We start from the raw sequence: 56,394 nt of genomic DNA, 5'->3' as shown, positions 1-56,394 counted from the left end.
CCCGCCGGCGCGCCCAATGCTCCGGGTGCCCCGCAGCGCGGCGCCGGCGTGCCGCCTCCGCCGCCGACCGTGACCGCCCCGATCCCGCAGCCGCCGCCGCCGCCGCAGGCTCTGGCCCCGATCGCGCCGGGCGCGGCAGCGCCGGGACCGCGCAACATGCTCGACTTCCGCAACCAGCGCCGCGAGGTGCAGGAAGGCGGCCGGACCGTGATCACCGAGCCCGGCCGCGTCATCGTCCGCGATCCGAGCGGGCAGTCGTTCATCCGGCACAACGAGGTCGATCGCTTCCGCTACGGCGCGCGCGACATCCGGGTGCAGCAGGTCGGCGATGAAAACCGCACCACCGTGATCCGTCCCGACGGCTCGGAGATCATCACCGTCAACGGCCGCGACGGCCAGTTGCTGCGGCGGATCCGCCGCGACCGCGAAGGCCGCGAGATCATCATCATCGACAACTCGTATCGCGACCCGCGCGACCGCGGCAGCTTCTACGTCGATCTGCCGCCGCCGGTGCTGCGGATTCCGCAGAACCGCTACATCGTCGATTATGAAGACGCCTCGCCGGAGCTGATCTACGAAACCCTGGACGCCCCGCCGGTGGAGCGGATCGAGCGACGCTACTCGCTCGACGAGATCCGCTACAGCGCCGGCGTGCGGCAGCGGATGCCGAGCATCGATCTCGACACCATCACCTTCGAACTGGGCTCGTGGGACATCCCGCCGGACCAGGCCTCGAAGCTGCAGGTGATCGCCGACGGCTTGAACAAGTCGATCGCCCGCAACCCGCGCGAGGTGTTCTTGATCGAGGGCCACACCGACGCGGTCGGCAACGACACCGACAATCTGTCGCTGTCGGATCGCCGCGCCGAATCCGCCGCGCAGCTGCTGACCCAGCAGTTCGGGGTGCCGGCGGAAAACCTCACCTCGCAGGGCTATGGCGAGCAGTATCTGAAGGTGCCGACCCAGGGGCCGGAACGCCAGAACCGCCGCGTCACCATCCGACGCATCACGCCGCTGCTGAACGGCGGCACCGCGTCGTTGCCGCCGCCGCCTCCGGGCACCACGCCGCGCTAACGGGCACGGACCGCCCTTCGACAACAAGAAGCCCCGCTCGCGCGGGGCTTCAGACCGCTGACAAACCTCGGAGGTGTGCCCCCTGAGGACAGATTCACGGAACGTTTCGGAATCACGCGGCGAACAATTCAGAATCAAAACCCCTCGTTTCTCGGTGTCTCCGAAACACGAGGGGTTTGTAATCAGTCTGAGCCGCGCACGGGGCGCGGCTCTCTCTCAATGGATTGCCGAAATGTCGAGGCTCAGCGCGCGGTGACCACCACCTGTGTGCCGACCGGCACTCGCTGAAACAGGTCGCTGATGTCCTCGTTGTACATCCGCACGCAGCCGTAGGAGACGAAGCCGCCGATCGAGGCCGGGCGGTTGGTGCCGTGGATGGCGTATTCGCCGCCGGCCAGCGTCATCGCCGCAACGCCCATCGGGTTGGCGGGCGAGCCGCCCGGGATCACGTCCGGGATGTTGGGATTGTCGCGCTTGACGTCGGCGGGGGGCGCCCAGGCCGGCTCGCGATACTTGCCGTCGATCTTGGTGGCGCCGGCCCATTGCTTGCCGGCCTTGGCGACGCCGACCGGGTAGCGCACCGCGGTTCGCTCGTCGAGAATGAGATACAGCTTACGCTCGTTGGTCTTCACTACGATCGTGCCGGGTGAGTAGTCGCCCTGATAGGCCACCACGTCCGGGCGGGCTTCGGCTCGCGGCGCGCTCAACAGCCCCACACCGACCACGGCCGCAATGGCCAAGCTGATTCTCAAATTCATCGTTGTCTCCAATCCAATGTCGCCGCAACCGCAGCGGGTTGAATGCAATTACGTCCGGCCTCTCGTGGGCCAGCTTCGCCTATCCTGCACTCGGTAGTATCGTCCGCTGGGCGTAACCAAATCATGCGCGCCGGGCGGCCTCGCCGCATTTGCGCCGCCCAAAAAAGGAAATCCCGCCGACAAAGTAAATGGCTGGAAAACAACACCTGTCGGGAATTCGTCCGGCGGTGAAGGTTGCGCTCACAAATTTTCTTGAAGGGCGAGTGACATCTGCCAGCCTCTGGCGTGGTGTCTCGAAATTGCCCTCGCTGCGAGCACTGACTTCACCTCTCCCCGCGTGCGGGGAGAGGTCGACCCGGCGGAGCGTGAGCGAGGCCGGGTCGGGTGAGGGGGCGCCTCGACATAACGCGGCGCCCCCCCACCCGGCGCGCCAAGCTTCGCTTGTCACGCCACCCTCTCCCCGCAAGCGGGGCGAGGGGACGTATGCCGCACCGCTCCGATCAGCTCGACATTGCAGTCGGCGCAAACCTTTCAGCCGCCGGGTCGGTCAAAAGGCCCCAACCGGCACTGATCAGCTCCGCCGCCTCACACCCGCTTGTTCTGCCGATGCTCGACCAGGTCCTCGACCACCGCCGGATCGGCCAGCGTCGAGGTGTCGCCGAGCGTCGAGGGTTCGTCCTCGGCGATCTTGCGTAAGATGCGGCGCATGATCTTGCCGGAGCGGGTCTTCGGCAGGCTGGGGGCGAACTGGATCAGATCCGGCGAGGCGATCGGGCCGATGTCCTTGCGCACCCAGGCCACCAGCTCCTTACGCAGCTCCTCGGTCGGCTCGGTGCCGTCCATCAGCGTGACGTAGGCGTAGATGCCCTGGCCCTTGATGTCGTGCGGATAGCCGACCACCGCGGCCTCCGAGACCTTGGCGTGCGCGACCAGCGAGGATTCCACCTCGGCGGTGCCCATGCGGTGGCCGGAGACGTTGATGACGTCGTCGACCCGCCCGGTGATCCAGTAGTAGCCGTCGGCGTCGCGGCGGCAGCCGTCGCCGGTGAAGTACTTGCCCGGATAGGCCGAGAAGTAGGTCTGCTCGAAGCGGGCGTGATCGCCATAGACGGTGCGCATCTGCCCGGGCCAGGACCGCGCCAGGCACAGATTGCCCTGGCATTCGCCTTCCAGCACGTTGGCGTCGGCGTCGAGGATCTGCGGCACTACGCCGAAGAACGGCCGCGTCGCCGAGCCCGGCTTCAACTTGGTTGCGCCCGGCAGCGGCGTGATCAGGATGCCGCCGGTCTCGGTCTGCCACCAGGTATCGACGATCGGGCAGCGGTCCTCGCCGACCACGCGGTGATACCATTCCCAGGCTTCCGGATTGATCGGCTCGCCGACCGAGCCCAATAGCCGCAGGCTCTTGCGCGAGGTCTTCTTCACCGGCTCGTCGCCGCCCTGCATAAGAGCGCGGATCGCGGTCGGCGCGGTGTAGAAGATGTTGACCTTGTGCTTGTCGATCACCTCCCAGAACCGGGAATTGGTCGGGTAGTTCGGCACGCCTTCGAACATCAGCGTGGTGGCGCCGTTGGCCAGCGGCCCGTAGAGGATGTAGCTGTGGCCGGTGACCCAGCCGACGTCGGCGGTGCACCAGTAGATGTCGCCGTCGTGATAATCGAACACGTATTGATGCGTCATCGCGGCGAACACCAGATAGCCGCCGGAGGTGTGCAGCACGCCCTTGGGCTGGCCGGTGGAGCCGGACGTATAGAGGATGAACAGCGGGTCTTCGGCGTGCATCGGCTCGCACGGGCAGTCGGTGGTCACCATCTCGGCGGCCTCGGCGTACCAGAAGTCGCGCACGTCATCCATGAACACGTCGGCGCCGGTGCGCTTCACCACCACCACCCAGTCGACGCCCTCGCACTTCTTCAAGGCGGCGTCGACATTGGCCTTCAGCGGCACCTTGCGGCCGCCGCGCAGGCCTTCGTCGGCGGTGATCACGATCTTCGACTGACAGTCGGTGATGCGCTGCGCCAGCGAATCCGGCGAGAACCCGGCGAACACCACCGAATGGATCGCGCCGATCCGCGCGCAGGCCAGCATCGCAAACGCGGCCTCCGGGATCATCGGCAGATAGATGGTGACGCGGTCGCCCTTCTGGACGTTGCGGCTGCGCAGGATGTTGGCGAATTTGCAGACCTCGTCGTGCAGCTCGCGATAGCTGATCTTGCGGGAGTCCGACGGATCGTCGCCCTCCCAGATGATCGCGGTCTGCTCGGCGCGATCGGGCAGATGCCGATCGATGCAATTCCAGGCGACGTTGAGCACGCCATCCTCGAACCATTTGATCGAGATGTGGCCGGGCGCGAACGAGGTGTTCTCCACCTTGGTGAACGGCTTGATCCAGCCGATCCGCTGCGCCTGCTCGCCCCAGAACCCGTTCGGATCGCTCACCGAGCGGGCGTACATGTCCTGGTATTTCGCGTCGTCGATGAAGGCTCGGCTGGCCCATTCCGGGGACACGTCGTAGATCTTCTCGGACATTCGTTCCTCCACCCCAAAAGCGGCGTTTGCCGCGCATTGCCGTCAGTGCCTCACGTCGAAATCACGCCGCGGCGGCACATCCCCGCAAACCGCCCCTGCAAACGGGCGCAGCCTTCCAGGGATTAGCGTCGCCGGCGAAGAGTGATTCGATCGCTCCACGGTCGGCTTTTCTTGTTGCAGGATTATGCGTCGCCGCCCCGGGCGGCGACAAGCGGGGATGCATTGGACTTTTGGCCTTTGTCGGCGGTCATCGCGGCGTCGCCCTGCGGCCGCCGGTCGCGCCGCGGCGATCACGATGCCGTTGCGGAGGCCGACATGCCGGCGTCGTGATCGGGCTTTGCAGCCAAAACGGTAACCAGAAACTGTCTCTGGCAGCCTGCCGCATGGCGTCCGGCGGGCCGCGTCGCCAGATGCGCTGCGGCCCCGGCGCCCTTCGGAACCAATCGGGCGGCCGCCGCACTACCGCGACAGGCTCCGGTGAGGTGTACAACACCATGATGGATCAGCAGAATTTTGAGCGGCCCGGATCTTCGGCGGAGTCGGCAACCGAGCTGCCGGGCGCCGCCGGGCTGACCGTCGAGGCGCTGGCGACCGATCTCGGCCTCACGCTCGGCGTGCAGGACGAGCTGACCATCCGCCGCATCAAGCGCGGCAAGGGCTATGCCTTCATCCGCGCCGACGGCACCAAGGTGCGGCACAGCGGCACCATCAAGCGGCTCAACGCGATGGCGATGCCGCCGGCCTATGTGGAGGTGCGCTACGCCGCCGATCCGACCTCGCATCTGCAGGCGGTCGGCCGCGACGCCGCCGGGCGGCTGCAATACCGCTACCACTCGGACTGGGAGAAGGTCCGCGAGACCCGCAAGGCGCACCGCCTCGCCACGCTGGTCGGCGCGCTGCCGAAGATCCGCCGCGCGGTGTCGCAGCAGCTGGCCGGCTCCGAGCCGACCAGGGACTTCGCGCTCGCCACGGTGATCGAGCTGATCGCCCGCACCGCGATCCGGCCCGGCAACGAATCCTACGCCCGGCTCAACGGCACCCGCGGCGCCACCACGCTGCTGAAGTCCAACGTGGCGATCGACGACGATTGCGTGGTGCTGAGCTTCAAGGCCAAGGGCGGCAAGGCGGTGCGCAAGGAATGCGACGCCTCCAAGCTGGTCCGTGCGCTCGGCATCCTGCGCACGCTGCCGGGCAAGCGGATGTTCCAGTACCGCGACGACGCCGGCACCATTCGCCTGGTATCCACCGCGCAGGTCAATGGCTTCCTGCGCGAGATCGCCGGCATCAAGATTTCGTTGAAGGACTTTCGCACCCTGATGGCGTCGGCGGTGGTGCTGGAATCATTGTCCCGTATCACGCCCGCCACCAGCCAGCGCGGCCGCCGCAAGCAGGTGCTCGAAGCCGTGCGCGCCGCCGCCGATGAATTGTCCAATACGCCTGCGATCTGCCGCAAGAGCTACGTCCACGACACCATCGTCACCGCGTTCGAGGACGGCATCCTGGAGCGCTTCGCCGCGACCATGAAAGGCACCCGTTCGCAGTCGAAGCGCGAGCAGTTGCTGGTCCAGGTGGTCGCCGCCGCGGGCTGACGGGTCGGTTTTGCCGAAGGCAGCCCCGCGTGACGGCTGCCTTCGGTTTGCCACAAGGTTTTCTACGCCGTCGTGACGCCGTCCAGCGGACTGATGTCGCCGACAAAACGCAAGAGATCGGCCATGGTGAACGTGCTCTTCACCGCGGACGGCAGCTCCGGCTTCCAGTCCTTGCCCTTGATCCACAGGAACGAGTCGTGATCGCCGTGGATCAAACCGACGAGGACTTCGGCGACGATCGTGGTACCGACCGGACCCAGCCGCAAGCCGTGGCCGCGCACCTGCGCTTCTTTAAGGATGTAGTACCACAGCGGCGTGCGGGTATGCAGATTGTGCTTCTTGGCGATCGCGCCGTCCGGTCCGCTGGCGATTTCGTCGGGCGATAGCGGATTGGCGATATGCATCGCCGCCGCGACGTCCTGGCCCGACGGCAGTCCGAGCATCACGCCGCGCCGCAGATTGCGGAAGGCGAGGTCGCCGCCGCCGCCCGGCAGTTGATGCAATGTCTGCACCAGGAACGGATCGATCTTGCGCGACAGGTTGAGCGGCACGTTGGCCGGATTGGCCGAGCCCGGCCGGAAATCATAATAGCGCCGCCAGTCGATGATCCAGTTGTTGGACAACACCGGAATTGGCGTCGGCGGCGTCGGCGGATTGGGCGCCAACTCGCCGACGATGCCGCCGGATAGTCCGGTGAATTGAAACAACAGACCGAGCGTCGCCGGCGTCACCGCGGGCGGCGTCGATCCGAAGGTGAAGACCTTGTTGTGGCTGTAGGCTTCGCGCACCATGCTGTGGCCGAAGCGATAGGCGGCGGCGGAGAATTCGATCGGGATAAAGGGGAATTTCTTGAACCGATAGAATTGCCGTCCCTGGTCGAGGATCCTGGCGACGATGCCCGGTTCGGTGATCCGCTCGACGAAGTCGTGCAGCACCAGCCATTGATAGTGCCAGGTGACGATGCGGCGCGCTTCCTTGAACACGGTCTCCGCCGGCATGCCGCCGCCGGACAGCGTATCGCAAACCTTGTTGTGAAATTTCAGGAACGCGACGTGGGTCTGCGCGACCACCAGGTTCTCGTCGTTGCGGTGGTCGCCGATCAGCGCGAAGCCTTCCGGACTGCGCGGCAGATCGTTGCGAGGCTCGCCGGGAATGGCGCCGGGTCCGACGCTGATGGTTCGGCCGATCAGGAACTTCGGTCCCGGCGTCTTGCCGCTGTTGCCGTCGCCGGCGTTGCGGGCATAGAGCTGACGGCTGCCGTCAGGACCGAGGCCATAGATCGAATCCAGATCGAGCGCCGGGGTGCGGAAGTTTTCGGTGGCGTCGGGATCTTCCTCCTTGTCGCCGATCGAGGTCAGATCGAGGGTGATGTCGTGGTCGACGAATTGCCCGAAATAAGTGAAGCCCGCCGGCACCTTGTCGTTGTTGCCGGCGGGATCGCCGGGCGCCGCATCGACCATCGCGGCGGCGAGTTCCTTCAGCGGAGCGTCGTCGGCGGCGAGCGGATTGAGTCGCGGAAACATCCGTCCGAACATGCCGGGATCGTCGTTGCCGGATAGTGAGTCGAGAAACAGGCGGGTGGGGTGCCGGCCGGCGGTGCCGTGGCCCGGCCTCAGAGTGACGGTCGTCATGGACGTCCTCCTGAAATGATTGGTGGCGAAAAACAGCTATCCTAAAGGTCGACACACCCCCCGGTTTGGTTCACCGGAAATTCTCGTCGCGTTGCAGCTGCGTTTCAGCGGTTCGTCGGTGCATGACGCTGCCGCTAGCGTCCGTCCTTCAACGTCCACACTCCGGTGGCCTTGATCTCGGCGTCCTCGAGGTCGCGGGTCACCGGCACGTTGTAGCTGGCGAGCTGCGCGAGCCGATCCTTCGGCAAGTAAGCGCGTCCGGGATCGCCGATCAGCACGGTGGCGCCGCGCGCCGCATGGCCCTGCAGAAACCCGAAAGCCAGCGCGGCGATGTCGCTCTGATAGAAAATGTCGCCGGCCAGCACGGTCTGCGCCGGCGCGGACTGCGGCGCGGCGAGCAGATCTTCGCTGCTGATCGCGATCGTCACGCCATTGGCCCGCGCATTGATGGCGATCGCCTCGCGGGCGAAGCCGTCGATGTCGAACGCGGTGACGCGTCGCGCCCCGGCCTTCATCGCCGCAATCGCCACCAGTCCCGAGCCGGAGGCGAAATCGATCACCTCGCGCCCGGCGACGGTTTCGGGATGATCGAGCAGATAGCGCGCCAGCGCTTGCCCGCCGGCCCAGGCGAACGCCCAGAACGGCGGCGGCAGCCCGACCTCGCCCAACTCTTCCTCGGTCTTGCTCCACAGCGGCAGCGCCTCGTCGGCGACATGCAGCATCACCTCCGGCACCAGCGGCACCGGCCGCAGCCGCGTATTGGCCTCGATAAAGGCACTCGGATCGGCGATCGCGGAGGAGCTCATCGCCGGGTCTTGCGCGGATCCCGCGGCGATGTCCATGGGGTTCGCGGATTGGTGCGGCGGCGTGGCGCGTCCGCATGCTCCCGCGCCGTCGCCCGACTTGATCGGGCGATCCAGTATTCCAGAGAGTCAGCGGTCACACGCAGGCGCTCTGGAATACTGGGTCCGCCGCTTTCGCGGCGGACGACGTCAAAGGTGACGAGGTCCGTCGCCTCACACCCCGCCCATCTTGCAGACGATCTTCCATTCGTCCGCGGTCACCGGCTGCACCGACAGCCGCGACTGTTTCAGCAGCGCCATTTCGGACAGCGACTTCTCCGCCTTGATCGCCACCAGCGTCACCGGAGTCTTCAACGGCTGCAGCGCCTTGATGTCGACGCAGACGAATTTGCCGCTCTCGTCGGTCGGGTCCGGATAGGCTTCGCGGATGATCTCGGCGATGCCGACGATCTCCTTGCCTTCGTTGGAGTGATAGTAGAAGGCGCGGTCGCCCTTCTTCATCTTCATCATGTGTAGTTTGGCGCTGTGGTTGCGCACGCCGGTCCAGGCTTCGCCCTTGGCGCCCTTCGCCAGCTGCTGCTCCCACGACCAGGTCGATGGCTCCGACTTCACCAGCCAGTACGCCATCCGCCTATTCCTCGGCTTTCAGCGGCCGCGTCAGCAGTCCCTCGATCGCCGCGTCGACGCTGAGTTGTCCGGCGAGGATGGCTGCGACCGCGGCCGAGATCGGCATCTCGACATTGTTCAGCCGCGCCATTTCCAAGAGCACCGGCGCGGTGAAGGCGCCTTCGGCGAGCTTGCCGTGCGAGGCCTCCGCGGCGCTCTCGCCACGGCCCAGCGCCACGCCGAACGAGAAATTGCGCGACTGCGAGGTGCCGCAGGTCAGGATCAGGTCGCCGAGCCCGGACAGCCCCATCATGGTTTCGGTCCGGGCGCCGCAGGCTTTGCCGAACCGCACCAGCTCGGCGAAGCCGCGCGTGGTCATCGCCGCCAGCGCCGAAGCGCCGAGCTTGCGGCCTTCGACGATGCCGGCGGCGATCGCCAGCACGTTTTTGGTGGCGCCGCCGAGTTCGACGCCGCGCACGTCGGTCGAATGATACGGCCGGAACGTGCCGGAGTTCATCGCCAGCGCCAAAGCCTGCGCGATGCCGGCGTCGGTCGCCGCGATGGTCACCGCGGTCGGCAGCCCGCGCGCCACGTCGGCGGCGAAGCTCGGGCCGGACAGGATTGCCGGGGTCGCGTTCGGCGCCGCCTCGGCGATGATCTCGGTCATGAATTTGTGACTGCCGTGTTCGATGCCCTTGGCGCAGGCCACCAGCGGCGTGCGGTCGGCGATCAGCGGCGCCAATGATGTGACCACCTGGCGCAGCACCTGCGCCGGCACCACCAGCAGGATCGCCTGCGCCTTTGCGGCGTCGTGCAGATCGCGGGTCACCTGGATCGAGGATTCCAGCGTGACGCCCGGCAGATACAGGCTCTCGCGCTGGCTCTCGAGCTGCTGGGCGTTACCGGCATCGTGCTCCCACAGCACGACGTTACGGCCGGCGCGAGCGCAGGTCTGCGCCAGCGCGGTGCCCCAGGCGCCGCCGCCGAGCACCGCTACGGAATTATAGGACAGCATGGAAAGGCCTCATGGAATCGACTGCGTGAATTGCATGAATTGTGGGTGCGGACTTTGCCGTGGCGGCAGCCTGCTCCCTCGCCCCGCTCTTGCGGGGAGAGGGGTGGGGTGAGGGGCTGATGCAGACCCGCGCATGCCGCGGACGGGTTGAGCGCAGTGCCTCGCCCCTCACCCGACCGGCGTCGCTTCGCGCCGCCGATCGACCTCTCCCCGCGCAGAGCGGGGAGAGGTGAAGCCGTGCTCGCTGCGCGATGGCGTCCATCGAAAATCTCTAGAAGCCCGCGCGGGTGTTGGCGAATTTTGCCGGCGTGGTGACGTTGGCGTCGAGCAGCCAGCGCGCCCGCGGCGCGAATTCGAGGCTGTCGACAAGCCCCAGCGCCAGCCGCTCGGCGCCGGCCCAGGCGATCATCGCGCCATTGTCGGTGCATAGCGCCGGCGGCGGGATCATGAATTGAGTGCCGGCCGCGGTGGCGACCTGCTGCAACGCGCCGCGGATCGCCTGATTGGCGGCGACGCCGCCGGCGGCGACCAGCGCATGTGGCGCGCCGAACCGCTCGCGAAAAATCCGCAGGCCGACATGCAGCCGGTCGGCGGTGGATTCCAACGCGGCGGCCTGGAAGCCGGCGCACAGGTCGTTGATGTCCTGCGGCTCCAGCGGCGACAGCCGGCTTGCCTCGTTGCGCACCGCGGTCTTCAGGCCGGACAGCGAAAAATTGGCGTCGGGGCGGCCCAGCATCGGCCGCGGAAACGCGAAGCGCTCGGCGTCGCCACTGGCTGCGGCGCGCTCGACCTGCGGCCCGCCCGGATAGGGCAGGCCGAGCATCTTGGCGACCTTGTCGAAGGCCTCGCCCATCGCGTCGTCGACCGTGGTGCCGAGGCGGACGTAGTTGCCGACGCCGAGCACCGCGACGATCTGGGTGTGGCCGCCAGAGGCGAGAAACAGGCAGTAGGGAAACGCCAGCGCGTCGGTCAGCCGCGGCGTTAGCGCGTGGGCTTCTAGATGGTTGACCGCGATCAGCGGCGTATTGTGCACCAGCGCGATCGCCTTCGCGGTGGTCAGCCCGACGATCACGCCGCCGATCAGTCCGGGGCCGGCGGCGGCGGCGACGCCGGACAGATTCTTGAAATTGACGGCGGCCTGCTGCATCGCCCGCGCGACGATGCCGTCGAGCAGGTCGACATGGGCGCGCGCGGCGATCTCCGGCACCACGCCGCCGAACGGCGCGTGATCCTCGATCTGCGAATGGACGATGTTGGACAGGATGCGGCCGCTGCCATCGCTGCGGCGTTCGACCACGGCGGCCGCGGTTTCGTCGCAAGTGGTCTCGATCCCCAGCACCAGAGACGCTGTATCGGTAGCCAAATTGAGCCCTTGCGTTTGCCGCCAATCCGGCGTTTTCCTTGCCCGGCGTAGCATTGCGGGGTCTGTGTATGCAATCGTCTGGTTTGCTATCCCCCGCTGGAGCAGCCGTGGCCGCAGCGCCCGCACTCCGGCCAGGCTATCGCTGTGCAGTGATGCCTTCGCACGCGGAGATCTGAGCGTGGCTCTGCTCGTCACCCGCCCGCAGCCCGACAATGAAGCCACCGCCGCGGCGTTGCGGGCCAAGGGCTTCGAGGTGCTGCTGGCGCCGATGCTGCGGTTCGAGGCGGTGGCGGTGAAGGACGATCCGCAGGCGCGCTATGGCGCGGTGATCGTCACCAGCGCCAATGCGCTGCGCGCCGTCGCCGGCCAGACCGCGATTGCCCGATTGCTCGATCTGCCGCTGTTCGCGGTCGGCGCGCGCACCGCGCAGAGCGCACGCGACAGCGGCTTTCGCAACGTCATCGTCGCCGACGGTGACGCCAGTGCGCTGCGCGACAAGATCGTCGAAAGCGCCCGCGCCAAACAGCTGCAAAAGGCCGACGCCCTGCTGTATCTGTCGGGCGCCGAGGTGGCGCGCGATCTCGCCGGCGAGTTGCGCGCGCTGGGTTTCAATATCGCCACACAGACCGCCTATAAAATGGTACCAGTGCACGATCTTCCCGATGCGGTGTGTGAGGCTTTTGCCGCCAACCGGATCGAGGCCGTGCTGCATTATTCGGGGCGCAGTGTACGCTCGTTTCTGGATGCGGCGCGCACCGCGGGGATCGAGATTTCGGCGCTGGCAGTGCCGCAATGCTGTCTGTCCGCGGCGGTTGCCGGCGTGGTGCGCGAGGCCGGGGCGACCCGGGTGATGGAAGCCCGCAGCCCGGATGAGGCGGCGTTGTTCGACGTGCTGGATCGTGCGCTGAGCCCGCCGGCACGGTAAAGGAAGAGACGCCGAATCGACACGGATTCGGCCGCGACGTGATGAGGAAGGTGACGATGGTCAAGGTCAGGCCCCACGACAATCGCCCGGCGACGGACGCGAACGAACATCGGACCGCGTCGGAGGCGTCGCGGCCGCAGAATCCGGCGCCCGCCACCGATGCCGAGACCGCCGCCGAGCAGGCGGCGCCGCCGATCGATCCGGATCTCGCCTTGCAGGCCGTCTCGCAGTCGAGCGGCGAGGTCGCGTCGGCCGATGCCGCCGCGCCGGACGCGGCTTCGTCCGAGGCCGCGCCGCAGTCGGCCGAGGCCGTGGACAATGAGCCCGTCGCTGCGGCGAGCACCGCCTCCGCGGCGTCCGAAGCTGCGCCGCGCTCGCCCTCGCTGGTTGCGCCGGCGCTGACCGGCGCGGTGGCCGCCGCGATCGTGGTCGGCGCCGCCTGGTTCGCGCTCGGCCCCAATCTGACCCCGCCGCCGGCTGCCCCCGTGGCCGCGCAGGCCGACAATGCCGCGCTCGATGCTTTGACGGCGCGAGTCGCCGGCGTGGAATCCAAGGTTGCGGCGTTGTCGAGCGCTGCGGCGCCGCCGACCGCGTCGGCATCGCCCGCCGATCCGACGCTGGCTCCCCGGATCGACACGGTGGAAAAATCGCTCGCCGCGCTGCGCGACGACCTCGCCGCCACGCGGACCCAATCCGCGCAACTGTCAGCCGCCGTGAACGCGCTGAAAACCGCGCCGACCGACGGCACCGCGCCCGCCGCGGCCACCGGCGAGCCACCAGCCGCGGTCGATCTCGGCCCGCTTACCGAGCGGCTCAGCCAGCTCGAACAGGCGGCCAAGACGCCGGCGCCCACCGTCGATCTCGCGCCGCTCGACGAGCGCCTCGACAAGTTGGAGCGCGCCGCCAAGACGCCGGTGGCGCTGCCGGCCGCCCCCGACGACACCGCGCTGCGCCGGGTGGTGGCGGCGATGCTGCTCGACGTTTCGGTGCGGCAGGGCGAGCCCTATGCCGGCGTGCTCACCGTCGCCAAACCGCTTTCTCCCGACGCCGCGACGCTGAAGCCGCTCGACGCCTTCGCATCGACCGGCGTGCCGAGCATCACCGTGCTCAGCCGCGAACTGGTCGCGCTGCTGCCGAAGCTCGCGCCCAGCCCGAGCGGCCCGGATTCCTCCGCCAGCATTATCGAGCGGCTGCAGGCCGGCGCCGACCGCCTGGTCCGGATCCAGCGGCCCGACGCCGCCGTCGCCAAGGACCGCGGCGCCATCGTCGCGCGCATCGCGGTCGCCGCGCAACGCAACGATCTTGCCGAAGCGGTGCGCGAACTCAATCTGCTCGAGCCGGCGGACCGCGCGCCGGCGCAGCCCTGGCTCGACAAGGTCGCCGCGCGCGACGCCGCTCTCGCCGTCTCCCGTCAGTTCGCTGCCGCCGCGATGGCGGCGCTCCCGAAAAAATCACCATAGGATTCCGATGCTCCGTATCATTCTGTTTCTTGTCGTGATTGCCGCGGCGGCGGCGGGAGCCGGTTGGCTTGCCGAGCAGCCGGGCAATGTTGTGCTGTCCTGGCGCGGCTGGCAGGCCGAGATGACGCTGGCGGTGGCCGCGCTGGCGCTGCTCTCCGCCATCGTCGCGGTCGCCCTCGGTTGGACGATCCTCGCTGGCGTGTTGCGCTCACCCGGCCGGCTGCGCCGCAGCCGTCGCGCGCGCCGCGAGGCCCGTGCCCGCCGCGCCATCACCCAGGGACTGCTCGCGGTCGGCCATGGCGATGCCGCGATCGCCCGCGCCCACGCCAATGCCGCCAAGCGGCACGCGCCGCAGGATCCCTTGGCGCTGCTGCTGCAGGCGCAATCCGCCCAGCTCGACGGCGACCGCGACGGCGCCAAGCGCGCCTTCCTGGCGATGGCCGGGCGCGACGACACCAAGTCGCTCGGCATGCGCGGCCTGTTCATCGAGGCGCAACGCGCCGAAGACCCCTATGCGGCGCTGACCATCGCCGAAGAGGCGCTGCGGCTGTCGCCGTCTTCCGGCTGGGCCTCGCAGGCGGTGCTGGGCTTCCGCTGCGCCCGCAACGACTGGTCCGGCGCGCTGGAAATCCTCGAGAACAACCTGACCTCGGGGCTGATCGACAAGAAGACCTATCGCCGGCTGCGCGGCGTGCTGCTGACGGCGCGGGCGATCGAATTCGAGGAAACCGACGTCAACCTGTCGCGCGACAGCGCACTGGAGGCGGTGAAGCTGGCGCCGACGTTGGTGCCGGCCGCGGTGCTGGCCGCCAAATATCTCAGCGAGGCGCATCAGATCCGCCGCGCCATGAAGACCATCGAGACCGCGTGGCTGGCGCATCCGCATCCGGATCTCGCCGAGGCCTATGCGCACATCAAGCCCGGCGACAGCCCCCAGGTGCGGCTGCAGCGCGTCGAATTGTTGGCCGCGAAAGCCTCCGGTCATATCGAAGGCGCGCTGGCGGTGGCCCGCGCGGCGATCGACGCCGGCGACTTCAACCGCGCCCGCGGCGCGCTGACGCCGTTCGTCGACGCGCCGACCCAGCGCGTCGCCATGCTGATGGCGGAGCTCGAGCACACCGAGCGCAAGGACGCGCGCAGCGCGCGGGCCTGGACGCTGCGTGCGGTGCGGGCGCTGCGCGATCCGGTGTGGACCGCCGACGGCTGCGTCTCCGATCGCTGGCGGCCGGTGTCGCCGGTCACCGGCCGGCTCGACGCGTTCCAGTGGACCACGCCGCTCGCCGAATTGCCGACCAACAAGGCGGTGGTGCTGGAATCAGATCTGTTCGACGAGACGCTGATCGAATCGCCGTCCGAGGAAGTGACGGACGTGACCCCGGAGCCGGCCGAGCCGGATTCCGCGAAGCCCGAGTCGACCAAGCCGGAGAAGCCGGCTGCGCCGGTCGAGGTGGTGATGGAGGGCAAGCCCGCCGCCGAGGCGCCGGTGGTCGGCCCGACCGAATCATCCTCGGCGCCGCTGTTCCATCGGCCGCAGCGTTCCACCGCCGCCCCGGTGATCCCGATCGTCCGCGCCCCTGACGATCCGGGGATCGACGACGACGAGGCCGCCGACGGCGATTTCGACGACAAAGCCAGTCCGGCGGCCAGCCAGGGCGGCAATTGGCGGGGCTATCGGCCGCGCCGCGACAACTGAGCGGACGCCGGCGTGCGTCTCCGCACGGTCGGATCGTGACTTTAGGATGAGCCTTGATATTCGGTCGAATACGCCCGCATGGTTTTGACCACGGCGCGCTTTCCGGCTATGAAGCGGCGGCTCGCGCCGCTTCGCTGCCGTGACGTCGTCGTCCCGGCCGCTGTCCGACGCTCTGAGATCAGGCTAACTGCTTGATATGCCGCAATAGCTCAGCTGGTAGAGCACGTCATTCGTAATGACGGGGTCGGGGGTTCGAATCCCTCTTGCGGCACCATCTTCATCTGCGCCCGCGTTCGCCATTATCCGCCGTCGTCGCATAAGGCATTGGCAATAAACGATTTTCAGGACATGGCCGGTCGTCGCCGTTGCCCTGCATTCGCCGGATTTGTTGGTCTTTCTGTTGGTCCGCGGCGATGGCCAACAAGGGCGATACCAACACATGCCCCTTACCGACGCTCACTGCAGCAACGCTAAACCGGGGCCTTCTCCGTCCAAGGGGGCCTTCTCCGTCCAAGCTCAGCGACGGCGGTGGTCTCTATCTGCTGGTGCAGCCGACCGGCGGTCGGTTGTGGCGTCTCGCATGCCGATTCGCCGGCAAACAGAAGTCCCTCGCGTTGGAGATCTACCCGCAGGTCTCCCTTCTGGACGCGCGGGAGAAGCGAGATGATGCGAAGAGAGTTTTGGCGGCTGGAGCCGACCCCGGCGTCAAACATCGGCTCGACAAGCTGGCGCGGCAGGCGGTAGCGGCGAACACATTCGCGCTTCTCGCTGACGAATACACTGATAAGCAAACCCGAGAGGGCCGCTCGGAGCGCACCATCGAGAAGACCAAATGGCTCCTTGGCATCGCGCGCCCGATGCTCGGTCAGCGTCCCATTGCTGAAATCACCGCGGCAGATTTTGACGGTTCGTCGCAAGGTCGAAGTCCGGGGTCGGCTCGAAAGTGCTCGCCGTCTCCGAAGCACCATCGGGTGCGTCTTCCGCTATGCCATTGCAACGGCGCGAGCGGAGAACGATCCCACTTTTTCCCTTCGGGGCGCGCTTACGAGTCCAACTGTAACGCCGCGAGCGGCCATCACGGAGCGTCAGGCGTTCGGTGCGCTGCTGCGTGCAATTGACAGTTTTGATGGACAACCGACGACGCGCGCCGCTCTGAAGCTCATGGCATTCCTGTTCCCGCGACCCGGCGAGTTGCGTGCCGCGGAACGGTCGGAATTCGACCTCCAAACGAAGATATGGACCATCCCCGAAAGCCGCATAAAGGTGCCGCCGCGATAGGGTGACGCGGGCGAGCTTGTAGGCGTTTCTATCCGCGCTCCCGTACGGGGAGCGACCCGACGAAGTTGACGCCGGTTTGCGGCGAATAGGGTTTCTATCCGCGCTCCCGCACGGGGAGCGACGCTCAGCCAAGGCGCTTTTGATCTTCGCTATCGACGTTTCTATCCGCGCTCCCGCACGGGGAGCGACGCGCGCATCCTGTTCAACGCCGCCTCGGAAGCCATGTTTCTATCCGCGCTCCCGCACGGGGAGCGACTCGATTGCTTGTGTCATTCCGCTGCCTCCAGGAAGTTTCTATCCGCGCTCCCGCACGGGGAGCGACCGGCCTGCCGGGGTTTTTGCTTCGGTTGAGCTGGTTTCTATCCGCGCTCCCGCACGGGGAGCGACGAGTCGCGGCGCCAATGCATCAATCGGCAATCTGTTTCTATCCGCGCTCCCGCACGGGGGGAGCGACAGCTTGGCCGGAATGAACGTCAGCGACTTCGGTGGTTTCTATCCGCGCTCCCGCACGGGGAGCGACTCTCAAGATCGATGGCATCGTGACCGACGTTGCGTTTCTATCCGCGCTCCCGCACGGGGAGCGACGTGAAGCTGGTTGCCCCGCCATCGACCTGGACGTCGTTTCTATCCGCGCTCCCGCACGGGGAGCGACCCTGCTCGAAGCGCGGCTTGCCGTTCTCGAAGATGTTTCTATCCGCGCTCCCGCACGGGGAGCGACTCGAGAATTGGCCGTCGCCCTCCGGCGCCGCAACGTTTCTATCCGCGCTCCCGCACGGGGAGCGACGCAATGGCACCCGGACCGCCAGCGCGCCTTCAAGGTTTCTATCCGCGCTCCCGCACGGGGAGCGACAGGGGCGCGACGCCGGGGCGCGCCGGGCCGGTGAGTTTCTATCCGCGCTCCCGCACGGGGAGCGACCAGATGCCCACCACGCGTCGATGCAGCGGGCCGAGTTTCTATCCGCGCTCCCGCACGGGGAGCGACCACCGACCGACAGGCGCTCGATTACGTCATGGACGTTTCTATCCGCGCTCCCGCACGGGGAGTGACGGTCAACACGGCGTCGGTGCCATAGATCGACCAGTTTCTATCCGCGCTCCCGCACGGGGAGCGACCGACGGACTGCATGGATCGCTGGCGTCGTCGGATGTTTCTATCCGCGCTCCCGCACGGGGAGCGACTTTATCGATCCCAGCCGCCTTGCAGGCCTCCTTGTTTCTATCCGCGCTCCCGCACGGGGAGCGACGACTGGCCTGGTGAACAGCTCGGCCGTAACCACCGGTTTCTATCCGCGCTCCCGCACGGGGAGCGACTCGTGGCTACCGCCCGATATCCTGCATCGGGCGCGTTTCTATCCGCGCTCCCGCACGGGGAGCGACCCGCTCGATCGCGCAGGGCGACCCGTGGAACAAGTTTCTATCCGCGCTCCCGCACGGGGAGCGACCCCCGGGCCGCAGCGCTCGCCGGCCGGCAGACCACGTTTCTATCCGCGCTCCCGCACGGGGAGCGACGCAGCGGTTAGTTAGCCTTGTTGCCTTTGCTAACCGTTTCTATCCGCGCTCCCGCACGGGGAGCGACGTTTCGTCTCGACGGCAGTTATCAGCTGCATGGCGTTTCTATCCGCGCTCCCGCACGGGGAGCGACGAGGCGGCCGTCAAGACCGGCGCCCGGCTCGACGTTTCTATCCGCGCTCCCGCACGGGGAGCGACGCGCAGCTTCGTTACGCTCGAATGCGTCGTTCTCGGTTTCTATCCGCGCTCCCGCACGGGGAGCGACCAGGGATCCAATCTTCGTTGATGGCCGCTGCGGTGTTTCTATCCGCGCTCCCGCACGGGGAGCGACTAGCGTCAGCCTTACGCGCCGCCTCGACTTGCCTGTTTCTATCCGCGCTCCCGCACGGGGAGCGACGATAGTCTCGGCGCATGGGGTCGATCGCGTCTGGGTTTCTATCCGCGCTCCCGCACGGGGAGCGACCGTGTTCGGGGCCGCGTCGTGCGTCCACGCAGCCGTTTCTATCCGCGCTCCCGCACGGGGAGCGACCTCGGCAACTGCATCACCATCGGCGAGCCCGGCAAGTTTCTATCCGCGCTCCCGCACGGGGAGCGACGATCACGATCGACTTGTTCGCCGGGTTGAGGGCGTTTCTATCCGCGCTCCCGCACGGGGAGCGACTGCCGATGACGGCCGCGCTGGCCACCTCGGAGGAGTTTCTATCCGCGCTCCCGCACGGGGAGCGACTGCGGGTCTCGCTGGGCGGCGATAAGCCCGCGGCGTTTCTATCCGCGCTCCCGCACGGGGAGCGACGAGAATCAACGACTGGCTGGAAGCAGCCGGACTGTTTCTATCCGCGCTCCCGCACGGGGAGCGACCTGCTCCGACGCCATCCCATCCGGACGTTGCTGGGTTTCTATCCGCGCTCCCGCACGGGGAGCGACCGGTGCAGTCCTTACAGCGTGACGCCGGGGTTCTGGTTTCTATCCGCGCTCCCGCACGGGGAGCGACTCATTTCGGCGATCTGGTTAGTAACGGAGAGAGGTTTCTATCCGCGCTCCCGCACGGGGAGCGACCCAACCGCGGCGTGTGGATTCCCTATGCGTCGCTGTTTCTATCCGCGCTCCCGCACGGGGAGCGACTCGCACGCCGCTGCCACACCCCAGACAGCAGTCATTGTTTCTATCCGCGCTCCCGCACGGGGAGCGACTTGACAACGAAGCGAAGCCGGAACCGAAGGCGGTTTCTATCCGCGCTCCCGCACGGGGAGCGACTAGCGGTTGGCGCCGCGGCCGGTGCCTACCACCAGGTTTCTATCCGCGCTCCCGCACGGGGAGCGACGGGCGATCAGCGGTGAGATTGCCACGGATACAACGTTTCTATCCGCGCTCCCGCACGGGGAGCGACCAGGCGGCCAGATGCCTGGCAGCAACCGGATTGATGTTTCTATCCGCGCTCCCGCACGGGGAGCGACCGGAAAGCGCTTCGGCGTCGAGCTGGATGTCGCGGTTTCTATCCGCGCTCCCGCACGGGGAGCGACAGCCATCAAGGCCGGCAACCGGGCCAGATCGTCCGTTTCTATCCGCGCTCCCGCACGGGGAGCGACGGCTTATTCCTAGGCTCTTCTGTCTTCAAATGAAATTGGCCGGGACGCGCGAATGGAGAAGCTCGAACGACCGAGTATCGACGTTGATCGGCGGCGGCCTGCCGATAACTAAACGATTTCAAACAGCTCCCGCCCGCGCGAAGCCCCCGACGAATCGGGTCATGCTTGAGGTTCGCGCGCACGGGCTCGGCGAGCCCGAACGCTCAGACAGCCAACGCTCAGACAGCCAACGCTCAGACAATGAGCGGCCCGGCCAGATCGGTTGCCGGTTTCGCCCCCACATGTTCCACCCGACGCTGCCAATTCGCGCCGAGATAATAATAACGCAGACTGTCGTGCTCCGGCTTGATCAAGCGCTCGAGCTTCGCCTTCAGAGTGGCCCATTGGGCCGGATCAACCTCGATCTCGAACACGGAAAACTGCACGCGCTGACCATAGTTACGACAGGCTTTAGCGACACGACGCAAGCGCGCCGGCCCGCCCGCTTCGACCGTGCTGACATCATAGGTCACGAGAACGAGCATCATCGCCTCCGATCGGTTTCGTCCGCGCCCCCTCGTCCCTCATTTCCAGAACCAGGGCGGATAGGCGTCGAGATCGCCGCGTAGGTGGCGCGCGAGCAGTTGCGCCTGAAGATGCGGCACCAGCCCGAGCGGCGCCGTCTCCTCCAGGAAGGGATGGCGCCGCTCTTCTTTCTTGCGTTCCGTCCAGGCGGTCAGCACCGTCTTGCGGCCATCGTCGGTCAGCAGAACGGCGCCGCCATCACGGATCTCGAAATCGCGGGCGCGGAGTTGCCGGCGATTGAGGAGCGACAGCGCCAAGCGGTCGGCGAGCACGGGCCGCAGTTCCTCCATCAGATCGAGCGCCAGGCTCGGCCGGCCGGGCCGGTCGCGATGCAGGAATCCGACCGCGGGGTCGAGCCCGACGCCCTCGGCGGCGCTGCGGCAATCATGGGTCAGCAGCGTGTAGAGAAACGACAGCAGCGCGTTGACGGGATCGAGCGGGGGACGCCGCGAGCGGCCGCGAAAGCGGATCTCCGGGTCGGCGGCGCGAATGAGATGATCGAACACCGCGAAGTAGGTCTGCGCCGCTTCGCCCTCCGCGCCGCGCAGCGCTTCGACGCCCTCGTTCAGATGAGCGACGCGCCGCAGGATGAAGCCGAGGCGATCGACGGCGGCCGCAATGCGCGCGCATTGCTCCGGCGGCGCGCCGTCGGCATGGTCGCGCAACGCGCGTTGCAGCACGCTGCGCTGGTTAGCGATCTTGGCCAAGACGAAACTGCGGACGATCTCGTCGGGTGCTTCGGAGGCGCGATATTGCGCGCGCCGGAGCAAGACATTGCCGCTGACCGGCCCTTCGACGCGCGCCTGGAAGCGGCCGGCGCGGTCGAGCAGAACCAGCGTGATGCCGCCGGCGGCGAGCGCCTGGATCAGCGGCGGCGACATGAAGATCGCGCCGAACACCATCACCGAGCCGAGCATATGCAGCGGCACGCGGGCGCGTTCGGCGCCGTCCAGCTCGGCGACGATATTTTCGCCGTCCTTGCGTAGGCTCGCGCCTTCGGTGGTGACGAACAGCGTGTTGAGAAGCTTCTTCACTGTCGGTCCTTTTCCGCCTCGCCGCCTGCTTCGCAGCCGGCGGCCTCTTCGAGTGCGGCAGCAATCGCGCGATCCCGGAAGCTGATCGCCGATTTTGCCACGGCTTTTGGCCGGCAGAGCTCGACGAGCGAGCAGGCGCGGCAGCGGTCGGCACGCCAGATCGCCGGCGGCGTTCGCCCGGTCGCAAAGAGTTCGCCCAACTGCCGCGCCGTCGTCTCGGTCAGCCGGCGCAGCTCCGCGTCGAATGGCACGGCGAGCCGGCGTTTCGGTGCAGCGTAAAACAACGCACCCTCGGGCACGGGGCGCCCGGTCATCTCCTCCAGGCAGAGCGCTTGCGCGCAGAGTTGAACCTCATCGGCGCGGTGAAGCTTGGCACGGCCCCGCTTGTACTCGACCGGATAGGCGGTTTCGCCGTCTGGACCGGTGCGAAATTCGACGAGATCGGCAACGCCCGAAAGGTTCAGCCGCTTCGAGGCGAGCGGCAGCGCCGTGATGCGGCGCAGACCCTTCTGGCGCCGAAGCCCTGGTTCATGCGCAACCTCGTGCAGCACGCGTCCCTCGGCGGTGAAGCGATTTTCCTCCCAGAGCCGCTCGATATGAATCAACGCCGCCTGCCGCAGGCAGTAGACGGCATGTTGCAGCGCGGAGAGCGGGATCGGGTCGTCGATGTCGAGGCCCGCCATTCCGCACTCCGTGTCACACGAGTTCGAGTATTTCGATGCCTTCAGGCAAGTTGTCGCGGTCGATGCTCACCGCATAGTCGGCGAAACGTCGCGCCGGCGGCAGATTATCCAGGCGGTTGCTGTCGAGGTCGTAGAGGTCGTCGCCGAATTTGCGCTGCACCTTGACGCGGTCGAACAGATCATGCGCGGCGGCGTTGCCGAGTGGCGAAGCATGCTTGAAGGCGACCAGCTTACGCGACGACATCTCGCCGCGCGCGGCGGAGCGGTCATGCTCGAACATCGAAGTGAGGGCCTCCCAAAGCAACGTGAGGTCCTCAGTAGAAAATCCGGTTCTCTCGGCGAAGTTCACCGACACGAAGCCGTGCGCACGGTAAAGTCCGTAAGGAATTGTGTGCTTGCGACCGATTTCGCCCTCCTCTTTATCGACATCGGTTACGCGAGTAATCGTATGTGTATCAATCGAAATTGGCTCGACCGAACGGGCGAAAGTGAGTTGCACAGGTCCGCGGAGTTGCCCAGCATTCGGCCCCGTGGATAGCACCGCGCCAAAAGCCCGAACGTCGAAATACTGTGAGCATAGCCATTCCTGGAGGAGACGGATGTCCTCTTGGCTCCGCTTCTTAGCCTCGCTCGTCTCCCATTTTCCGTCCTTCCTTTGGAAAGTCGGGAGTTTATTGACTTCACAGGCTTCAGCAATTTTCCTGTTCAGCGGCTCCTTCGCCAAAACAAAGATCGCATTGCCCGGCCCCCCTTTTAGGTGAACAAAATCTCGGATCTTCCGTTTGAGCGCGACATCGGTTACGAGGCCTTGATTTGTTTCTGGGTCGGAGCGGGGCAAATTTCCTGCGTCCGGATCACCATTAGGATTTCCATCCGTTACCTCGAACAGAAAGACGAAATCGTGGCGTCCCAAAAGTACTGTCATTAATTCACTCCTTGTCGCTCTCTTCGGAGCCAGAATCATGGTTACTAACGGTTGCCAAGTTATTCTCACCGGCCTTGTCTGATTTAGCGAATCGTTGGTGATAGTACCCAGCGTGGAATCGAGCTTGATCGTCAAGGCGTAGCGTGCGGGGCAGATCAGGGCTCAATCCCGACCACACATCTCCAATTTGATTCTCTAACCAAAAGGATAATTTTCGGCTCGCTATGTCCTTGCGAGCAGCACTTGCGTGATGCTGCGACGTCTTGATCAACTGCGGAAATACGCGGAGGGGGGTTGTGCTGGCAGCAGCGAATGATCGATCTCGAATCGTCGCATTAAGATTAGGCAACGCAAGCTCTTGGAGTCGCTCGAGGAGAGCGAATAGCCGGCCGAGCCTATAGGCGGTGTTGGGATTTTCGCGATCGAGCGCCACGGGAATGGTCTCCTGTCGAGGTGTTATCTGACTATCGCGGACGCCCTTCCGTCGGGTCGAGAGGCGAATTTCGCGATTAATGATTGCCTTGCAAATGGCGACACGCTTTCCGGTGACTCGGCCGCCTTCTGCCCGGACCCGACGAATGATGGCGCTAAGAAGCGTGCGCGGATAGCGCGCGCCGGTTAGGACGGCTCGCATCAAATCGCCGGATAAGATGGCTGGCGGGTTTGAGTTCTTCGCGCGCTCCCAAATCGTCCGCCCGTTCGGGCCTGCCTTTGGAACGTGGACTGAGGTCTCGTAGAGAAGCGCCCAAGCGGCCGGCGGCTGTTTGAACGGCAAAGGTTCCAGGGAAAGGTCCTCAAGATGCTGCGCCAGCCGCCGCGCGATCTTGGCGAAATCGTCCTCTATATAGAAACGCAAGAATAGTCGCGCATTGTTGGGTGAGAGACCCATTACAAAAAAACGCACACCAGCGAATATCATAGGTAAATTATTACTCGGGCGGCCTTGGCTGATGGCGTTCAGCAGCGCGTTGAGTTTCTTTTCCTCCAACTTTTCATTGGCGCCCATCAGGAAAGAGAATTCGTCTTCCGCCGCTTCCGCAGTTGCAGTATCCGAAGCGTCGGCCCAAAATACGCAGGAGGCATCGCCGATCTGAATACGGTGGCCGCTGCCCTTCGAAAGAAACCTGTTCAACACTGCCGTATAGGCAAATGCCGCCTTTATTCCGGTGGGAGCGTTAGCGCCCTGGATGTTTTCGTAGGAGGCGAACGCATCGCTGTCCAGGTCGAACGAAACAATCCGTGCGGGATTGTCAAAGGTCCTAATTGGAGGATGCAGGCGCGCAATCTGAGAACGTTCACCAGAGATCAGGCACAATCCTTCACCGATTACGTCAGGTTGATATATCTTTTCCCAGCAGTCTTTGGCTGCGCTGCGTTCGTGTATGAAATTTCGTTCGGATTTGAAACGAAATACCAGGTTCTTATCTTTGAGGTCATCGGTGAATCCGGCAGACGAAAACTGATCGGGAGACCACCGATTCAAAAATCTGCACACAGCTTGAAGGGCCTCATCGTCAATCGAAGCTAAAGCTCCGAGATGAAACTCCTTGAAGGCTCTATGTCTCGCCAGTGGATCGTATGATGCTTTTGCAGAGACACCCAATACATAAGCCGTATTGTCCCATAGAAAGTATGGTGGCGCTTTGGACCCTGATCGGCCGCCAAAATACGGAACGTTCATTGTCCTAGACAACGGTTTACCAGTCTTGTCTCGGTCCCAGACGACAGGGCCCCCCACTTGGCTTCCGTCGGAGGCAAGTATAATGCAAATCTGGATATCTTGAGCAGCATACCCGAATGCGGGCACGTCCTCTCCGTTCGCGGAGAGCCGGTCATAGGCGCGGACCAGCGCGGCGAGCGCGCTCATCGGCGGATCTCCGGCGAGCCCGGCGGCGGCACTTTCAGGATGCCCTGATCGAGCTTGGCCCGGAAGAACAGCGACGAGCGGTCGCCGGCATGATCGATGTCCCACAGCATGAAACCGAGATCGCGCGCCTCATCGATCGCCGCCGGCATCGGCGCTCCCGGTTCGATCAAATTGAAGCGGGCAACGAATTCGCGCGTCCCGAGCGAGGGCTGGTGGAAGCACTGCCCTTTGCGCGCGCGACGGCTGAAAGTGTCGAGGTGCTTGCCGGCATTGTCGGTCGCGTCCGCCTTGGCCGTCAGCTCGAAGCGAGCTGCGATGACATAAGCGACGTCGGCGAGCACGGTCGAGGCGCGTTGCTGGCGGTTGTCCTCGATAACCAGGCCGAGCCCGTCGAGACTGCCGGCATTCATCGCCTGCTTGATCTTGCCGGCCGGCGCCTTGGTGGCGACCTCGTTGCGCCGGATCGACTGGAAGCGGATCGGCTTGAGGACGTGGATTTCCTCCACGATCCAGCGAATCGATGGTTTCCAATGCACCGCTTCCAGGATTCCCCGCGCCGCCGACGGCGTCATGACGTCATAGGAGACGCGCTCGACCTTCATCTCGGGGCGGGTGAAGCACGCATAGTCGCCTGATACCAGGAGCCTTATTCCGTACGACATGGCACTGTCGTCCAATGATGTGGATGAAGTCGAGGAGGCGTGCAGCTGTTGGAGAATAGACGGGATGATAGAAAATACTATTATCAATACGTGTAGCAGCCTTGGCGCCTATACTATCACACCTTCTGTCCCCAGATAATCCGCATTCTCCCAGAGCAGCCCGACTTCACGCGTGTAGAGGCTGCCGGTCATCAGTTCGGCGAACTGATCGCCAAATCCCGCGACGAAACGAACGTGCCCGTTTTCGATCAATGTCTGCCGCGCCTTGGGCGGCACCTGAACCGTGTAGGACTGCAGCTGCCGCGCGCAAGCGCCGGGGGTCAGCCAGCCATGACGCAGGCCGTCGAGTGTCTGCTTCGCCGCGTCGTCGATCGCCACGATCACCGGCGCTAATCCGCTTTCGATCAGCCGAAACCCCTCGCCCACCGTGCGATAGGCGAAATTCGTCGTGCCCGAGCCGACCGAGAAGGCCTCCATCACCTTGATCGTGGCGTTGGCGCCGTCGAGATCCTTGGCGCGGATGCGATCGAGGCCTTGATCGCCCTTGCGCCAATAGACCTCCTCGAAATAATCCCGCATCGCCGCGGGCGAGAGCGGATCGTCGCCATGATGGCTCTTCATGCGCGCCATATCGCCGATGAAGCCGGCGATCTCGCGCGGCGGTTTCGCCTCGGCCGGACAGAACACCGTGACGATGCTGTCATCGACCGGGTTGCGGCCTTCGCGATTGCAGCGGCCGCCGGCCTGGGCGATCTGATCGAGGCCGGCTTCGGCGCGCCAGACGCGGGGGAAATCGAGATCGACGCCGGCTTCGACGAGGCTGGTGGCGATCAGGCGACAGGGCCGGGCATTGCGCGGATCGAGCCGGGCCTTGACCTCGGCGAGGATGACGCGGCGGTCGGCGGCGGTCTGCCGCGTGGTCAGATGGATGGCGCCGTCGAGGCCCGCCGCCTTCACCGCGGAATACAGCGCCAGCGCGTGGGCGCGACTGTTGACGATGACCAGGGCTCGATCATGCTCGGCGAGCGCGGCGACCAGATCGTCGTCGGACAGCTCGCCCTCGAATTGCAGCCGGAAGCGCCGCAGCGCGCCATGCAGCTCCGCCGGATCCGGTGCAAGTTCGCTGTCCGGTCCGAGCTCAAAGCCGCCGATGAAATCGGGCTGGGCCAGCGCCGGCTGGGTCGCCGTGCACAGCACAATGGAGCAGCCGTAGTTGCGCGCCAATTCGTCGAGCGCGGCCACGGAGGGCCGCAGCACCGGCAATGGAATGGTCTGCGCCTCGTCGAGGATGATCACCGCATTGGCGAGATTGTGCAGTTTGCGGCAGCGCGACGGACGGTCGGAGAACAGGCTTTCGAGAAGCTGAACATTGGTGGTGACGACGATCGGCGCCGCCCAATCCTCCATGGCGAGGCGGAGTTTATCGCGGGCCGCGGCGCTGCTGACCCTTTCTTCTTCGATCGCCGAATGATGTTCGAGCACGACATCCTCGCCGAGCACGCTGCGGAAAATGCCGGCGGTCTGATCGATCACCGAGGTGAACGGGATCGCCGTAACGATCCGGTCCATGCCGTGGTGCCGGGCATGGTCGAGCGCGAAGCCGAGCGAGGCCAGCGTCTTGCCGCCGCCGGTCGGCACGTTCAGCGTGAACACGCCGCGCGGCGACGCCGCCCGGGCGCGGACCTGGGCGAGGACATTGCCGCGAAGCCGGTTGACTGCCGTGTCGGCGGTTTTCATCCCGGCCATATGCGCATCGAAGGCGACGATCAGCCGCTCGGCGATATCCGGCAGGCGCGGCCAGTCGCGGTCCACCTGACGGCGTTCGATCCTCGCATAGAAGCGCTCTGTGTCGATGCGGTCGGCGTCGATCAGGCAGGAAAAGATCATTCGGCCGAGGGCGGCGATTTGAAAGGCACGACGCGACGGGTCCGGATGCCAGCGGAAATTCGCCGGAAACAGGCCGCTCGTCGCCAGGGTGACCTCGCTGGTCCAGATCGGATCGAGCGGCTCGACGGTCGCTTGCGTCACCCGGCCGTCGAGGCTGGCCGCGCCGCCGAGCCGGTCGGGCAGGCCGGCGTGATGACCCGCCACGAGATAGGCGACCAGGTCCATCATCAGCCGGTCGGGTGGCGCGCCAGCCTTCGACCGATCCAGAGCGAGCCTTGCGCCGGCGGTCGAATGATCGATGCGCTGCTGAATAGTTGCGCCGCGGCCCTGAATGTAGCGTTGGAACGCTTCCGCATATTTGCCGAGGTCGTGCAGCCGGCCCGCCAGCCCCGCCGCCAAGGCGGCCCCAAACTTCTCAGCGCGCGTCGCCGCTAGCGCTGCCACTTCCTCCAAATGTTCGAAAAGCGGTTGCCAGTCGGATCGATTTGGATTCTTCGTTGAATGCGCGAAATGCATCCCATTCCCTTCAGCGCAGGCTGATGAGTAAGTTGTTATTATGACTATACGGGACGCACTTTGGCAACTCGTGAAAAACACCTGCTGATTGTGTTGTGCGGCGCTGCAATGGTGCCTCGCCACTCACGAATTGGTCAGCAGCATGGGTTTCGAGACCAAGCCCTGTGCGCGCCATCATTGGCGGCAGAAGCACCAAATATGCGCAGGCGCTCCGTTCTCCGCGTCGGTGCAGTCCAATGGACTGGACCGACGCGTTACGGGTGCAAGTTTGATGTTGAACAATGTCCGTCGGAATCCGCAATTGATTGCTTCAATTCCGACCACGTAACGGATTCTCCGAACCTTTGAGTCAATTCAGGAAGGCAAGATTGGAGCCGTCCGCCGCGGCCAATATGAAGCCCGCGTCCGGGAACTGACCGACTGCACGGATTACGCCAGACTGCTTGGAAAGCCCCGTTGACGAACCTGATGAAGATCATGAGACAGCCCTGTCCTGAACGCGAACGTGTCGCGAGGTGAGGGATTCGTGCTGGCGCTGGCAAGCGGCCGGGCATCATCAGCTCCGCTGATCGACGCCGCCCGGAACGGCCAACACGATCAGCCGGCTCAGCTCGGCAGCGGCGGGAAAAAACGCACCGCCGTTCGATGGCAAGTCATATTGGTTACAAGTTGGTTACAAGTCATATTGGTCAAATGGGAGCGACCATTTCGGTCGCTCCCATTTGGCAGTCGATGGCTCAAGCTAACCGTGTGTCAGGCGCTCGATCTCGTCTTTGAGATGGAGCTTTTGCCGCTTGAGCTCCACGATCTCCAGATCGTCGAGCGACTTATGTTTCAATGCCTCTTCGAGCTGCTGTTTGAGGGCATGATGTCGTCGATCCAGTTCCGCAAGGCGGGCCTTTGTCGTCATCTTGGGTTTTCTCGCTTTTTAGTGTCGGCTTTCGACGCGTTGCTGCGAATTTATCTAAGCCGCGTTTTTCGCGCGCTCTTTGACTTGGGTCATATGCCCGGCACTTCCCCAGGCACCACCACCGGCGAGCCGCGGCCGGCTCCGCCGCCGGGCGTCGTGACGGCGGGTGTTCGGGTGCCGTTGCGCGCGGACCGACGCAGCAGGCGTTGCGGGCCGAATCGGGCGGCGGTACAAGGTCCTGAGCTGCACGGCTCCGTGCGCGTCGTTGGTCCGTACCGATTTTTATGGGTGGTTTGATGGCACGGTTTGTTTGGGCATTTCCTTTTCTGCTGCTGGCCGCGACCGCGCAGGCCCAGCAGGGCCAGCGTCAGGACCCCGGCTGCGCGCGCGACGTGCAGCGGTTCTGCCGGGCGCAGATGAACGATGGCGACATGGTGATCCTGGCCTGCCTTCAGGAACACCGCGCCAAGCTCAGCAAGACCTGCGCCAAGGCTTTGGCCGACAACGGCCGCTAGCTCCGTCGCCGCGTGGCTGCGGGCACGACTTCACTGATCGGTGAGCGATCGGCGGCGCTTCGTTGCGGGTCACGCGAAGCGTTCCTAGCTATGGCAGGCGCGTCCGATCGCTTCCTGCCCAGCGAGGCCCTTGTGAGCATAGCCGAAGCCCATCAGATGTCGCCGACCCGGCAGCCGTTGCGGCCGCCGTCGCCGCCGCGCGCGCCCGAGACCATGACCGCATTCGGCCGGTTGGCGGCGATCCGCAACAATGTGATCGCCAGTTGGGGCGATCGCGCCTACCAGGACGACGTGGTCCGCGGCCGGTTCTTCGGTCAATCGAGCTTCATCCTGAATTCGCCGGACGCAATCCGCCACGTGCTGGTCGACAATTACGAGAACTACATCCGTACCGCGGCCGGCATCCGGGTGCTGCGGCCGATGCTCGGCGAACAAGGCCTGCTGCTCGCCGAAGGCCGCGCCTGGAAGCATCAGCGCCGCACGCTGGCGCCGGCGTTCACGCCGCGCGCGGTGGCGACGCTGGTGCCGCATATGCACTCGGCGATCGACGAGACGCTCGCCGAGTTCGACGACGCCCGCGGCCGTCCGGTCGATCTGCGCGAGGCGATGCAGCGGATGGCGCTGGAGATCGCCGGACGGACGATGTTCTCCTTCGCGATGGGCAAGCATGGCCGCACGCTGCGCGACTTCGTGATCGAGTACGGCACACGGCTGGCGCGGCCGAACTTCCTCGATCTCTTGCTGCCGTTGGCGTGGCCGACGCCGCAGGACATCGCCCGCGCGGCGTTTCGCCGGCGTTGGACCGCGTTCATCGCGCAACTGATGGCGGAGCGGCGCGCCGCCGGCAAGCTCGAGGGCGCGCCGCCGCGCGACCTGTTCGACCTGATGGGCGCGGCGCGCGATCCGGAAACCGGCGAGGCGTTTTCCGAGCCGCAGCTCGGCGACCAGGTCGCCACCATGATCCTCGCCGGCCACGAGACCACCGCGACCGCGCTGTTCTGGGCGCTGTATCTGCTGGCGCTCGATCAGCCCAGCCAGGATCAGGTCGCCGCTGAAGTGCGCGGTCAACCGGAAGGCGCCGCGCGCGAGGTCGAGCATCTGACCTTCACCCGCGCGGTGATCGACGAGACCACGCGGCTCTACCCACCGGCGTTCCTGATCGCGCGCGCCGCCGCCGGCCCGGACGTCGTCGCCGGCAGTGCGGTGCGCAAGGGCGACGTCATGCTGATCGCGCCGTGGCTGCTGCATCGCCACGAGAAGCTGTGGCAGGACCCCGGCGCGTTCATGCCGTCGCGGTTTCTGCCGGGCAGTGCGCCGCCGGACCGCTTCGCCTATCTGCCGTTCGGGGTCGGCGCGCGGGTGTGCATCGGCGCGCATTTCGCGCTGGTCGAGGCCACGCTGGCGCTGTCCGGCATCGTCGGCCGCTTCCGGGTCGAACTGCTCAATGCGGCCCCGGTGATGCCGATCGGCGTGGTCACCACGCAACCCGATTATTCCCCGATGTTTCGTCTGACACCGCGCTGAGGTTTTTGCTTGGATATTGAGACACCCGCAATCGCGCCGATGGGCGACAGCTCCGCGCAGTTCGCCGCGCTGAAACAGGCCGCCGACCCCGCGGTCGCCGCGGCGATCGAACGGCTGGTCGCCGAAGGCGACGACCGCGATCTCAATCGCATCAACGTGTTGGAATTTTCCGCCCGGCGCGAACTCGACGAGGAGCGGGTGATCTCCGGCTTCCTGCAGGCCTCGCGGCTGGGGATATTCGACCTCAGCTGGAACGTGTTGTGCCCCGGCTGCGGCGGGGTGCTCGACGCCCACAACACGCTGAAATCGCTGCGTCCGGACGAGTATCATTGCGGGCTGTGCGCCTCGGACTACGAGGCCTCGGTCGACAAGCAGGTCGAGGTGGCGTTCACCGTGGCGCCGCGGGTGAGGCGGATCGCCGCGCACGATCCCGGCACGCTGCCGATCTGGGAGTATTTCCGGCAGATGTTCTGGAGCTCCGGCGTCGATTTCAACGAGCAGGGATTCGCCTCGCTGACCGGCGAAGTGACGCTGGACGCCATCGAGCTGCCGACCGGGCGCAGCGTGATGCGGACGCTGCAATTGCCGCCGCAGTTCATCATCGTGTTCGAGCCGGTGACCCACGCCGCGCAGTTCATCGACGTGCAGGGCGAGCCGACCGACGAGATCCAGCAGCTGTCGTTGGTCTATCACAAGCTGGCGCAGCCGACCGAGACCATCACGCTGCGGCCGGGTCCCCTGCAATTGTCGCTCGACAACCGCGCCGACAGCCGTGTGCTGCCGTCGGTGTTCATCGCCGCCGACGCGCTGCATCACCTGCTCGGCCAGCGCAAACCGTTCCTCACCGCCAAGCGGATGCTGAGCAACCAGACCTTTCGCGACGTCTTCAAGGCCGACAACCTCACCATCGATCAAAGGCTGAAAATCACCTCGCTGAGCTTCCTGTTCACCGACCTGAAGGGCTCCACCGCGCTATACGAGCGGGTCGGCGATCTCGCCGCGTTTGATCTGGTGCGGGCGCATTTCCGCGCGTTGCTGGAGATTATCTCCTCGGAAAAGGGCGCGGTGGTGAAGACCATCGGCGACGCGGTGATGGCGACCTTCGTGACGCCGGAGCAGGCACTGGCCGCGGGCCTTAGGATGCGCGCGGCGATGGACGCGCTCAATGCCGAGCGCGGCACCGCCGACCTGGTGGTCAAGATCGGCATCCATGAAGGGCCGTGCCTCGCGGTGATGCTGAACGAGCGGCAGGACTATTTCGGCCAGACCGTCAATATCGCCTCGCGGGTGCAGGGGCTCGCCACCTCGCAGGCGATCCACATCACCGGCACGGTCATCGCGGCGCCGGCGGTCGCCGCAATGCTCCGCCACGCCGGCATCACCCCGATCCAGAAGCAGGCGGCGCTGCGCGGCATCGCCGACAAGGTGGTGGTGTACGAGATCCCGTAAGGCCGATCTCCCGGCGCCGCATTGCCAAACCGTCATCTGGCGGGCGGGAACCGGCATCCGGGCGGGGCGTTCGGTGATGGGGCGTCGAGCTATCTCGCGGCCCCGTTGCCTTTAAGGGATCTTTTGCAGATTATCGGTTCTTTGGGGCACGACGGCAATTAGTTCCAACCTCTGGTGAAGTCATGCTGGGTAAATTGCGCCAATTCATCGCCGACGTCGTCGCCCCCACAGTCGAGGACGACCTCGCCTTCGACGACACCGGCTATCGGCTGGCGGCGACCGCGCTGCTGATTCACGTGATCTCGCTCGACGGCGAGCCGTCCGACGTGGAACGGCGCAAGCTACACGAGTTGCTGGAAACCCGGTTCGGGCTCGACCCCGGGACCACATCGCGACTGATCAAGTCCGCCACCCTGGCCGAGGGCGACGCGGTCGATCTGTATCGTTTCACCAGCGTCATCATGCGCACGGTCAACGAAGAGGGCCGGCTGCGCATCATCGAGATGATGTGGGAGCTGGTCTATGCCGACGGCAACGTCACCGAATTCGAGGAGAACGTGGTGTGGCGCGCCGCCGACCTGTTGGCGGTGTCGGCGCGGGATCGTATCAACCTGAAACGCCAGGTTGCCGAAACCCAGCTGGCCCATGGCCCGGTTGTCGGAGCCGGCGCCGTGGTGAGCGCGGCCGACGATATCGCGTCCTGAGCCAGGCCGGCGCGCCACGCCGACCTGATAAGAAGCCGCGGTGTAATCGGCCGCTGCTACGTCGAGGGCCACCCCGCGGCGGTCACATTAAGGATTTTTCATACGCCGATGCCTCGTCCGTTTGGATGACCCAATGGTCTTGCACGGCTCTTGCTTCCCGCCTAAGGCCTATGGTCATCTCCACAGCGCATCGTAACGTTCAATAATCGAAGAGTCTCAAACGTGGCCGAACGCGTGACGTTGATAACCGGTGCCTCGGCGGGTATCGGCACCGAACTGGCGCGCGTATTTGCGTCTCACCATCATCGGGTGGCGCTGGTAGCGCGCCGGGCCGAGCGGCTCGACGCCCTGGCCGAGGAGATCGTCGCCGCCGGCGGCGCCAAGCCCCTGGTGATCGCCTGTGATTTGCGCCAGCCCGACGCCGGCGACACCATCGCGGCGGCGCTCGCTGAGGCCGGCGTCGAGGTCGAGTACCTGGTCAACAACGCCGGATATGGGCTGTTCGGGCAGGCCACCGAGCTCGATCGCGGCGCCCAGCTCGGCATGATCGACCTCAATGTCCGGGCGCTGACCGACCTGTCGCTGCGGTTTTCCGCCAGCGTGATCAAGCACCACGGCGGCATCCTCAACGTCGCCTCGATCGCCGGCTTCCTGCCCGGCCCCGGAATGGCGGTTTACTACGCCTCCAAGGCGTTCGTGCTGTCGTTCACCGAGGCGCTGCACGCCGAGCTCGGCCGTCACGGGGTGCGGGTGACCGCGCTGTGTCCGGGGCCGGTGCTGACCGAATTCCAGCAGCATGCCGGCTTCGAGCCCGGTTTCGACACCGCGGTGCTCAACGTCTCCCCTGCCGACGTCGCCCGTCAGGGCTTCGAGGGGCTGATGGCCAACAAGCGCGCGGTGCTGCCGGGGCTCGGGATCAAGATCGTGCCCTTGTTGCTGCGGATCTTTCCGCGCGGCTTCGTGCTGGCGGGCGTCCGGCGAGTTCAACAACGCCGCTGAGGCGACCGCAAACGAATCGATCGCCGCTGGCGCCTTTTTGGCCGGCGGCTTGCCTAGATATTTCTCTCCGGATTTTCGAAAACGACGGTATGATGACGCTGTCCCGGACGAACAGAAAAACGGATGTCGTTGCAATCGACGAACATGGGTCCTGACGATCTGTTGCGGCTTCCGACCTCGGTCAGTCCGGTGTCGATCGTGCCGCGCGTCCCTGATCTGCGCCCGGTGCTGATCGTGCTGCATCAGGAAATGTCGACGCCGGGCCGGGTCGGCAACGCGCTGCGGCTGCTCGGCCATCGGCTCGACATTCGGCGACCGCGATTCGGCGATCCGTTGCCGGCCACGCTGGAGCATCACGCCGGCGCGGTGATTTTCGGCGGCCCGATGAGCGCCAACGACCCCGACGACTACGTCCGCCGCGAGATCGACTGGATCGCGGTGCCGCTGAAGGAAAACCGGCCGTTTCTCGGGATCTGCCTCGGCGCCCAGATGCTGGCGGCGCAGCTCGGGGCCCGGGTGGCGCCGCATGCCGAAGGCCGCGCCCAGATCGGCTATTACCCGATCCGCCCGACCACGGCCGGCCGCGCGATCTGCGCCAATTGGCCGGAGCAGGTCTATCATTGGCACCGCGAGGGCTTCGATCTGCCGGTCGATGGCGAATTGCTGGCCGAAGGCAGCGATTTTCCGGTCGAGGCGTTCCGCACCGGCCACGCCTTCGGCTTCCAGTTCCACCCCGACGTCACCTACGCGATGATGCATCGCTGGACCACCCGCGGCCACGCCCGCATGGAGCTGCCCGGCGCCCGGCCGCGCCACGATCACTTCATCGACCGCGCCGTCCACGACCTCGCCGAGCGCGCCTGGCTGCGGGATTTTCTCGACAATTGGCTGGCGCGGATGCCGCTGATCATGCCCGACGCGGGAATCGCGCAGGCGGCGGAATAAGCGCTGCTGTTTGAGAGATCGCTGGGCGGTGGTCGGGGTAAGGTGAGCTGGAAGATCGAAAGCTGGTGGTGGCTGCCCGTCGTCGCCCTGCGGGCTATGCCGGGCACGCTTCGCTTTCGGCTATCGTGGCTGCGCCACGCGTAGCCGAAGGCGAAGCGTGGTGGAGCCAGGCGGGATCGAACCGCCGACCTCGTCATTGCGAACGACGCGCTCTCCCAGCTGAGCTATGGCCCCGTCGCGACCGCCTCGACCAAGCGAAGCAGTCAGCAGACGGCGCCATTTACAGTCCCCTCCCGGGCCAAGTCAAGAACGCTGAACCCGATGTTTTGCGCGGCGTTTTTAACTCGGAACTTCCCTTGTTTGCGCCCAGCCGAACCGATATTTACGAAGCAGTCGAATCCGCGACCGAACCCCGCGAGCCACCCCCGCCATGCGAGCCATTCTCGACATCGTTCTGATCGTCCTTGACCTCTACATCTGGCTTTTGATCGCGTCCGCGATCCTGTCGTGGCTGATCGCCTTCAACGTGGTGAACACCCGCAACCAGTTCGTGTCGGCGATCTCGGAATTTCTCTACCGAATCACCGAGCCGGTGCTGGCGCCGATTCGCGGCATCATGCCCAATCTCGGCGGCCTCGATATCTCGCCGATCATCGTCATCCTGCTGATCATGTTCCTGCAGCGGGTGATCACCTATTACATCTATCCCAGCGTGTTCTGAGCCGGTGACGCGCGGAGCCTGGCCGCGGCCATGACCGAGGCGTGGCGCTATTCCGCGGAGGGCATCAGCGTCGCGCTGCGGGTGACGCCGCGCGGCGGCCGCGACGATATCGACGGGCTGGACACGCTGGCCAACGGCCGCACCGTGGTGAAAGTCCGGGTCCGCGCCATCGCCGAGGGCGGCGAGGCTAACCGTGCGGTGACCGAATTGCTGGCGAAGGCGCTCGGCGTGCCGAAACGCGCCGTCCGGGTGCTGTCGGGGACCACCTCGCGGTTGAAGCAGATCGCGGTCGACGGCGATCCCAAGCTGCTCGGCGAGACCTTGCGCAAACTCACTGCGCCAAAGCCGGATTGATTCGGCATCCAACTTGGGCAATAGCACCCGCGAGTATTCGCCTCTCCCGATGGGAGAGGGAGCGCGCTTCCGATGGCGGAGCGCATCGATCGAATAACAAAGGGGACGGCATGACCGCGCACATCATCGACGGAAAAATCATCTCGGCAGCGCTGCGTGCCAAGGTCGCCGACGAGGTGGCGCGGGTGGTGCGCGATCACGGCATCACGCCCGGCCTCGCCGTGGTGCTGGTCGGCAGCGACCCGGCCTCCGAGGTCTATGTCCGCAGTAAGCACAAGCAGACCCAGGAAGCCGGGATGGCCTCGTTCGAGCACCGGCTGCCCGCCGACGTGCCGCAGGATGACCTGCTGGCGCTGATCGCCAAGCTCAACGCCGATCCGGCGGTGCACGGCATTCTGGTGCAGCTGCCGTTGCCGAAGGGGCTCGACAGCAGCGCGGTGATCGATGCGATCGATCCCGCCAAGGACGTCGACGGCCTCAACCCGGTCAATGCCGGCCGGCTGGCGTCGGGGCTGTTCGCGCTGACGCCGTGCACCCCGCTCGGCTGCATCATCATGGCCAAGCAGGTGCATGCCTCGCTCGAGGGCATGAATGCGATCGTGATCGGCCGCTCCAATCTGGTCGGCAAGCCGCTGGTGCAATTGCTGCTCAACGAGAACGCCACGGTGACGATCGCGCATTCGCGCTCGCGCGATCTGCCGGCGCTGTGCCGGCAGGCCGATCTGGTGTTCGCCGCGGTCGGCAAGCCGGAGATGGTGAAGGGCGACTGGATCAAGCCGGGCGCCACCGTGATCGACGTCGGCATCAACCGCACGCCGTCGCCGGACGGCGGCAAGGACAAGCTCGTCGGCGATGTCGCCTTTGCCGAGGCCAAGGAAATCGCCGGCGCGATTACGCCAGTGCCGGGCGGCGTCGGGCTGATGACGGTGGCGTGCCTGTTGGTCAACACGCTGCGCGCCGCCAGCGCGATCCACGGGTTGCCGAAGCCGGGGGTGTAAAGCGGACCGTCCTGCCCAATTGACCCGACCACGCTGCAACGACGGCAGCGCGCTCCCTCTCCCGCTTGCGGGGGAGGGTTGGGGAGGGGGCGAGCCGAGCAGTGAAGAAAACTCAGGCCGTGCCTGGGGCATCCCCCACCCGCCCTCGCTGCGCGAGGGCACCCTCCCCCGCAAGCGGGAGAGGGAAGAGGGCGCGCCGCATCGAGTCAGACTACCCCGCCGTGGTCTCGATCAGCCGCCGATAGAACCGGATCATGTCGGCGTAATTCTTGATGCTGAGCCGCTCATTGGTGCCGTGGAAGCGTTTCAGGTCTTCCGAGGTCGCCCGCACGGGCGAGAATCGCAGGATGTTGTCGGCGATCGCGGCGTAATGCCGCGAATCGGTGGCCGCCACCATCAGCCCGGGCGCCACCACGACATCGGGAAACACCTCGCGGATGGTCTGATTGAGCTGCCGGTAGGCGACGCTCTTGGTGCCGGTGACCGGCGGCGGATCGAAATTGCCTTCGGAGCCGCCGATCGCGATCCTGTCGTTGGCGATAGTCGCGCGGACGTGGTCGGTGATGCTGGCCTGGGTGTCGCCGGGCACCAGCCGGAAGTTCACGCTGGCCTCGGCGACGCCCGGCAGCACGTTGTCTTTGTCGCCGGCGTTGAAGATGGTCAGCGCCGTGGTGGTGCGCACCATCGCCTCGGTCGGCCCGGTCTTTTCGAATTCGCGCAGCAGCAGCGGCTTGAACAGCCACAGGTTGGATAGCACTACGCGGTTGATGGGGCTCATCTCCGGCGCCAGGGTGTCGAACATCTCCGCCACCGTGCCGCGGATCTGCATCGGCAGCCGATGGTCCTCGAGGTGGCTGAGCGCCGCGCTCATCATGCCGATGGCAGTCTCGCGCGGCGGCATCGAGGAATGGCCCGGCGTCGCCCGCGCGGTCAGCACCAAGGTGGCGTAGCCCTTCTCGGCGACGCCGATCAGCGCCGCGGGCTTGGGCAGCCCGGTCATGATGCCGTCGGTGATCAACAGGCCTTCGTCGAGCACGAAATCGAGCTTCACCGCGCGGGAGGCCAGCAGCTTGGCGATCGCGCCGGCGCCGCGCAGCCCGGAGACCTCTTCGTCATGGCCGAACGCGAAATAGATCGTCCGCTTTGGCTTGAAGCCCTGCTTGGCCATCGCCTCGGCGGCTTCCAGCATCGAATAGAGGTTGCCCTTGTCGTCCCAAGAGCCGCGGCCCCAGACGAAACCGTCGGCGATGACGCCGTCGAACGGCGGCTGTTGCCAGTCCTGCTCGGTCTTCGGCGCGATCGGCACCACGTCCTGATGCGCCAGCAGCGCGAACGGCTTCTGCGCCGGATCGCTGCCTTCCCAGCTGTAGAGCAGACTCTTGCCGTTCACGACCTCGCGTTTGGCGGCTCCGTGGAACGCCGGGAAGCTCGCGACGATATGCGCCTGCAGCGCGGCGAGCGCCGCGGCGTCCTGCTCGGGATTGAGAAAATTGGAGATGGTCCGAAAGCGGATCGCTTCCGACAGCCGCTTGGCGGCGCCGGCTTCGTCGACCTGAACCGGCGGCAGGGCTGCGACCTGCAACTGTTGCGAGCCGTGGCGGAAGGCGTTGAAGGCGAGCCCGCCCGCGAGCAACAAGGTGGCGATGACCAGCACCGCCACCAGATTGCGGATCACCCGAACGAGCCGTCGCATGAAGATCTCCTTCGCGGCCTTTCGGGCAGGGCGGAGAGCTCAGCCCTTCGCCGCTTGCGCCGCCTTTTCCCGCGCGATGCCTTCGAGGATCAACTGGCGGGCTTCGTCGGCATCGCCCCAGCGCGTGATCTTGACCCATTTGTTGGGCTCCAGATCCTTGTAGTGCTCAAAGAAATGCTGGATTTGTTGCAGCGTGATGTCAGGCATATCGCTGTAGTTCTGGATGCGGTCGTAGCGCTGGGTCAGCTTCGACGACGGCACCGCCAGGATCTTCTCGTCGCCGCCGGCCTCGTCCTCCATCAGCAGCACGCCGACCGGCCGGACGCTGATGATCGCGCCCGGCACGATGCCGCGGGTGTTGGCGACCAGCACGTCGCAGGGGTCGCCGTCGTTCGACAGCGTGTGCGGGATGAAGCCGTAATTGCCGGGATAGCGCATCGCGGTATAGAGAAACCGGTCAACCACCAGCGTGCCGGCGGCCTTGTCCATCTCGTACTTGATCGGCTCGCCGCCGACCGGCACCTCGACGATCACATTGACGTCATACGGCGGGTTGGCGCCGAGCGAAATTGCGTCGATGCGCATCGATAAACTCCAGATTGGTCGTGTTGATATCAAGACGCCGCGGGCTGCGCCGCGCGGGTCAGGGGATTGGCGTGATTAGTGTGACCAGGCGAACGCCACCTTGTCGAGCGACTTCGCACCGAATCGCTCCGAGGAGCGCGCCACCATACGTCCACCGAGCGCGCGATAAAACTCCGTCGCCGGTTCGTTGTCGGACAAAGCCCAGATCACCATGCTCTTCAGCCCGCTCTGCACCAGGTCGCGCTTCGCCGCGGTGAACAGCCTGCGGCCGAAGCCCAGGCCCTGGAATTCCGGGCGCAGATAGAGCTCGTAGATCTCGCCTTCGAACTGCAGGCTGCGGGCGCGGTTGCGGCCGTAATTGGCGTAGCCCGCGACCTTGTCGCCGAAGCACAGCACGCTGACGCGGCTGCCTTTGCGGATCGCCGAGTCCCACCAGTTCGGGCCGCGCCGGTTGATCAGCTTTTCGAGCTCGGCGCCGGGGATGATGCCTTGATAGGCGGACCGCCAGGCGTCGTCATGGGTGGCGGCCACCGCGGACGCATCCGCAGCTTTGGCCGGTCGAACCTCGATCAGGGTTGTGCTCATGGGCTGATCAAAGCAAGGTCCGGCCCCGGCATCAAGGTCCATCGTTAATTATCGGTTAACGTGTGGATTTTTTGCATCAGTCCACCCTGATCTGTACCAAAACCGAACAGATCCACCGGCAAAGGCGTGCGCAATTGACCATTGCGGTACGACGCGGGACGCACGGCGACTAGCCGATCGCCTCGCGCGCCGCGCGGGCGCCTGAGTCGCGGGCGCCGTGTGCGGTGGAGAAGGCGTGCGGCGAGGTGGCTTCGCCGGCGAACAACAGCCGGTCGTCGACCGCTGCTGCGAGCACGGCGCGGGCGTCGGCGTGGCCCGGCAGCGCGTGCGAGTAGGACCCGCGGGCGAAGGGGTCGTGCAGCCAGCGCGACTGCGCCAGCGGCCGCAGCCGTTTGCGATAGTCCGCGCCGAGCAGCCCGACCAGTTCGTCGATCGCGGCCTGCGCCAGCGCGTCGCCGCCCTGCTCGATCAGCTCGCGCGCGAAGCGGCCGCCGAAAAATCCCGAGATCACCGGCCGGCCATAGGGCCGCAGATTGTAGCTGCCGGTGCCGACCCGGTTGGTGGCGCCGCGCAGATGACCATCGACCGGCAGCCCGTGATGCGCCTGCGACGGCTCGTCGAGCGCCAGCATCACTTTCTCGGCGACGCCGAGCGGCAGGCCGCGCGCGGCCTCGACCTTGTCGGGAAGCGCCGGGGCGAACCTGATCGCTTCGTCGGCGATCAGATTGGTCGGCACGGTGACGATGACTCTCTCGGCCGATAGCGTGCCCTGCGACGTCACCAGTTTGACGCGCGGACCGGAGTGATCGATCAGCGTCACCTCGGCGTTCAGCGCCACCGGGCAGGGCGCGCCATAGGCCGTGATCAGCGCGCCGTAACCGGCCTGCAGCCGCCAGTTGATGTCGCTGTCCTCATAGGCGGCGGTATCAAAGCACGACACCTGGTCGAGCTCGCAGCCGTTGATGTAGGTCGAGATCGCGTCGATCAGCGGGTTCCAGGGATTGCCCGGCTCCAGCCAATCGGCCGCCGCGGAGTCTTGCGGCAAATCCGCGGCAGCCTCGACCCGCTCGTAGAACGCGTCCTGGGCTGCGTAATACGCGGCGTGGTCCCGCGCCGAAAACCCGACGTCGAAGGCGTGCTCGCGCCACGAGGCGCGCGAGCGGTCGATCGCGGCGCCGAGTTTGGTGGCGATGCCGACGAAACTGTTGCGATCCGCGGAATGCAGCCACTCGCAGCCGACGTCGAACGGGATGTTTGGCGCGGCGAGGATGGTGTGGGCGCGGCCGCCGATGCGGTCGCGCGCCTCGAGGAGCAGCACCGAGCGACCGGAGCCCTGCAGCGCGTGCGCGGCGCCGAGCCCGGCGGCGCCGGCGCCGATGATGGCGATATCGACTTCGCTGGGCAGTGACATCGCCGGTCTCCAGATTCGTCGGCGATCCTACGCAAGTTGCGATGGCGCGGCGATGACGCGCGCGCCATTGCGCGCTTACGGATGCAGGATCACCTTGCCCATCGCCTGACGGCCGGCCAGCACCTTCAGCGCGTCGGCGGTCTGCGCCAACGGAAAGCTGCGGTCGACATGCGAGGAGATCTTGCCCTCGGCGGTCCACTGCACCAGCTTCTCCAGATTGGCGCGGTTCTTCGCCGGGTTGAGCTTGGCCCAGGCGCCCCAGAACACGCCGCGAATGTCGCAGCCTTTCAGCAGCGCCAGATTGAGCGGCATTTTGGGAATGTCGCCGGCGGCAAAGCCGATCACCAGGAAGCGGCCTTCCCAGGCGATCGCGCGCAACGCGGCTTCGGCGTAGCTGCCGCCGACCGGATCGAAGATGATATCGGCACCCTTGCCGCCAGTCAGCCGCTTCAGGCCGTCCTTGAGATCCTCGGTCGCGTAGTTCAGCGTCAGCTCGGCGCCGTGCTGTTTGGCGAAGTCGAGCTTTTCGTCGGAGGAGGCGCAGGCGATCACCTTCAGCCCCATCAGCTTGCCGAGTTCGCAGGCGGCCAAACCAGTGCCGCCGGCGGCGCCGAGCACCGCGAGCGTTTCACCAGGCTTCGGGCGGGCGCGGTCTTCCAAAGCATGCAGCGCGGTTCCGTAAGTGATGATGACGCCGGCGGCGCGGTCGAAATCGAGATTGTCGGGGATCTTCACGATCGAGGCGGCCGGCAGCGCGATCTTGTCGCGCGCGCCGTTGTAGCCGCAGGACGCCACCACGCGGTCGCCGACTTTGAGATCGCTGACGCCGTCGCCCAGGCTTTCGATCACGCCGGCGACTTCGGCGGCCGGCGAGAACGGCAACGGCGGCTTGATCTGATACTTGCCCTGGATCATCAGGATGTCGAAGAAATTCAGCGCCGCGGCTTTAATCGCGATCACCGCTTCGCCGGGGGCCGCAACCGGATCGGCGATGTCGGCGAGCACCAGATCATCGGGGCCGCAATAGTCGGAGCACAGAATTGCCTTCATGAATCCACCCAGGTTCGTTTTTTTGACAGTCGATTATTCAACCTCGGCGCTTCTTGCCGGATTTGCCGGCCCCGGACAATTGGATTCGATCGGCGGCAGCGACGACGTCATTCCGCCGCGTGGCATCACCGCACCGATTGAAAATCGCTCGGCGCGACCGAGCTTGGACAAGCCGTCGCGCCGGCTTTCCAGAATCGCCCAATCCGGTTAAGGCAGGACGACGAGTTCGCTGTGGGTGCCGGGCCATTATGCAGTCACAATGATAAGGGACGAGGCTGCTATGTGCGTGCGGCGATTGTTGATAGGTCTGGCGGCGAGCGGGCTGGTGTGCGGGGTATCGACCCTGGCGCTGGCGCAGACGCCGTCTCCGAAGGGTGCGAAATCGGCGCCGGCGAAGCCCGCTGCGGCGAAGCCGGTGTCGAAACCGGCGCCCGCTGCGGCGTCGACCGGCAGCGCGGAGCCGCAACTGATCGGCCAGTTCGGCACCTGGGGCGCCTATGTGGCGAGCCCGAACGGCCGCAAGGTGTGTTTCGCGCTGGCCAAGCCTTCATCGTCGAAAACCAATCCGCCGAACCGGCCGCGCGATCCGGCCTATGCCTTCATCTCGACCCGGCCGGCCGAAAAGGTCGTCAACGAGGTCTCGGTGATGATCGGCTACACGCTGAAGCCCGGCTCGGAATCCAGCCTCGAAATCGGTGGCGCCAATTATGCGATGTACAGCCAGGGCGACGGGCTGTGGATCAAGAACGCCGCCGAGGAAGAGCGCATGGTCGAGGCGATGCGCCGGGCGCCGGACGTTACCGTCAAGGGCGTCTCGGCCAAGGGCACGTCGACCATCGACACCTTCTCGCTGAAGGGGCTGGCCCAGGCGCTGGACAAGCTGGCCCAGGAATGCCGCCGGTAAAGGGTCGCAATTCGCCGTCCCGGCTGCTATATAGGGTTTGAAATTCCATCGTCATGGCCGGGCTCGTCCCGGCCATACACGTTTCTTGCGTGGTCGATGAAACCGATGCGTAGGGTGGGCAAGGGCGCGCAGCGCCGTGCCCACCATTGGTGCCGCTGGTGGGCACGCTTCGCTTTGCCCACCCTACGAATGTGATCCAATGACCCAAGCTTCCCCGGCCCTGCTCGAAAAGACCGCGCTGGAAACCTATGTGCCGCCGGCAAAACCGTCGCTGATCGGGCTGTCGCGCGCGGAACTCGCCGAGGCGCTGGGCGGCATCGGCGTCGCCGCCTCGCAGCGCAAGATGCGGGCGCAGCAGCTGTGGCACTGGATGTATTTTCGCGGGGTTGCGGAATTCTCCGAAATGACCAGCATCTCCAAGGAGATGCGCGGCCAATTGGCAGAGCATTTCACGGTGGCGCGGCCCGAAGTGGTGGCCGAACAGATCTCCAACGACGGCACAAGGAAATGGCTGCTGCGGCTGCCGAGCGGCGTCGCCGGCGAAAAGGCCCACGAGGTCGAGTGCGTCTATATCCCCGAGACCGATCGCGGCACGCTCTGCGTGTCCTCGCAGGTCGGCTGCACGCTGAATTGCTCGTTCTGCCATACCGGAACCCAGAAGCTGGTGCGCAACCTCACCGCCGGCGAGATCGTCGGCCAGGTAATGGTCGCGCGGGATCGGCTGAACGATTGGGCGGATCGCGAAACCTCGAACGGCAATCGTCTCGTCACCAATGTGGTGATGATGGGAATGGGCGAGCCCTTGTACAATTTCGACGCGGTGCGCGACGCGCTGTTGATCGTCTCCGACAATGAAGGCATTGGCATTTCGCGGCGCCGGGTGACGCTGTCGACCTCCGGCGTGGTGCCGAACATCGTGCGCGCCGGCGAAGAGATCGGCGTGATGCTGGCGATTTCGCTGCACGCGGTGCGCGACGAATTGCGCGACGAGCTGGTGCCGCTGAACCGCAAATATCCGCTGGCCGAGCTGCTGCAGGCCTGCCGCGATTATCCCGGCGCCTCCAACGCGCGGCGCATCACCTTCGAATATGTGATGCTGAAGGACGTCAACGACTCGCTCGACGACGCCAAGCTGTTGGTCAAGCTGTTGAAGGGCATCCCGGCCAAGATCAACCTGATCCCGTTCAACCCGTGGCCGGGCACCGCCTACAAATGTTCGGACTGGGACCAGATCGAGAAATTCTCCGAATACATCTTCAACGCCGGGTATTCCTCCCCGGTGCGCACGCCGCGCGGCCGCGATATTCTGGCCGCCTGCGGGCAATTGAAGTCGGAAACCGAGAAGCTGACGGCGCGCGAGCGCGAGGCGCTGCGCGCGATGGCGATGACGGATTGATGGGCGATTTTCAGGAGGCCCTCATGGTGAGGAGCGCGCTCTTCGCGCGCGTCTCGAACCATGAGCGCACGATCCTCATCCTTCGAGACGCTCGGCTCCGCCCTGCGGGCTTCGCCGGGCTCCTCGGGATGAGGGGCATCGGACGTTGCAAGGCGCCTGCTTCGCGCTGGGATGGACCATCATGGCGCTGATCGGCCGGCTGTTCGTGATCCTGTTCGGCTTCCTCGGCGCCTCGCTGGTCGCCGGCATGATCGTGGTCGGCGCGATGCTGTATCCGGAATTCAGCGATATGGGCGTCGAGCCGATCGATCCCGACGCGCTCAACATCATCTTCGGCTTCGGCTTCATCTTCGTGTCGGGCTTTGCGCTGTTGCCGGCGTTGATCGTGGTGCTGATCACCGAGGCGTTCAACATCCGCAGCATCCTGGCCTATGCGCTGGGCGGCGCCGCGGTCGGGCTCGCCTGCTATCTCGGCCTGTTGCCGTTCGATCCCGGCTCGATGCGGTTCGACGGCATCGTCCGCCGCCACCTCGAGATCATGACCGGCGCCGGCATCGTCGCCGGCCTGGTGTATTGGGTAATCGCCGGCCGCAACGCCGGCGCCTGGCGCGAACCGCCGCGCGCGCTGCCGCCGGCGCCGCGAGCGACGCCGTAGGCTGAGCCTCCCCGCCCGCCCGCCTTTTCATGTCCCGCCCGCTCGGCTAAACCGCAGCTCATGAACCGCACCGGACTTTTCATCGCGCTCGGGCTGTTTGCCGGGATTGGCCTTCTGTTCGGGATCTTTCCCGGGCTCGACCTCTGGCTGGCCGGGCTGTTTTATGACGCGCAAACCAAGAGCTTCCCGCTGAAATCGGTGGCGTCGGCGAGTTTCGCCCGCGACGCCGCGATGTGGATCGCCTGGGCGTTCGCCGCTCCCTCGATCATCGCCCTGGTGATCAAGCTGGTGTGGCCGGACAGACCGCTATTGGTGCGCGGCCGCACCGTGATGTTCCTCCTGGTGTCGATGACACTCGCCGCCGGCATCCTCACCAACCTCACCTTCAAGAGCCATTGGGGCCGGCCGCGGCCGATCTTCGTCACCGAATTCGGCGGCCAGAACCATTTCGTGCCGTGGTGGGACCCGCGCGGCGATTGCCCGAAGAACTGCTCGTTCTTCTCCGGCGAGGGCGCCACCGCGTTCTGGACCTATGCGCCGGCCTCGCTGGCGCCGGCGCCGTGGCGGCCCGCCGCCTATGCGGCCGCGACCGTGTTCGGCGTCGTCACCTCGGGCTTGCGGATGGCGTTCGGCGGGCATTTCTTCACCGACGTGGCGATCGCAGGCCTAGTGACGTTTCTGGTGATCTGGCTGCTGCACGGCCTGATCTACCGCTGGGCGTCGACCCGGTTCTCCGACGCCGGGATCGACGCCGCGCTGACCCGCTTTGCCTGGCCGGGCTATCGCTGGCGGCAAAAACGCCGCGGCCGCGACGTCGGCCCGGCGCCGGCGCCGTGATCGCCTTTGCGGCGGCCCGCCGCGATTAAACGCGTGCCCCTGCCTGCGAAGTTTGATATTCGCGCAGCCAGACTCCTGTTTTGACGCGTTTTCCTGCCGCGAAGCGGTCCGCCTCGCCCGAAAACGCCCCGCCCGAACCGACCCAGCCGATTGGAATGTCCATGACTACGATCTTGAAGAGCCTGCCCAAGGGAGAAAACGTCGGCATCGCATTCTCGGGCGGGCTCGACACCTCAGCGGCGCTGTTGTGGATGAAGCAGAAGGGCGCCCGGGTGTTTGCCTATACGGCGAACCTCGGCCAGCCCGACGAGGCCGATTACGACGAGATTCCCCGCAAGGCGATGGAGTTCGGCGCCGAGAAGGCCCGGCTGGTCGATTGCCGCGCGCAGCTGGTGCACGAAGGCATCGCCGCCATTCAGGCCGGCGCCTTCCACGTCTCCACCGGCGGCATCGCCTATTTCAACACCACGCCGCTCGGCCGCGCGGTGACCGGCACCATGCTGGTGTCGGCGATGAAGGAAGACGGCGTCAACATCTGGGGCGACGGCTCCACCTACAAGGGCAACGATATCGAGCGGTTCTACCGCTACGGGCTTCTGACCAATCCGGACTTGCGGATCTACAAGCCCTGGCTCGATCAGCAGTTCATCGACGAACTCGGTGGCCGCGCGGAAATGTCGGCGTTCATGACCGCCCACGGCTTCGCCTACAAGATGAGCTCCGAGAAGGCCTATTCGACCGACAGCAATCTCCTGGGCGCCACCCACGAGGCCAAGGATCTCGAACACCTCGACAGCGGCATCAAGATCGTCAACCCGATCATGGGCGTGCCGTTCTGGCGCGACGATTGCGCGGTTGCGGCCGAGCAGGTGTCGGTGCGGTTCGAGGAAGGCCAGCCGGTCGCGCTGAACGGCAAGACCTTTACCGATCCGGTGGCGCTGTTCCTCGAGGCCAACGCGATCGGCGGCCGCCACGGCCTCGGCATGAGCGATCAGATCGAGAACCGCATCATCGAGGCGAAGAGCCGCGGCATTTACGAGGCGCCGGCGATGGCGCTGTTGCACATCGCCTATGAGCGTCTGGTCACCGGCGTCCATAACGAAGACACCATCGAGCAGTACCGCACCAGCGGCATGCGGCTCGGCCGGCTGCTGTATCAGGGCCGCTGGTTCGATTCGCAGGCCTTGATGCTGCGCGAGACCGCGCAGCGCTGGGTGGCGCGCGCCATCACCGGCGAGGTGACGCTGGAACTGCGCCGCGGCAACGACTACTCGATCCTGAACACGCAGAGCCCGAATCTGACCTATGCGCCGGAGCGGCTGAGCATGGAGAAGGTCGAGGACGCGCCATTCACGCCCGCGGACCGCATCGGCCAGTTGACGATGCGCAATCTCGATATTTCCGACACTCGCGCCAAGCTCGATCTTTACGCCAAGTCGGGCCTTCTTTCGGCCGGCGAGGGCTCGCACATTCCGAAACTCGAGAGCGACAAGGGCTGAAGCGGGCGTCCGCCGGCACGTTCCGCCGGCGCAAGCGCAGCTATCAGGCCGCATTCAAATTTGTCATTCCGGGGCGCGAGCCGCGCCAGCGGCAAGCGAACCCGGAATCTCGCCCGGTATTCAGCCTTGATACTCCGGCTTGCCGCAAGAGTCCGGGTTCGCTCGGGCTGCGCCCTCGCGCCCCGGAATGACGCCTCGTTTACGGCATCGGCTGCGTAATCCAGCTGTCACAAAGCCATCCTACGCTCCGCGCTTTCTCAGCCCGGGGCCTTTACGATGATCAAACCGCTTGCCGCCACCTTTGCCATTCTGATGTCGGGAACGGCCGCGTCGGCGCAGACGATCTATCCGATTGACCGCGCCGAGATCTTGGCCGGCGCCAAATTCGACTTCAAAGTCGAGTTTCCCGGCGTCGTCGATCCGGCCAAGATCAAGGTCACCGTCAACGGCGCCGACACCACCGCCGCCTTCGGCCGCGCGGCCGAGTTCATCGCCCGCGAGGAGGGCAAGGAGCAATCGGCGCTGCTGTTGCGCGACGTCGCGCTGACCAAGCCCGGCCGCTACGTGATCGAGGCCGGCGACGGCAGCTTGAGCCGCAGCATCGCCTGGAATGTCTACGACACCGGGCCGCGCAAGGCCAAGAACGTCATCCTGTTCATCGGCGACGGGCTGTCCCCGGCGCACCGCATCGCGGCGCGGCTGTTGTCCAAGGGAATCAGCGAGGGCAAGAGCCTCGGCAAGCTGGCGATCGACGACATGCCGCAGATGGCGCTGGTGGCGACGGCGGGCTCGGACTCGATCATCACCGATTCGGCCAATGCGGCTTCGGCTTACGCCACCGGCCACAAGACCGCGGTCAATGCGATGGGCGTCTACGCCGACCGTACCGCGAGCCCGTTCGACGATCCGCAGGTCGAGACCATCGGCAGCCTTGCCAAGCGCAAGCAGGGGCTGGCGATCGGCATCGTCACCAATACCGAGATCGAGGACGCCACCCCGGCGGCGATGCTGGCGCATACCAGGCGCCGCGCCGCCTATGACGAAATCGTCGCGCAATATTTCGCCGCCAAGCCCGACGTGCTGATGGGCGGCGGTGCTGCGAATTTCCTGCCGAAGGGCACGCCGGGATCGAAGCGCCACGACGACACCGACTACGTCGCCAAGTTCCGCGACGCCGGCTACGCGGTGGCGACCAATGCGGCCGAACTCGGCGCAGCCAAACCCGACACCCAGAAGCTGATCGGGCTGTTCGCGCCGGGCAATATGGACGGCGTGCTCGACCGCAAATTTCTCAAGGGCGGCGGGGTGAAGAAAAATCCCGACCAGCCGGATCTCACCGAGCAGCTCACCGCCGCGCTCGGCGTGCTGTCGAAGAATCCCAACGGCTTTTTCCTGATGGTGGAATCCGGGCTGATCGACAAATACGCCCATGCGCTCGACATGGAACGCGCGGTCTACGACACCATCATGCTCGACAATGCGGTGCGCCAGGCGCGCGACTGGTCGGCCGCGCGGGGCGACGACACCCTGATCCTGGTCTTGGCCGACCACAACCATCCCAATGCGCTGGTCGGCACCATCAACGACGACATGACCACGGTGCCGAACGTGCCGCTGCGCGAGCGGGTCGGCGTCTATGAGAAGGCCGGCTTCCCGGACTATCCGGCGCCCGACAAGGACGGCTATCCGGCACGGGTCGACGTCAACCGCCGCTTGGCGATCTTCTCGGCGAGCCTGCCGGACCACTACGAGACCTATCGGCCGAAGCTCGACAATCCGAACGAGCCGACCGAGAAGGCCGAGGCGGCGGGCACCTTCAAGGCCAACGATAAATACAAGGACGTGCCGGGCGCGGTGTTGCGGTTCGGCAACCTGCCGGCGATGATGAACGCCAGCGTGCATTCCGGCGAAGACGTGATCCTGACCGCGGTCGGCCCCGGCAGCGACCGGGTGCACGGCTCGATGGACAATACCGAAGTGTTCCGGGTGATCGCCGAAGCGCTCGGACTGGCTGCGCCGAAGGATTGATCGGTCACCGCACTCCGCACCAGCCGTTGCGGTGGCCGCCGCCATAGGCGCGGACATACCCGTTGGCCAGCAAGGCGGCCGAGACGTTCGGCGTCCGCTTGGTCGCGGCATCGGCGACGACGCGGCCCTGATATTTGTCCGGGCCGATATTGTAGATCGTCACCTCGCCCTCGCCGAGCAGCTCGTGCAACGCTTGGCCTGCGGCCTCCGCCTGCTTCAGCTCCTGGGCGCATTGCGCCTTCAATTCCGGCGCGTCGATGCCGCGCAGCCGGACCCGCGTGGTCATGTCGAGCCCGGGCCACAGATGCACCCGCGCCTCGAAAGTGTCGCCGTCCAGCGTGCGGATCACGTCGACCGGATGCCGCGCCCCGGCGCTGCCGGCGCGCTGCCAGATCGCGTCAGTTTCGCGCTCGCGCTGCGCCGATGACGATGAGTCGGTCGCGCTCGGGAACGGCCAATGAATCCAGTGCCGCGCCGGCAGCATCGTGCCCGCCGCCATGCCGAGCACGAACACCCACGGCAACGCCGCGGAGAACCGTACGCGCCATGGCGAGCGCGGGGTCAAACGTACCGGGTTCGTTCTAGAATATGGGTACATATTCCTAGGATAGATTGATTCGGGCGGTGGGGCAAGTGCAATCTGTGGTTGCGTCAATGGTCAATCTTGACAAAACCGACGTTTGTACAAATATTGGTACGACTAGGGGAGCGCGAAATGTCCCATATTTCTTACAGTGAGTTGCGAAAAAACCTCGCCAGTTACATGGACGAGGTGTGTGATAGCCGCGCACCGCTTCACGTCACCCGTCAAAATGCCCGAACCGTGGTGATGATGGCAGAGGATGATTACGACGGTCTGATGGAGACGGTGCATCTGTTGAAAAGCCCGGCCAACGCGGTTCGACTGTTGCGATCGATCGAAGAGGCCGATGCAGGCCGTTTAACCGCGCGGGAGTTGATCGAGCCGACCGAGTAGTGCGCGACCCATGAAGCTGGTCTGGACCGAGGATGCCTGGCGGGATTACTTGCATTGGCAAGCCACAGATCAAAAGCTAATGGTCTCGATCAACGATCTTATCAGGGATATCAAGCGCGACCCATTCAAGGGCATAGGGAAGCCTGAACCACTCAAACACACCCTCAAAGGTTGGTGGTCGCGGCGAATCTCAGGGGAGCATCGTTTGATCTACCGGGTGGTGGGCAAGGCGGAAGATCAGCAAATCGAAATCGCCCAATGCCGCTACCACTATTGAGCGCCTCACCGTCGCTGGGATCCACCGCCGTTCAAAAATCCGAGGCGATGCCTTTGGTTTCCCAGTCGCCGTAGCGGGTCGGTTCCGGTCCCTTCGGGCCGTTGACCTCATGGGCGCGCGCTGCAGCTTCGGCGGCGGCATGGGCATCCGCTTCGGCGCGTCGCGCCGCGGCTTCGGCGAGCGCCCGTTGTGCCGCCGGCGGCAGCTCTTTGCGCGGCGGGGCGGCTGCTTCGGCAGGGGTGGTGTCGGACTCGTCGGTCATCGGCAGCTCGTCCAGCTTCGCAATCGGCTTCTCAGCATCGGTCCCGCAACGGAGCCGGCGTGACATTTTCCTTATCGCCGGCAGCTTCAGACAGCCAGCGGTCTTCTGAATAAGCCCGGTGGGCTGCGATCGCAAACCGGTTTCCAGCAGCCGCAGCGTTGCGGCGCAAGCCGACCATCGGACCGCCGGACGATTCTTACATTTGGCATATTCGCATGCCATCAAGACCGGCCGCACGATGGCGCACGCCGTCGTCCCGTTGCCCGCTCTCACGTGATAATCTGACCCCATGTCGTCAACCCGATTCGCACCCGCCGCCGAGGTGCCCGGTCTCGCAGCGCGTCGCATCGCCGCCGACATTCTCGACGGCGTGCTGCATAAGCACCGCACGCTCGACGATCAGCTCGAAGGCGCCACCGCCCATCCCGGGCTGAAGGCGCTGTCGGATCGCGACCGCGCGCTGATGCGCCGGCTGGTCGCCACCATCCTGCGCCGGCTCGGTACGCTCGGCCACGTGCTGTCGCGGCTGCTCGATCGCGGATTGCCGACCGATGCGCCGCGGGCGCAGAGCGCGCTGTTGATCGGCGCCGCGCAGATTCTGTGGATGGACGTGCCGGATCACGCCGCGGTCGATCTCTCGGTGCGGCTGGTGCAATCCGATCGCCGCGCTTCGAAATATGCCGGCCTGGTCAACGCCGTGCTGCGGCGCTGCGCCCGCGAAGGCCAGCCTTTGATCGACGAGCTGCAGGGCCAGTCGCTCGATGTGCCGCCCTGGCTGCTGGCGCGCTGGACCGCGACCTATGGAGCCGACACCGCGCGCGCCATCGCCAAGGCGATCGGCGAGGAACCCTCGCTCGATCTTAGCGTGAAGTCGGACGCCGAAGCCTGGGCCACCCGGCTGCACGGCGAGATTCTTCCAACCGGCACGGTGCGAACGCTGTTGCAGGGCTCGGTCAAGATGCTGCCGGGCTTCGACGACGGCGAATGGTGGGTGCAGGACGCCGCCGCCGCCTTGCCGGCGCGGCTGTTCGGCGATCTCACCGGCAAATCCGTCGTCGATCTGTGTGCGGCGCCCGGCGGCAAGACCGCGCAGCTCTGCAACGCCGGCGCCTGGGTGACGGCGATCGACCGTTCGCAGAGCCGCGTCGCACGGCTGCGTGAAAACCTCGCCCGGCTCGGGCTGCCGGCCGAGACCGCGGTGGCCGATGCCGCCGAGTGGACCGGCAAAGGCGGCGACGGCTTCGACGCCGTGCTGCTCGACGCGCCGTGCTCCTCGACCGGCACCATCCGCCGCCATCCCGACGTCGCCTGGCTGAAGCAGGAAACCGACATCGCCGCGCTGGCGGCGCAGCAGCAGCGGCTGCTGCAGAAGGCTGTGACGCTGCTGAAGCCTGGCGGAACCCTGGTCTATTGCACCTGTTCGCTGGAGCCGGAGGAAGGCGAGGACGCCATCGCGGCGCTGCTCGCCGGCAATTCCGGGATGCGCCGCGCGCCGGTCGACGCCAGCGAAGTCGCCGGGCTTTCCGAGCTCGTTACCGCCGACGGCGCGCTGCGAACCCTGCCGTGCCACCTGCCGCACCCCGATGCCCGGCTCGGCGGGCTCGACGGCTTCTATGCCGCGCGGCTGGTCAAGGCTTTGTAGTCGATAGGTTTTCCGTAAGGCCTGGGGTTCCCGGTGTTCGCCGGGCGGACGCGCGCGGGATGGTGCGCCCGGCCGTTTCCGGATTAAAAGAATTGCAGAGAATTTTCGTTAACTCTGGTTCGTTCTGGTTCACAACGTTGTTCGGTCTTTGCGCGGGTCCCGCCGGTCGAGTTGCTCGTTTCGGTGGGGCGCCAGGCATCCACGTCAATCCTAATGTCATGAGAGAGGGTGCCGCCACGTGAAGCGAACTTCGGATTCGGGGCACTAGCGCAGGTGTCGGTGGCCTATCGCAGACGATTATCGACGCTGATCCTGGGCCGTTTCGCGCGCAACCTGAAGGCGCGCGTCTCGGCGGGGTCGGTGGCGGTGTCGCGGCTGTGGCCCGGCCGCACCGACCGGCTGATCATCGCGCCGCACGATCTGCGCACCGCCGACGCCACCCGCGCCGCCGAAATCTACGCCGGGCGCTTCGTGTTCGCCGGCAAGATCGTCACCTGCCACGGCCGCTCGATCTTCGATTACGCGCCGCCCTCGGAGGACTGGGAGGTGGCGCTGCTCGGCTTCGGCTGGCTGCGCCATCTGCGCGCCGCCGACACCGCGATCACCCGTGCCAACGCCCGTTCGCTGGTCGACGACTGGATTTCCAACATGTCGCACAACCGGCCGGTCGGCCGGCGCCCCGACGTGCTGGCGCGGCGGGTGATCTCGCTGTTGTCGCAGGCGCCCTTGGTGCTCAGCGACACCGACGGCCGGTTCTATCGCCGCTACCTGCGCGGCCTGACCCGCGAGATCCGCAGCCTGCGCTACATCACCCCGGACATCGCCGACGGCGTGCCGCGGCTGCAGGTCTTGATCGCGCTGTGCTACGCCTCGCTCTGCCTCGCCAACCAGGCGCGCCACATCCGCGCCACCTCGCGCAAACTGTCCGACGAACTGGCGCGGCAGATTCTGGCCGATGGCGGCCACATCTCGCGCAATCCCGGCGCGCTGATCGAATTGATGATCGACCTGTTGCCGCTGCGGCAGACTTTTGCCGCGCGAAATATCGCGCCGCCGCCGGCGCTGTTGAACGCGATCGACCGGATGATGCCGATGCTGCGGTTCTTCCGCCACGGCGACGGCAGCTTCGCGCTGTTCAACGGCATGTCGAGCGCGCCGTCGGATCTGTTGGCGACGCTGCTGGCCTATGACGACACCCACGGCAATCCGATGGCGAGCATGCCGCACACCGGATATCAGCGGCTCGACGCCGGCACCATGACGGTGATCGTCGATACCGGGCCGCCGCCGCCGCCGAGCGTCAGCGACGAGGCCCACGCCGGCTGTCTGTCGTTCGAAATGTCGGTCGCCGGTTGCCGCGTCGTGGTCAATTGCGGCATCCCCGCCACCGGGCGGGAGAACTGGCGCAGCTTCGCCCGCGGCACCGCGGCGCATTCCACCGTGACCTATCGGGAAACCTCGTCGTGCCAGTTCGTCGAGCGCACCTCGATGAAGCGCTTCCTCAACGGCGCGCCGATCGTCTCCGGCCCGGCCCGTGTCGAGCATTATCGCGAGGTCGGCGCCGAGGGCGTGATGCTCAACATGTCGCATGACGGCTATCAGTCGCGGTTCGGGGTGACGCATCGCCGCGTGCTGATGGTTGCGGCCGACGGCTCGCGGCTGGACGGCGAGCACACCGTGGCCCCGGCGCCCGGCGCGCGGCTCAAGGGCAGCGACACCGGCTATGCGGTGCGGTTTCATCTGCACCCCGCGGTGAAGGCCAGCCGGCTCACCGACGCCCGCGGCGTGATGCTGGTGCTGCCGAACCGCGAAGTCTGGACCTTCGAGGCGCTCGACGACAAGGTCGAGCTCGAGGACAGCGTGTTTCTGGCCGGCAATGACGGGCCGCGCCGCACCGTGCAGATCGTGATCCGGCAGGACGCCCGGCACACCGCGTCGGTACGCTGGAGCTTCGTCCGCTCGCCGAGTTCGCCGGCCGCCACCGTCGCGCGGCGAAGCGCCCGCAACCAGGCGGAATTGCCGCTGTAGGCGGCGATTGTTGTTCGCATGGGGCTTATGCGGGCGCGACGCTCCGCCTATTGAGGCGTTGAGGCGCGCGGAGAAAGCTGCTAACCAGCCCTCGCCCGCGCGACTGGCGACCTTGGATGGAGCACCATCGGGAAGCGCGGGACCAAGCTGCCGCGCGCCTGGGCAAAATCATCCTTACCCATCGAGGACATTGCCCCATGACCGACCATCCCCGCCGTATTACTCGCGCTCTGTTGTCCGTTTCCGATAAAGCGGGCCTGATCGACTTCGCCCGCGCCCTGGCCGGCCACGGCGTCGAACTGGTCTCTACCGGCGGTACCGCCAAGGCGATCGCCGCTGCCGGGCTTGCGGTGAAGGACGTCTCCGATCTCACCGGCTTTCCCGAGATGATGGACGGCCGGGTCAAGACGCTGCATCCGAAGGTGCATGGCGGCCTGCTGGCGATCCGCGGCAATGCCGAACACGTCAAGGCGATGGCCGACCACGGCATCGCGCCGATCGATCTGTTGGTGGTCAATCTCTATCCGTTCGAGGCCACCGTCGATAAAGGCGCTGGCTACGAAGACTGCATCGAGAATATCGACATCGGCGGCCCGGCGATGATCCGGGCTGCTGCGAAAAACCACGACGACGTCGCGGTGGTGGTGGAAGCCGCCGATTATCAGGCGGTGCTCGACGAACTCGCCGCCAACAACGGCGCCACCACGCTGACGTTGCGCAAAAAGCTCGCCGCCAAGGCCTATGCGCGCACCGCGGCCTATGACGCCGCGATCTCCAACTGGTTCGCGTTGCAGCTGAAAACCGACGCGCCGGACTTCCGCGCCATCGGCGGAAAACTGATCCAGTCGCTGCGTTACGGCGAGAACCCGCACCAGACCGCGGCGTTCTACGCCACGCCGGAGAAGCGCCCGGGCGTCGCCACGGCGCGGCAGATCCAGGGCAAGGAACTGTCCTACAACAACATCAACGACACCGACGCCGCCTATGAGTGCATCGGCGAGTTCGACGCCGTGCGCACCGCGGCCTGCGTCATTGTCAAGCACGCCAATCCGTGCGGCGTCGCGGAGGGCTCCAGCCTGCTCGCCGCCTATCGCTCGGCGCTGGCCTGCGATTCGACGTCGGCGTTCGGCGGCATCGTGGCGCTGAACCGCACGCTGGATGCCGAGGCCGCGCGCGCCATCACGGAGATCTTCACCGAAGTGATCATCGCGCCCGACGCCACCGACGAGGCGATCGCGATCGTCGCCGCGAAGAAGAATCTGCGGCTGCTGCTGGCCGGGCAGTTGCCGGACCCGCGCGCGCCGGGGCTCACCTACAAGACCGTCGCCGGCGGCCTGCTGGTGCAGAGCCGCGACAACGCCGTGGTCGACGACATGGCGCTGAAGGTCGTCACCAAGCGGCAGCCGACCGAGGCCGAACTGCGCGACCTGAAATTTGCCTTCCGGGTCGGCAAGCATGTGAAGTCCAACACCATCGTCTACGCCAAGGAT

50 protein-coding genes, 2 tRNA genes, 1 pseudogene, 1 CRISPR repeat array and 1 riboswitch (2 of these 55 running past the window's edge) are annotated in these 56,394 nt (G+C 65.9%); of the genes and pseudogenes, 30 read left to right on the top strand and 23 right to left on the bottom strand.

Annotation, left to right across the window (positions count from 1 at the left end):
• On the top strand, window positions 1–1,074 hold the 3' portion of the coding sequence (locus HNR60_RS00790; RefSeq protein ID WP_184253227.1) for an OmpA family protein. Its footprint begins 834 nt before the window's first position; the window shows 1,074 of its 1,908 coding nt (coding positions 835–1,908); its start codon lies beyond the left edge, outside the window; the stop codon is at window positions 1,072–1,074.
• A 242-nt stretch (window positions 1,075–1,316) separates the two neighbouring features.
• Here HNR60_RS00790 and HNR60_RS00785 read toward each other — a convergent pair whose 3' ends face one another.
• Both HNR60_RS00785 and acs read right to left on the bottom strand, forming a co-directional pair.
• Window positions 1,317–1,832 carry a L,D-transpeptidase gene (locus tag HNR60_RS00785; RefSeq protein ID WP_184253225.1) on the bottom strand — a complete coding sequence of 172 codons (516 nt, stop codon included), beginning with the start codon at window positions 1,830–1,832 and terminating at the stop codon, window positions 1,317–1,319.
• Between the two features lie 585 nt (window positions 1,833–2,417).
• Window positions 2,418–4,361, bottom strand: a complete 1,944-nt coding sequence (gene acs / locus HNR60_RS00780; protein WP_184253223.1) for an acetate--CoA ligase — start codon at window positions 4,359–4,361, stop codon at window positions 2,418–2,420.
• A 494-nt stretch (window positions 4,362–4,855) separates the two neighbouring features.
• Here acs and HNR60_RS00775 point away from each other — a divergent pair, with 494 nt between their 5' ends.
• Complete coding sequence (locus HNR60_RS00775; protein WP_184253221.1) at window positions 4,856–5,950, top strand: DNA topoisomerase IB; 1,095 nt, start codon at window positions 4,856–4,858, stop codon at window positions 5,948–5,950.
• A 62-nt stretch (window positions 5,951–6,012) separates the two neighbouring features.
• On the opposite strand, the gene HNR60_RS00770 is transcribed toward HNR60_RS00775, so the two are convergent.
• The 5 genes from HNR60_RS00770 to tsaD form a co-directional block, all read right to left on the bottom strand.
• Complete coding sequence (locus tag HNR60_RS00770) at window positions 6,013–7,581, bottom strand: peroxidase family protein (RefSeq protein ID WP_184253219.1); 1,569 nt, start codon at window positions 7,579–7,581, stop codon at window positions 6,013–6,015.
• A 134-nt stretch (window positions 7,582–7,715) separates the two neighbouring features.
• Complete coding sequence (locus HNR60_RS00765) at window positions 7,716–8,387, bottom strand: class I SAM-dependent methyltransferase (protein ID WP_184253217.1); 672 nt, start codon at window positions 8,385–8,387, stop codon at window positions 7,716–7,718.
• 210 nt (window positions 8,388–8,597) lie between these two features.
• Entirely contained in the window at window positions 8,598–9,011 is a 414-nt protein-coding gene (locus HNR60_RS00760) for an EVE domain-containing protein (protein WP_184253214.1), read from the bottom strand.
• A gap of 4 nt (window positions 9,012–9,015) precedes the next feature.
• On the bottom strand, window positions 9,016–10,005 hold the full coding sequence (locus tag HNR60_RS00755; protein WP_184253212.1) for an NAD(P)H-dependent glycerol-3-phosphate dehydrogenase: 990 nt from the start codon (window positions 10,003–10,005) through the stop codon (window positions 9,016–9,018).
• 271 nt (window positions 10,006–10,276) lie between these two features.
• Window positions 10,277–11,422 (bottom strand): tRNA (adenosine(37)-N6)-threonylcarbamoyltransferase complex transferase subunit TsaD, encoded by a 1,146-nt coding sequence (tsaD, locus tag HNR60_RS00750; protein WP_430694849.1) that lies wholly within the window; start codon window positions 11,420–11,422, stop codon window positions 10,277–10,279.
• A gap of 124 nt (window positions 11,423–11,546) precedes the next feature.
• On the opposite strand from tsaD, the gene HNR60_RS00745 reads away from it, so the two are divergent.
• The 6 genes and pseudogenes from HNR60_RS00745 to HNR60_RS24430 all read left to right on the top strand — a co-directional run bounded on the left by HNR60_RS00745 (window position 11,547) and on the right by HNR60_RS24430 (window position 16,724).
• Window positions 11,547–12,293, top strand: a complete 747-nt coding sequence (locus HNR60_RS00745; protein WP_184253208.1) for a uroporphyrinogen-III synthase — start codon at window positions 11,547–11,549, stop codon at window positions 12,291–12,293.
• A 56-nt stretch (window positions 12,294–12,349) separates the two neighbouring features.
• Window positions 12,350–13,753 carry a COG4223 family protein gene (locus HNR60_RS00740; RefSeq protein ID WP_184253206.1) on the top strand — a complete coding sequence of 468 codons (1,404 nt, stop codon included), beginning with the start codon at window positions 12,350–12,352 and terminating at the stop codon, window positions 13,751–13,753.
• Window positions 13,754–13,760: 7 nt separating this feature from the next.
• Window positions 13,761–15,446: a heme biosynthesis protein HemY gene (locus HNR60_RS00735; RefSeq protein WP_184253204.1), complete on the top strand. Its 1,686-nt coding sequence runs from the start codon at window positions 13,761–13,763 to the stop codon at window positions 15,444–15,446.
• A gap of 198 nt (window positions 15,447–15,644) precedes the next feature.
• A tRNA-Thr gene (locus tag HNR60_RS00730) sits at window positions 15,645–15,720 on the top strand.
• 139 nt (window positions 15,721–15,859) lie between these two features.
• A pseudogene (locus HNR60_RS24435) lies at window positions 15,860–16,102 on the top strand (Arm DNA-binding domain-containing protein); the annotation flags it as partial.
• A 184-nt stretch (window positions 16,103–16,286) separates the two neighbouring features.
• Complete coding sequence (locus tag HNR60_RS24430; RefSeq protein ID WP_430694856.1) at window positions 16,287–16,724, top strand: tyrosine-type recombinase/integrase; 438 nt, start codon at window positions 16,287–16,289, stop codon at window positions 16,722–16,724.
• A gap of 24 nt (window positions 16,725–16,748) precedes the next feature.
• A CRISPR array of direct repeats spans window positions 16,749–19,819; the repeat unit is 32 nt; unit sequence GTTTCTATCCGCGCTCCCGCACGGGGAGCGAC.
• A 233-nt stretch (window positions 19,820–20,052) separates the two neighbouring features.
• Here HNR60_RS24430 and cas2 read toward each other — a convergent pair.
• The 7 genes from cas2 to HNR60_RS00690 all read right to left on the bottom strand — a co-directional run bounded on the left by cas2 (window position 20,053) and on the right by HNR60_RS00690 (window position 27,957).
• Window positions 20,053–20,343 (bottom strand): CRISPR-associated endonuclease Cas2, encoded by a 291-nt coding sequence (gene cas2, locus HNR60_RS00720; RefSeq protein ID WP_184253202.1) that lies wholly within the window; start codon window positions 20,341–20,343, stop codon window positions 20,053–20,055.
• A gap of 39 nt (window positions 20,344–20,382) precedes the next feature.
• Complete coding sequence (gene cas1c / locus HNR60_RS00715; RefSeq protein WP_184253194.1) at window positions 20,383–21,417, bottom strand: type I-C CRISPR-associated endonuclease Cas1c; 1,035 nt, start codon at window positions 21,415–21,417, stop codon at window positions 20,383–20,385.
• Window positions 21,414–22,100 carry a CRISPR-associated protein Cas4 gene (gene cas4, locus HNR60_RS00710; RefSeq protein WP_184253192.1) on the bottom strand — a complete coding sequence of 229 codons (687 nt, stop codon included), beginning with the start codon at window positions 22,098–22,100 and terminating at the stop codon, window positions 21,414–21,416. The genes cas1c and cas4 overlap by 4 nt, the downstream gene beginning before the upstream one ends.
• 13 nt (window positions 22,101–22,113) lie before the next feature.
• Window positions 22,114–23,025, bottom strand: a complete 912-nt coding sequence (gene cas7c / locus HNR60_RS00705) for a type I-C CRISPR-associated protein Cas7/Csd2 (RefSeq protein WP_184253190.1) — start codon at window positions 23,023–23,025, stop codon at window positions 22,114–22,116.
• Window positions 23,026–23,029: 4 nt separating this feature from the next.
• Entirely contained in the window at window positions 23,030–24,892 is a 1,863-nt protein-coding gene (gene cas8c, locus HNR60_RS00700) for a type I-C CRISPR-associated protein Cas8c/Csd1 (RefSeq protein ID WP_184253188.1), read from the bottom strand.
• Complete coding sequence (gene cas5c / locus HNR60_RS00695) at window positions 24,889–25,554, bottom strand: type I-C CRISPR-associated protein Cas5c (protein WP_184253186.1); 666 nt, start codon at window positions 25,552–25,554, stop codon at window positions 24,889–24,891. Before cas5c ends, cas8c begins: the two co-directional genes overlap by 4 nt.
• 108 nt (window positions 25,555–25,662) lie before the next feature.
• Window positions 25,663–27,957: a CRISPR-associated endonuclease Cas3'' gene (locus HNR60_RS00690; protein WP_184253184.1), complete on the bottom strand. Its 2,295-nt coding sequence runs from the start codon at window positions 27,955–27,957 to the stop codon at window positions 25,663–25,665.
• Between the two features lie 526 nt (window positions 27,958–28,483).
• Here HNR60_RS00690 and HNR60_RS24425 point away from each other — a divergent pair.
• From HNR60_RS24425 to HNR60_RS00655, 7 genes are all read left to right on the top strand, one after another.
• Complete coding sequence (locus tag HNR60_RS24425; RefSeq protein ID WP_430694848.1) at window positions 28,484–29,164, top strand: hypothetical protein; 681 nt, start codon at window positions 28,484–28,486, stop codon at window positions 29,162–29,164.
• On the top strand, window positions 29,164–29,382 hold the full coding sequence (locus HNR60_RS00680; RefSeq protein ID WP_184253180.1) for a hypothetical protein: 219 nt from the start codon (window positions 29,164–29,166) through the stop codon (window positions 29,380–29,382). Before HNR60_RS24425 ends, HNR60_RS00680 begins: the two co-directional genes overlap by 1 nt.
• A 132-nt stretch (window positions 29,383–29,514) precedes the next feature.
• The gene (locus HNR60_RS00675; RefSeq protein WP_184253178.1) at window positions 29,515–30,906 is read left to right on the top strand and encodes a cytochrome P450; all 1,392 of its coding nucleotides are present in this window, start codon (window positions 29,515–29,517) and stop codon (window positions 30,904–30,906) included.
• A gap of 39 nt (window positions 30,907–30,945) precedes the next feature.
• Window positions 30,946–32,355 (top strand): adenylate/guanylate cyclase domain-containing protein, encoded by a 1,410-nt coding sequence (locus HNR60_RS00670; protein WP_184253170.1) that lies wholly within the window; start codon window positions 30,946–30,948, stop codon window positions 32,353–32,355.
• Window positions 32,356–32,537: 182 nt separating this feature from the next.
• A complete protein-coding gene (locus tag HNR60_RS00665) occupies window positions 32,538–33,059 on the top strand; it encodes a tellurite resistance TerB family protein (RefSeq protein WP_184253168.1) in 522 nt (173 codons plus the stop codon).
• 222 nt (window positions 33,060–33,281) lie between these two features.
• Entirely contained in the window at window positions 33,282–34,058 is a 777-nt protein-coding gene (locus tag HNR60_RS00660; protein WP_184253166.1) for an SDR family NAD(P)-dependent oxidoreductase, read from the top strand.
• Window positions 34,059–34,181: 123 nt separating this feature from the next.
• Window positions 34,182–35,003, top strand: coding sequence for a glutamine amidotransferase (locus HNR60_RS00655; protein WP_283810601.1), 822 nt, complete (start codon window positions 34,182–34,184; stop codon window positions 35,001–35,003).
• 158 nt (window positions 35,004–35,161) lie between these two features.
• Here the strand turns inward: HNR60_RS00655 and HNR60_RS00650 are convergent.
• Window positions 35,162–35,237, bottom strand: a tRNA-Ala gene (locus tag HNR60_RS00650).
• Window positions 35,238–35,433: 196 nt separating this feature from the next.
• On the opposite strand from HNR60_RS00650, the gene HNR60_RS00645 reads away from it, so the two are divergent.
• The 3 genes from HNR60_RS00645 to folD all read left to right on the top strand — a co-directional run bounded on the left by HNR60_RS00645 (window position 35,434) and on the right by folD (window position 37,076).
• Window positions 35,434–35,724, top strand: coding sequence for a YggT family protein (locus HNR60_RS00645; protein WP_184253163.1), 291 nt, complete (start codon window positions 35,434–35,436; stop codon window positions 35,722–35,724).
• Between the two features lie 30 nt (window positions 35,725–35,754).
• Window positions 35,755–36,078 carry a DUF167 domain-containing protein gene (locus tag HNR60_RS00640; RefSeq protein ID WP_184253161.1) on the top strand — a complete coding sequence of 108 codons (324 nt, stop codon included), beginning with the start codon at window positions 35,755–35,757 and terminating at the stop codon, window positions 36,076–36,078.
• Between the two features lie 110 nt (window positions 36,079–36,188).
• On the top strand, window positions 36,189–37,076 hold the full coding sequence (gene folD / locus HNR60_RS00635) for a bifunctional methylenetetrahydrofolate dehydrogenase/methenyltetrahydrofolate cyclohydrolase FolD (RefSeq protein ID WP_184253159.1): 888 nt from the start codon (window positions 36,189–36,191) through the stop codon (window positions 37,074–37,076).
• Between the two features lie 211 nt (window positions 37,077–37,287).
• Here the strand turns inward: folD and HNR60_RS00630 are convergent, their stop codons facing one another.
• The 5 genes from HNR60_RS00630 to HNR60_RS00610 form a co-directional block, all read right to left on the bottom strand.
• Entirely contained in the window at window positions 37,288–38,769 is a 1,482-nt protein-coding gene (locus tag HNR60_RS00630) for a M20 family peptidase (protein WP_184253157.1), read from the bottom strand.
• A gap of 39 nt (window positions 38,770–38,808) precedes the next feature.
• Window positions 38,809–39,354, bottom strand: coding sequence for an inorganic diphosphatase (gene ppa / locus HNR60_RS00625; RefSeq protein ID WP_184253155.1), 546 nt, complete (start codon window positions 39,352–39,354; stop codon window positions 38,809–38,811).
• 75 nt (window positions 39,355–39,429) lie between these two features.
• A complete protein-coding gene (locus HNR60_RS00620) occupies window positions 39,430–39,939 on the bottom strand; it encodes a GNAT family N-acetyltransferase (protein ID WP_184253153.1) in 510 nt (169 codons plus the stop codon).
• 169 nt (window positions 39,940–40,108) lie between these two features.
• Window positions 40,109–41,350 carry a flavin monoamine oxidase family protein gene (locus tag HNR60_RS00615; RefSeq protein WP_184253151.1) on the bottom strand — a complete coding sequence of 414 codons (1,242 nt, stop codon included), beginning with the start codon at window positions 41,348–41,350 and terminating at the stop codon, window positions 40,109–40,111.
• A gap of 75 nt (window positions 41,351–41,425) precedes the next feature.
• Window positions 41,426–42,400 (bottom strand): NADPH:quinone oxidoreductase family protein, encoded by a 975-nt coding sequence (locus HNR60_RS00610; RefSeq protein ID WP_184253149.1) that lies wholly within the window; start codon window positions 42,398–42,400, stop codon window positions 41,426–41,428.
• Here HNR60_RS00610 and HNR60_RS00605 point away from each other — a divergent pair.
• The 5 genes from HNR60_RS00605 (at window position 42,399) to HNR60_RS00585 (ending at window position 46,192) form a co-directional block, all read left to right on the top strand.
• A complete protein-coding gene (locus HNR60_RS00605) occupies window positions 42,399–42,611 on the top strand; it encodes a hypothetical protein (RefSeq protein ID WP_184253147.1) in 213 nt (70 codons plus the stop codon). The two genes, HNR60_RS00610 and HNR60_RS00605, sit on opposite strands and share 2 nt — an antisense overlap.
• 69 nt (window positions 42,612–42,680) lie before the next feature.
• Window positions 42,681–43,304 (top strand): invasion associated locus B family protein, encoded by a 624-nt coding sequence (locus tag HNR60_RS00600; protein ID WP_184253145.1) that lies wholly within the window; start codon window positions 42,681–42,683, stop codon window positions 43,302–43,304.
• A gap of 199 nt (window positions 43,305–43,503) precedes the next feature.
• On the top strand, window positions 43,504–44,700 hold the full coding sequence (gene rlmN / locus HNR60_RS00595) for a dual-specificity RNA methyltransferase RlmN (protein ID WP_184253143.1): 1,197 nt from the start codon (window positions 43,504–43,506) through the stop codon (window positions 44,698–44,700).
• Between the two features lie 181 nt (window positions 44,701–44,881).
• Entirely contained in the window at window positions 44,882–45,355 is a 474-nt protein-coding gene (locus tag HNR60_RS00590) for a hypothetical protein (protein WP_184253140.1), read from the top strand.
• A gap of 60 nt (window positions 45,356–45,415) precedes the next feature.
• Window positions 45,416–46,192 (top strand): phosphatase PAP2 family protein, encoded by a 777-nt coding sequence (locus tag HNR60_RS00585; protein WP_184253138.1) that lies wholly within the window; start codon window positions 45,416–45,418, stop codon window positions 46,190–46,192.
• A 25-nt stretch (window positions 46,193–46,217) separates the two neighbouring features.
• Here the strand turns inward: HNR60_RS00585 and HNR60_RS00580 are convergent, their stop codons facing one another.
• Window positions 46,218–46,355, bottom strand: coding sequence for a hypothetical protein (locus HNR60_RS00580; RefSeq protein ID WP_184253136.1), 138 nt, complete (start codon window positions 46,353–46,355; stop codon window positions 46,218–46,220).
• Between HNR60_RS00580 and argG the strand changes: the two genes are divergently transcribed.
• Both argG and HNR60_RS00570 read left to right on the top strand, forming a co-directional pair.
• Window positions 46,354–47,691 carry an argininosuccinate synthase gene (gene argG, locus HNR60_RS00575; protein ID WP_184253134.1) on the top strand — a complete coding sequence of 446 codons (1,338 nt, stop codon included), beginning with the start codon at window positions 46,354–46,356 and terminating at the stop codon, window positions 47,689–47,691. The genes HNR60_RS00580 and argG overlap by 2 nt on opposite strands.
• A gap of 276 nt (window positions 47,692–47,967) precedes the next feature.
• Window positions 47,968–49,719: an alkaline phosphatase gene (locus HNR60_RS00570; protein ID WP_184253132.1), complete on the top strand. Its 1,752-nt coding sequence runs from the start codon at window positions 47,968–47,970 to the stop codon at window positions 49,717–49,719.
• Window positions 49,720–49,723: 4 nt separating this feature from the next.
• Here HNR60_RS00570 and HNR60_RS00565 read toward each other — a convergent pair whose 3' ends face one another.
• Window positions 49,724–50,317 carry a thermonuclease family protein gene (locus HNR60_RS00565; RefSeq protein WP_184253130.1) on the bottom strand — a complete coding sequence of 198 codons (594 nt, stop codon included), beginning with the start codon at window positions 50,315–50,317 and terminating at the stop codon, window positions 49,724–49,726.
• A 117-nt stretch (window positions 50,318–50,434) separates the two neighbouring features.
• On the opposite strand from HNR60_RS00565, the gene HNR60_RS00560 reads away from it, so the two are divergent.
• Both HNR60_RS00560 and HNR60_RS00555 read left to right on the top strand, forming a co-directional pair.
• A complete protein-coding gene (locus tag HNR60_RS00560) occupies window positions 50,435–50,695 on the top strand; it encodes a type II toxin-antitoxin system Phd/YefM family antitoxin (RefSeq protein ID WP_011470515.1) in 261 nt (86 codons plus the stop codon).
• A 10-nt stretch (window positions 50,696–50,705) separates the two neighbouring features.
• Entirely contained in the window at window positions 50,706–50,972 is a 267-nt protein-coding gene (locus tag HNR60_RS00555) for a Txe/YoeB family addiction module toxin (RefSeq protein WP_184253128.1), read from the top strand.
• Window positions 50,973–51,003: 31 nt separating this feature from the next.
• Here the strand turns inward: HNR60_RS00555 and HNR60_RS00550 are convergent, their stop codons facing one another.
• Window positions 51,004–51,234, bottom strand: a complete 231-nt coding sequence (locus HNR60_RS00550; protein WP_184253647.1) for a DUF1674 domain-containing protein — start codon at window positions 51,232–51,234, stop codon at window positions 51,004–51,006.
• 289 nt (window positions 51,235–51,523) lie between these two features.
• Between HNR60_RS00550 and HNR60_RS00545 the strand changes: the two genes are divergently transcribed.
• From HNR60_RS00545 to purH, 3 genes are all read left to right on the top strand, one after another.
• Window positions 51,524–52,876 carry an RsmB/NOP family class I SAM-dependent RNA methyltransferase gene (locus tag HNR60_RS00545; RefSeq protein ID WP_184253126.1) on the top strand — a complete coding sequence of 451 codons (1,353 nt, stop codon included), beginning with the start codon at window positions 51,524–51,526 and terminating at the stop codon, window positions 52,874–52,876.
• Between the two features lie 273 nt (window positions 52,877–53,149).
• Complete coding sequence (locus tag HNR60_RS00540; RefSeq protein WP_184253645.1) at window positions 53,150–54,904, top strand: heparinase II/III domain-containing protein; 1,755 nt, start codon at window positions 53,150–53,152, stop codon at window positions 54,902–54,904.
• Between the two features lie 89 nt (window positions 54,905–54,993).
• Window positions 54,994–55,075: riboswitch (ZMP/ZTP riboswitch) on the top strand.
• Between the two features lie 26 nt (window positions 55,076–55,101).
• On the top strand, window positions 55,102–56,394 hold the 5' portion of the coding sequence (gene purH, locus HNR60_RS00535) for a bifunctional phosphoribosylaminoimidazolecarboxamide formyltransferase/IMP cyclohydrolase (protein ID WP_184253124.1). The gene runs 300 nt beyond the window's last position; only the first 1,293 of its 1,593 coding nucleotides appear in the window; its start codon is at window positions 55,102–55,104; its stop codon lies off the right edge, out of view.

The organism is Rhodopseudomonas rhenobacensis (assembly GCF_014203125.1).
In the GTDB taxonomy this organism is placed as follows: Bacteria; Pseudomonadota; Alphaproteobacteria; order Rhizobiales; family Xanthobacteraceae; genus Rhodopseudomonas_A; species Rhodopseudomonas_A rhenobacensis.
Note: the sequence above shows the minus strand (reverse complement) of the source record. Positions and strands in the feature narration are given on the sequence as shown.

What these genes read in the sequence shown, in the direction of transcription:
- cas5c (WP_184253186.1), bottom strand. Translation starts at nt 25,554, where the DNA reads ATGTCGTACGGAATAAGGCTCCTGGTATCAGGCGACTATGCGTGCTTC.
- HNR60_RS00545 (WP_184253126.1), top strand. Translation starts at nt 51,524, where the DNA reads ATGTCGTCAACCCGATTCGCACCCGCCGCCGAGGTGCCCGGTCTCGCA.
- HNR60_RS00740 (WP_184253206.1), top strand. Translation starts at nt 12,350, where the DNA reads ATGGTCAAGGTCAGGCCCCACGACAATCGCCCGGCGACGGACGCGAAC.
- HNR60_RS00770 (WP_184253219.1), bottom strand. Translation starts at nt 7,581, where the DNA reads ATGACGACCGTCACTCTGAGGCCGGGCCACGGCACCGCCGGCCGGCAC.
- HNR60_RS00560 (WP_011470515.1), top strand. Translation starts at nt 50,435, where the DNA reads ATGTCCCATATTTCTTACAGTGAGTTGCGAAAAAACCTCGCCAGTTAC.
- HNR60_RS00590 (WP_184253140.1), top strand. Translation starts at nt 44,882, where the DNA reads ATGGCGCTGATCGGCCGGCTGTTCGTGATCCTGTTCGGCTTCCTCGGC.
- HNR60_RS00785 (WP_184253225.1), bottom strand. Translation starts at nt 1,832, where the DNA reads ATGAATTTGAGAATCAGCTTGGCCATTGCGGCCGTGGTCGGTGTGGGG.
- HNR60_RS00680 (WP_184253180.1), top strand. Translation starts at nt 29,164, where the DNA reads ATGGCACGGTTTGTTTGGGCATTTCCTTTTCTGCTGCTGGCCGCGACC.
- HNR60_RS00610 (WP_184253149.1), bottom strand. Translation starts at nt 42,400, where the DNA reads ATGAAGGCAATTCTGTGCTCCGACTATTGCGGCCCCGATGATCTGGTG.
- cas4 (WP_184253192.1), bottom strand. Translation starts at nt 22,100, where the DNA reads ATGGCGGGCCTCGACATCGACGACCCGATCCCGCTCTCCGCGCTGCAA.
- rlmN (WP_184253143.1), top strand. Translation starts at nt 43,504, where the DNA reads ATGACCCAAGCTTCCCCGGCCCTGCTCGAAAAGACCGCGCTGGAAACC.
- HNR60_RS00735 (WP_184253204.1), top strand. Translation starts at nt 13,761, where the DNA reads ATGCTCCGTATCATTCTGTTTCTTGTCGTGATTGCCGCGGCGGCGGCG.
- acs (WP_184253223.1), bottom strand. Translation starts at nt 4,361, where the DNA reads ATGTCCGAGAAGATCTACGACGTGTCCCCGGAATGGGCCAGCCGAGCC.
- HNR60_RS00555 (WP_184253128.1), top strand. Translation starts at nt 50,706, where the DNA reads ATGAAGCTGGTCTGGACCGAGGATGCCTGGCGGGATTACTTGCATTGG.
- HNR60_RS00690 (WP_184253184.1), bottom strand. Translation starts at nt 27,957, where the DNA reads ATGCATTTCGCGCATTCAACGAAGAATCCAAATCGATCCGACTGGCAA.
- HNR60_RS00600 (WP_184253145.1), top strand. Translation starts at nt 42,681, where the DNA reads ATGTGCGTGCGGCGATTGTTGATAGGTCTGGCGGCGAGCGGGCTGGTG.
- tsaD (WP_430694849.1), bottom strand. Translation starts at nt 11,422, where the DNA reads ATGCTACGCCGGGCAAGGAAAACGCCGGATTGGCGGCAAACGCAAGGG.
- argG (WP_184253134.1), top strand. Translation starts at nt 46,354, where the DNA reads ATGACTACGATCTTGAAGAGCCTGCCCAAGGGAGAAAACGTCGGCATC.
- folD (WP_184253159.1), top strand. Translation starts at nt 36,189, where the DNA reads ATGACCGCGCACATCATCGACGGAAAAATCATCTCGGCAGCGCTGCGT.
- HNR60_RS00775 (WP_184253221.1), top strand. Translation starts at nt 4,856, where the DNA reads ATGATGGATCAGCAGAATTTTGAGCGGCCCGGATCTTCGGCGGAGTCG.
- cas8c (WP_184253188.1), bottom strand. Translation starts at nt 24,892, where the DNA reads ATGAGCGCGCTCGCCGCGCTGGTCCGCGCCTATGACCGGCTCTCCGCG.
- HNR60_RS00585 (WP_184253138.1), top strand. Translation starts at nt 45,416, where the DNA reads ATGAACCGCACCGGACTTTTCATCGCGCTCGGGCTGTTTGCCGGGATT.
- HNR60_RS00615 (WP_184253151.1), bottom strand. Translation starts at nt 41,350, where the DNA reads ATGTCACTGCCCAGCGAAGTCGATATCGCCATCATCGGCGCCGGCGCC.
- HNR60_RS00640 (WP_184253161.1), top strand. Translation starts at nt 35,755, where the DNA reads ATGACCGAGGCGTGGCGCTATTCCGCGGAGGGCATCAGCGTCGCGCTG.
- HNR60_RS00620 (WP_184253153.1), bottom strand. Translation starts at nt 39,939, where the DNA reads ATGAGCACAACCCTGATCGAGGTTCGACCGGCCAAAGCTGCGGATGCG.
- HNR60_RS00565 (WP_184253130.1), bottom strand. Translation starts at nt 50,317, where the DNA reads ATGTACCCATATTCTAGAACGAACCCGGTACGTTTGACCCCGCGCTCG.
- HNR60_RS00755 (WP_184253212.1), bottom strand. Translation starts at nt 10,005, where the DNA reads ATGCTGTCCTATAATTCCGTAGCGGTGCTCGGCGGCGGCGCCTGGGGC.
- HNR60_RS00645 (WP_184253163.1), top strand. Translation starts at nt 35,434, where the DNA reads ATGCGAGCCATTCTCGACATCGTTCTGATCGTCCTTGACCTCTACATC.
- ppa (WP_184253155.1), bottom strand. Translation starts at nt 39,354, where the DNA reads ATGCGCATCGACGCAATTTCGCTCGGCGCCAACCCGCCGTATGACGTC.
- cas7c (WP_184253190.1), bottom strand. Translation starts at nt 23,025, where the DNA reads ATGACAGTACTTTTGGGACGCCACGATTTCGTCTTTCTGTTCGAGGTA.
- HNR60_RS00665 (WP_184253168.1), top strand. Translation starts at nt 32,538, where the DNA reads ATGCTGGGTAAATTGCGCCAATTCATCGCCGACGTCGTCGCCCCCACA.
- HNR60_RS00570 (WP_184253132.1), top strand. Translation starts at nt 47,968, where the DNA reads ATGATCAAACCGCTTGCCGCCACCTTTGCCATTCTGATGTCGGGAACG.
- HNR60_RS00670 (WP_184253170.1), top strand. Translation starts at nt 30,946, where the DNA reads ATGGGCGACAGCTCCGCGCAGTTCGCCGCGCTGAAACAGGCCGCCGAC.
- cas2 (WP_184253202.1), bottom strand. Translation starts at nt 20,343, where the DNA reads ATGCTCGTTCTCGTGACCTATGATGTCAGCACGGTCGAAGCGGGCGGG.
- HNR60_RS00760 (WP_184253214.1), bottom strand. Translation starts at nt 9,011, where the DNA reads ATGGCGTACTGGCTGGTGAAGTCGGAGCCATCGACCTGGTCGTGGGAG.
- HNR60_RS00630 (WP_184253157.1), bottom strand. Translation starts at nt 38,769, where the DNA reads ATGCGACGGCTCGTTCGGGTGATCCGCAATCTGGTGGCGGTGCTGGTC.
- HNR60_RS00580 (WP_184253136.1), bottom strand. Translation starts at nt 46,355, where the DNA reads ATGGACATTCCAATCGGCTGGGTCGGTTCGGGCGGGGCGTTTTCGGGC.
- HNR60_RS00765 (WP_184253217.1), bottom strand. Translation starts at nt 8,387, where the DNA reads ATGAGCTCCTCCGCGATCGCCGATCCGAGTGCCTTTATCGAGGCCAAT.
- HNR60_RS00655 (WP_283810601.1), top strand. Translation starts at nt 34,182, where the DNA reads ATGTCGTTGCAATCGACGAACATGGGTCCTGACGATCTGTTGCGGCTT.
- HNR60_RS00605 (WP_184253147.1), top strand. Translation starts at nt 42,399, where the DNA reads ATGAATCCACCCAGGTTCGTTTTTTTGACAGTCGATTATTCAACCTCG.
- HNR60_RS00550 (WP_184253647.1), bottom strand. Translation starts at nt 51,234, where the DNA reads ATGACCGACGAGTCCGACACCACCCCTGCCGAAGCAGCCGCCCCGCCG.